Here is a 57,397-nt window from a genome sequence, read left to right on the forward strand (position 1 = left end):
CTCGGGTCGCTCCCCAGCGTGGCCCTATCCTCACATGGTGCAATTGAATGATAAACAGAAACCAAAAAAAAGCAACCGGACATTTAATGTGCTATGAACACCGGACATTTTAATATTGCTAACACACAAGCTAATTTTATCCTTGACATTATAATAACTTGGAAATAAATTAAATATTTACGCTACTGGAGGTTCACAGCGATGTACGCAGTCATCAGGACCGGTGGGAAACAATATCGAGTCGGAATTGGGCAGACGGTCCGAGTGGAAAAACTGGAAGGCAGCCTAGGCGATGTGGTCACGATCAATGACGTTCTGGCTGTCTCTGACGGGGAAAAGATCAAGGTCGGGCAGCCACTGCTGAACGAGGCCAAGATTACAGCCAAGATTGTGGAACAGCATCGGGCGAAAAAAATTATCGTCTTTAAAAAGAAGCGTCGGAAGAAATACCGCCGGATCAAAGGCCACCGTCAATATTATACAGCCCTTCAGATTCAGGAGATAACGGTATAAGGAGTTTTACTCATGGCCCATAAAAAATCAGGCGGCAGCTCCCGAAACGGACGTGACAGTATCGGCCAGAGGCTTGGAGTCAAACGCTTCGGCGGACAGCAAGTCAAGGCCGGAAATATCCTTGTGCGCCAGGTCGGAACAAAGTTCCACCCAGGCCAAAACGTCGGAATGGGGCGGGATTACACACTTTTCGCGCTCACTGACGGCGAGGTGGCTTTCGAACACCTGGGCAAAACTCGTAAAAAGGTCAGTGTTTACCCCGCGCCAGCTTAGCCTTATCGCCTCAAACCAACTAGACCGGCTCAATGAAGTTTATTGACCAGGCCGTGATCCAGGTCAGATCCGGGGCCGGCGGAAATGGCTGCGTTAGTTTCCGACGGGAAAAAAATGTTCCCCGCGGCGGACCGAACGGCGGTGACGGCGGACGGGGCGGTCACGTCATTCTTCTTGCCTCCTCACAAAAAGACACCCTTTATCGTTTTCACCTGAATCAGCACTTTCGGGCCAAGGCCGGTCAGCATGGTCAGGGGAAAAACCGGCATGGACGGAACAGCTCTGACCTGACCATTGAACTCCCAATCGGAACCACGGTCAAAGACGCTGAAATCGGGGCCACTCTTGTTGATATGAACCGGTCCGGCCAGCGTTTTCTTGTGGCGGAAGGGGGTCGGGGCGGCCGGGGAAACGCTCGTTTCGCCACCTCGACGAACCAGGCCCCCCGCTATGCTGAACCAGGCGCCCCCGGTCAGGAACTGACCCTGTTTCTCGAACTGAGTTTACTGGCTGACGTGGGCCTGATCGGGCTGCCCAACGTGGGCAAGTCAACCCTGCTCTCCCGCCTCTCAGCCGCTCGGCCCAAAATCGCCGATTATCCCTTCACAACACTGATCCCCACCCTGGGGGTGGTTCCGGTCGGGGATGAAGACACCTTTAATATGGCTGACATACCAGGTCTTATAGAGGGGGCGGCCAAAGGCGCGGGTTTGGGCCATCGCTTTCTGAGGCATGTTCAGCGCTGCAGCGTGCTCCTGCATATGCTCGATGCCAGCCGGATTGACACCGCGGCGCCTCTGGCCGACTATGAGAAACTCAACCTCGAACTGGCTGCGTTCTCGCTGGAGCTGGCCCGCAAAAAGCAGATCGTGGCGGTCAATAAACTAGATTTGACCGACAGCCAACAAAGCCTTAAACTGGTTCAGGACGCCCTGCCAGAGGCGGAAGTCTTCGGTATCAGCGCCCTGAAAGGACAGGCCCTGGATGAATTAAAGTGGGCCCTCCTTAAGGCAGTCAAGCCGCAAGGGGAGAGCGAAAAGGATGAACCCTATGACCCAGTATCGGAAAATCGTCACTCAAGCTCGCCGGGTGGTGCTTAAGGTCGGCAGCGGCGTCCTGACGCGGGACAACGGCCTGGACCTGAAGCTGATTCGCAGTCTGGCCGACGATATCTCACACTGCAGACAAGAAAATCGAGAGATCATCCTGGTCTCTTCCGGCGCCATCGCTTCCGGTCTGAAGAAGGTCGGGCTGACCGAAAAACCTCGAACCGTGCAGCAGAAACAGGCCTGCGCCGCAATCGGACAGGCCAGCCTGATTATGGCCTATGAAAATTCACTTAACCGGTATGGTCATAAGGTGGCGCAGATCCTCCTGACTTTTGACGACCTTTCCAATCGCCGACGATATCTCAACGCCCGCAATACCTTGACCACCTTGCTCGAATGGGACATAATTCCTATTATCAATGAGAATGACACCGTGGCGGTGGACGAAATCAAGTTCGGCGATAATGACACCCTTTCAAGTCTGATCACCACCCTGGTTGAGGCGGATCTGCTGGTCAACCTGACCGACATTGACGGTCTCTTCGATCGCGACCCCCGGCAGGACCCCAAGGCCCGGTTCATCCCCCTGGTCAAGACCATTGGGCCTAAAATCGAGGCCCTGGCAGGTTCAATCCCCGGGGCCATGGGAATGGGAGGCATGTACGCCAAAGTCATAGCCGCCAAGCGGGTGGCCAAAACAGGCGTCCCGACCGTCATCGCCAATGGTAAAAAGAAAGGAATACTCAAGCGCATCCTGGCCGGAGAAGCCGAAGGGACCCTTTTCCTGCCTCGCCCGAAGCGCCTGGAACGGCGCAAGCACTGGATCGCATACACGGCCAGAGTCCGGGGGCGGATTGTGGTTGACGATGGCGCAAAAAAGGCCCTGCTCAAGCACGGTAAAAGTCTTCTGCCTTCAGGAATAACCCGAATTAAAGATCAATTCAGCCTGGGTGACTCCGTGGAGGTTGTGGACCGGCGAGGCCGGCCGGTGGCCGTGGGCCTGACCAATTACTCCTCTGGGGAACTCAACCAGATCCTCGGCTGCCAGACCGATGAGATCGAAGGCCGCCTGGGATATAAACATTCTGATGAGATCATTCACCGGAATAACATGGTGGTAGGCAAGGATTTGCTGGCATAAATAAAGGAGGACGCAAGTGAGCATTGATGAGCTGGTGCGTGACCTGGCGACCAGGGCCCGGGCTGCCTCCCGGCAGCTGGCGCAGCTGGATACGAACATCAAGAACAAGGCCTTGTTGACCATGGCCGACTACCTCCTGGATCAGGCCGACCCCATTCAGTCCGCCAATGAAAAGGACATTGAGGCCGCCCGCCAGGAGGGGCTTTCCCCGGCCATGATTGACCGCCTGACACTCACGGACGGGGTCATGGAATCCATGGCTCAAGGCTTGAAAGAGGTAGCAGCCCTGCCCGACCCGGTGGGTGAGGTCACCAGCATGTGGAAGCGGCCCAATGGGCTTGAAGTCGGCCGCGTGCGCATCCCCTTGGGTGTAATCGGCTTCATTTACGAGTCCCGGCCCAACGTAACCATTGACGCCGCCGGGCTCTGCCTTAAATCAGGCAACGCCGTCATTTTACGGGGCGGCTCCGAAGCCCTCAACTCCAATCTGGCCATTGCCAGTGTGGTGAAGCAGGCGCTTGAAGTCGCGGCCGTGCCTTCAGCCGCGGTGCAGGTGATGCCCACGGCCGACCGGCAGGCGATCAATAAACTGCTTGCCTTAGAAGAAGATATTGACTTGATCATCCCTCGGGGTGGGGAGGGGCTGATTCGTTTCGTTGCCGAGAACTCACGCATTCCGGTCCTCAAACATTACAAGGGCGTCTGCCATCTTTTTGTGGATCAGTCAGCCGATCTGGACATGGCCGTTAAGATCTGTTTGAATTCCAAGGTTCAGCGACCCGGCGTCTGTAACGCCCTGGAGACCCTGCTTGTTCATGACCTGGTGGCGGATGGCTTTCTGCCTGGGGCTGCGGAAGTCCTGGAGGAGGCCGGTGTTGAACTCAGGTGTTGTCCCGAGTGTCTCAAGCGTCTGCCCGGGCGGACCGCGGCGGTTGAGTCGGACTGGCCGGCTGAATACCTGGATCTGATCCTGGCGGTCAAGGTTGTTTCCGGGATGGACGAGGCCCTTGATCATATTGCCACTTACGGCTCACAGCACACCGATGCCATTGTCACCTCGGATTACAGTCGTGCCCGTCGTTTCCTGGCCGAAGTGGATTCCTCAGTGGTTCTGGTCAATGCCTCCACCAGGTTCAATGACGGCGGCGAGCTGGGCTTGGGGGCTGAAATAGGCGTCAGCACCTCGAAACTCCACGCCTTCGGACCCATGGGCCTGAACGAGCTCACCACGACCAAGTTCGTTGTATTCGGCGAGGGACAGATCAGGACTTGATGGCCTCTTCCACGATCAGGCTAGGTCTTATCGGCGGGACCTTCAACCCCATCCACTTCGGTCACCTCAGGGCCGCCGAAGAGATCGCCGGGATGATGAAACTGGATGAGGTGCTTTTCATTCCGGCAGCCCTGCCGCCTCACAAGGACCCTTTACCGGTAATTGAATTTACACACCGCTATAAGATGATCCAGGCCGTGGTTGCGGACCGGCCGGGGTTCTCTGTCTCGGACATGGAAGCCAAACGGGAAGGCCCCTCCTACACTGTTGACTCTCTGCGCCAGCTTCACCGGGAGTGGGGTGACCGGCTGGACCCCTATTTTATTATGGGCCAGGAGGCCTTCATGGAAATAACCATCTGGAGGGAGTACCAAAGGCTCTTTGACCTGGCTCATATGGTCGTTATCAGCCGACCTGAATACGCTCCCGATGAGGTCGGCCGGTTACTCAAGGAGAAGGTCTCCCCGCATTTTATCTGGAATCCCGAACTTAAAGCTTTTGCCTGCCTTGAGAAACGGCACGTCTATTATCGGGACGTCACCCGGCTTGATATTTCTTCGACCGATATTCGGGCGCGGCTGGCCCGGGGGGAATCCATCCGCTACCTGGTTCCAGACCAGGTACGGGAATATATTGAAACCAACGGACTCTACCAGGAGGAGGCGACAGCCAGAACAGGACAAACGACGTGAATGACTCCACCCGTAACAAGGCCGAGCTTATCATTGCCGCGGCCAGGGAGACCAAGGCCTTTGATCCGGTTTTACTGAAAGTTGATCAAATTTCCTCGATCGCCGATTACTTCTTCATCTGCTCCGGCCGCTCCAGCCGTCAGGTCCAGGCCATTGCGGGTCATATCCTCGAAGAGGTCAAAAAAAAAGGCGGCCATGTTCCGCTCGGCGCAGAAGGCAAGTCAGAAGGCCGCTGGGTCCTGATTGACTTTGGAGAGGTCATCGTTCATGTCTTCTACCACTCAGTTCGTGAATTCTATGACCTGGAAGGACTGTGGGTCGAGGCTGAATCCATAGAGCTGAACCAGGAAAAAAGGAATGAGCGCCAGTCCGCTTCATCCCTGGCTGACCAGGATGATTGAGCCATGCCTTCTCGGGCCAGAAAATTTCAGCCGACAATAGTCCTCCTCATCCTGACCTGCCTGATCCTTCTCTTTCTACCTCACCCGGCATCCGGCCTTACCTATGATGAAGAACGGGAACTAGGCCAGAAGTTTTTTGATTACATAAGAAAAAATATGAAGCTCATTAACGACCCGGACATTGTAAGCTACATCAATGGATTGGGTCGCAAGATACTGAAAGGAGCCGGGCCTCAACCTTTTGAGTATCGGTTTTTCGTCATTGATCAGGAGGCTGTCAATGCCTTTGCCGCCCCGGCCGGATACGTCTTCATCAATACCGGTCTAATTATGGCCTTTAAATCCGAGGGAGAGCTGGCCGCCACCCTGGCCCACGAAATCGCCCATGTGACCAGCCGCCACATAGCCGAACGCCTGCTGCAATCCCAGAAGCTTACCCTGGCCACCTTAGGCGCAATCATGGCCGGTATATTCATCGGCGGTCAGGTCGGCCCGGCCATAGTCATCGGTTCGACTGCCGCGAGCATGCAGATGGCATTGAAATACAGCCGGGCGGATGAGGCCGAAGCAGACCATAAGGCCCTGGAATACCTGATTCAGGCCGGGTATAACCCCAAGTTCCTGCCTGAATCCTTTCACGCCCTGCTGCGCACCCAGTGGCAGGCGCCTTCGGACATCCCGACGTACCTCAGCACCCACCCCTCGCTGGCCGAACGCATATCATCTGTGGAAATAATGGTGGCCTCTCACCGTGAATACGGAAAGGTCAAAGGCCGGGGAGACGAGCGAGCCTTTGAGGCGGCCAAGGCTAAAATCATGGCCCGGTACGGCGATCAGCTCCGCGCTTACAACTACTTCCAGGACCTGCTCAAGCAAGACCTGACCACCGGCCTGGCGCATTATGGCCTGGCACTGCTTTATCAGAAACAGCAAAAAATTGATCTGGCTGTCCGTGAATTTAAGCTGGCCTTGAAGGAAGAACCGGCCAATGCGGAGATTCTGACGGACCTTGGGGCCCTGCTTTTCCAAAACGGAGACTACCAGGGCGCCCTGGATGCTCTAGGCCAGGCCATCATCCTGAAGCCTCAATCCATCCGTCCCCTTTTTTTTCTGGCGCGTACCTATCAGGAACAGGGACGCCTTGAGCAGTCCAAGGAACTCTTCCTCAGGTTGCTGGTCCAGGAGCCCAATCATGCGCAGGGCTTTTATAACCTTGGCTTGGTATACGGCCGCCTCAATGATTTCGCCAAGGCACATTTGAATACCGGCCTTTATTTCAAGGTCACAGACAAACCCTCCAAGGCCCTTTATCATCTCAATAAAGCCCGGGAATACGCCTCAGCAGAGTCACCGCAGCTCAAGCAGCGCATCGAGCAGGCCATTGAAGAAATCAAAGGTGAAAAAAAAAGAAGGGCTAAACATCCAAACAATTCTTCACAAACTGGTCGGAAGAGATTTTAGAGCGAATGGCAAAAATACGCTTCGATTAAAAAGGGCTGAGGTTGCTTTGTCACTTCGCTCCTCGCAATGACATTTTATAATAATATCAATAGGATGTCATTGCGAGGAGCGAAGTAATCTCGATCTTGATACTCTTGTATTCATTCAAACGGAACATAATTTTGACAACCACTATAAACCGGGAAAAAGCCGGAGGCGCAAGTAAACCGCTTCCGGCTTTTTCGCTGGGGAGCATCAATTCCTATCCAAGAAATTTCTTGGGTAGGTTTGCCAGAACTTCTTCCGCTTCTTTCATGATGCTCTGAACCATGTCCTCTACCGTCGGCATGTTGTTGATTCGTTGAGCAACCTCGCCGCCGGCCATGAGGGCCTTTTCCTTGTTGCCCTCATATGTAGCTTTGATCGACTCGATCTCGAAATCGATCAGCGACATATCAACATTACTGTAATCATCGGGTGTGCCCAGGAAAACGCCGGGCGACTTTTGAAGGGTATTCTTGGCGTGCTCCTCGCTCCGGGAGTTTCTCAACCATCGGGCCGGTCCGACAAAACCACGGGCTACAAGGGTTCCCCGGTCTCCGGCCTCCACAACCGCCTCCTTCCAAATCGGGTGGAAATCACTTTCCTGTGTTGCGAGGAAGCGTGTTCCCATCAGCACCCCATCGGCGCCCAAAGCCAGGGCGGCAACCAGGGTCTTGCCATCGGAAAATCCTCCTCCGCCCAGCACGAGGGTTTTCTCATCGGATACAGCTTCGACCACGGCGGGAAGGAGCACCATGGAGTGGAGCGGTTCCCAGTGCGTATGGAAGCCGCCTTCATGGCCTGAGGCCACGACCACATCTACGCCCGCCTTCTTGCAGCGCAAAGCGGTTTTGGCGGAAGGAACTATGTGAATCCAGGTGAACCCGGCCCCTTTGATCTTGTCTCCCCAACCCATCGGATCGCCGGCAGAGGTATACATCACCTTGAGGTTGTTTTTCATGTCAGGATTTTCCTCCCGCACCTTTATGGCTGTTTCAATCATGACATTTGCCTGCATTTTGAGTTCCGCCGACACCATGACGTTAGGACCGAAGACGCCACCCTTGTCCTTGACCAGACGATAGGTGCGCTTCAGGACCTTTCCGAGCGCCGTACCCATATCGTCGTCCCGGTCCGCCTCGCCGCTGTCGCAAAACGCGTTATAGACCCAAGGCTGGTCTTTTTTGTTGAAAAGACCGCTGGTGGAAAGCAGTCCAAGCACGCCTGCATTGGCTGCGGCAACACAAAGATTGTTATTGCTAAAAGGGCCCATGCCCGCTTGGATGATGGGATATTTGATCCCGATCAGATCACACAGTCTTGATTTAATCATTCAAAAACCTCCAGTTGGTATAGTAACTCAAATTATGCGGCAATGGCCGCAATTTCCGTTTTTCAAGCCCTCTGACTCCATTTTTTCCTGTTGAACAGGTCCTGTTCTGGGCCGGAAGGCCTGTGACTCATCCACAAAAGACGATTTCTTGCCAATTTCTCTGAAAATCTTATGTTTCCCCAATTTGCGGACATAGTAATCCCTCGGTTTCCCCCGGTCAAGAAAAAAACCAGTCAACCATAATCCAGCACCGCTTGGTAGTGGTAGCGAAGCGGGAAGGCTGAGGCGACATGCACCCACCAGTAGTGGCAACTGGTCTTGTCCCAACGCAGGGTGTTCTTGCCTTCCTTGATTCTGTTCTCCACGTTCGCCCTACCATGGTAACCGGCCAATGCGTCGCACTCACCCGTGAAAGCAAAGATGGGGTGAAAAAACTCTTCCCTGAAATGGCCGTTATACTCGCAGCCCTCCTGTTTCCCATAAGTCTGATCATCCGTGGAATCCACGTCCAGAATAAAACGGTATTTCCATTTCTTCTTAATCAAAGCGTCGGCGGACCGCAAAATGGCTTCATCCAAGGCTTTCAGGCCTTCGGCATTACCCAGGACGTCATTCTCCAAGCGGGAGAGCACGGACTGGCTGGCTGACATAAGGATCGGGGCTTGTTCCAAGTACAGATTGGTTATCAGAGACCCACGGCCCTATCGTTTTAGTGTAAAAACTTCTTGGGTCCCATAAACGACTATCCGAGCCTTCACCTTTTTGAAGACAAAGAGCGTCTAAAGAATGATCAGTCAATTTCCCCAGAAGTTGGGTGGGTAAACAGTAACGAATCGAAACGTAACTGCTATTTACGAGGGTAACAATATCTTCACAAGCTGAAGGCGAAGGAGATTCGTCTAGAACTTGCTTCCATAATTTATCAAACAGTATTCGGGCCTTGCCTGGGTTGGGTGAAATAGTATGTTAAACCATTTATAAAACTTGAGTTTTATTGGTTTAAAATTCATCCAAAGACACTCCTGTTTGATGCCTTTCGAAGAATTGCAGATTTTTAAGGGACCACCTTATATTCTGTTCCAATCAAAATAAAGTTCATCTTGAATTAACCATCATTGATTTGCAACTCCGTTTATTTCTGTTTCAAGTAATTATATTTCATTTAAGTGATACAATCCCTTATTTAATTGCCAAGCATAGTGTTCAGTGCCTACACTAAGTTAACCCCCCCTTACTCCTCCACCTTCACCAACTCCCTGGGACGAACCAAATGACCTAACCGATGATGCGAATCTCACTGATATGGGTTTCTTCGGGCGAGTACGGCCCGGTTGTCACTGATTTCCTTTCCGCATTCTTTGCGGTTTATCAAGGTCATAGTTCACCAGGGAAGTGAAAAAGGCTAATTATTACGTTAATATAATTTTCATAGCTGATACAAGGGAAAAGGTATCCAGGCAACACCCTGAATACCTTCAACCCTGTTAAATAAGGCTGACTACAGAAGTAAAGTTGTCAGGGCCAATGCCTTATAAACCCTGGCCGAGCTGGCCGGGAAGGATGATTCTCTTCCCCAGGCCCCCTACTCCTTCTTTTTAACGACTACGGTGATTTCATCCTTCAGGGCGTTGGCAAACTTCTCAGCGTCCGCTTCGGAACCGACAATGGCCCCATAGTGCATCGGCACGGCGATCTTGGGCTTGATGGTCCGCGCCGCCTCAACACCCTGGTCGGCGTCCATGACATACGTCCCGGACACGGGGATCAGGGCGATGTCCACCTCGAGGCCCTGCATCTCCGGGATCAAGTCCGCGTCACCGGTGTGGTAAATCTTGACCCCGTCCAGCTCGACGATAAAGCCCAGCCAGTTATTGGCCTGAGGATGAAAATCTTTATCAACATTGTAAGAAGGCAGCGCCTGGACCTTGACTCCGGCCACCTCGGTGCTCTCCCCGGGTTTTAAGACCTTGACATTTCCGGACAGCTTTTTGGCTGAATCCGGCTCCGTAATGACCACCGTGTCGTCCTTGGTTATCTTGGCGACATCTTCCGGCGAACAGTGGTCGAAGTGCTCATGGGTGATGAAAATCAGATCGGCTTTAGGGCCGCCGCTGATCTGAAAAGGATCGAAATAGACGACCTTGGAGCCAGCCACGTAAAAGCCGTCGTGTCCCAGCCAGTGGATGTTTTCAATCATTTTTTCTGGCATCTTACCCTCCTGTCTGTGGTTACCTCCGAACTGCTCGTGAGGCCTCGGTTGGGTGACGAAAAGACGCGCCTCAGTCCCGATTTCAGCCTCGGTTTCTTAACCGCACAAAATGCTTCTGCTTAAGATTTTAGCTCCTGACAACCCTTTTTATCAAGCCAGGCCAACTCAATCGGAAAAGAGCCGCCTGAACTCCGCCGCAAAGACATCAAAGCTCTCCTGACCATAAAGGCAAAACACGACTTTGTCCAAAGTGGTCTGCCTTTCCAGGTATCCCTTGACCGCACCGAGCATGATCTTGGCGGCGCGGTCCACGGGAAAGCCGAAGATGCCGGTGCTAATAGCCGGGAAAGCAATGCTCTTCATGCCTTTTTCATCCGCACGTTTTAGACTGTTCAGCGTGGCCTGTTCCAGTTTATGATCTTCATCACCTTCGCCCATGCGCGGACCAACGGCGTGAATGACGTACTTGGCCTTGAGGTCGCCTCCCCCAGTGACAACCGCGCCCCCGACATATGTGCCGCCAATCTTGTCGCACTCTTCCTGGATGGACGGCCCGCCCTTGGTGCGGACGGCTCCGGCAACTCCGCCTCCCAGGATTAGGCTGGCATTGGCCGCGTTGACAATCGCCTCGGTGTCCATTTCAGTGATATCGTCTTGAGTAAGCTCCAGCTCGGTTTGGTTGACTTTAGCCTTCATGGCTTTCACCCTCTTTTTGTCTTGAACTTTTTATCGGGCCTTATCCGCGGACTAAAATACTGGATCATACAATCACGGACAAGGGCGTACGCCCTGACACCCAGCTTATCGCGGTAATGAACCACCAGGACCGCCAGGGCAATCCTGTCGGTCGTTCCTTTTCTCCGGGCAAAGGAGACGAACCAATCCACCTTCCGGTCCAGGTCGTCGTTGATGCTCCCGGATTTACCTCCGATTTCCAGCCTGGACAGTACCGGGTGATAATTTACATCTTTAAATGATTGGTGAGCCGTGCCTTTGGTGATGGTGGCCTGCATCATTTTCCTCATTTCCCGAACGGTCTGACTAGAGATGACCCGCTTCATGAGTACAGGCTGGTGGCGGTAGTAGATGTTATTATCCTGGTCAAAGACCTCCCTGACTATGGTTGGCTCCATAATAAGACCGTTATTGACGATGGCGGCGGCGAGCATGGCCCCGTGAAGAGGCGAAAGCATGGTGGTGCGGTTAAAACCTGAAGCAATCTCAGCCAGCCGGAAGTAGTCCTCATCAGGCAGACTGAACCGGCTCGGTTCAACCGGCATCTCGAAATGAATGGGCTGGTTGAAATAAAACCGCCGGGCGAACTCCTCCAGGGTTTCGGGCCCAAGGGTAAAAGCCCCCAGCTTTCCGAAAACGATGTTGATGCTTTGGGCAAAGCTTTCCTTGAGTGTGACCTGATGCCGCCCGCTTCGAACGTCGGGTTTGAGGTTCTGACGGTACAGGGTGTGCTTGCGGCCGTCATAAGCCAAGGTAGAACCGGAGGTCAGACTCCTCGCCTCCACCGCGGCGGCCGCGGTGATGATCTTGAACAGACTCGCCGCCGGAAAGGAACTCTGGAGGTTCAGGTTGACCGGTCGGTGGTCGGCATTATAGCTGGCCATGGTCAGAACATCCCCGTTGGCAGGGTTGAGGACCACCAGGGCCACCGAGTTGGCCCGGGCCCGGGGAATCGTGGACATGGCCCACCTCTGCAGCTCAGGAGCGAGCGTGGTGTGGACAAATAATTCACGGCCAGCCTCGTTCCTAATCCGAAAGGAGCGCAGTTCGTCAGGCCTGAAGGAATGAGGGCCGATCAGCTTGGCGAGGCGGTCCTTTGTCAGTTCCCCCTCCGGGACGGAACTGGGGTCAATCTCCTGAAGGATAAGGACTTGCGGCGGGCTCTTCGATCTTTCAAAGCAGGTCAAAGAAAAGCGGCCGGTAAAGACGGCGCCGGCCGTAAAAATCGCTAAGCCTAAAATGGCGCAAAGGATTACAGCCCTGTATAAACCTTTACGAGGCTGAGGCCTTTTCAGAGTGCGTAAGGGTCGGTGCTGATTTACACGCCGGCTTTGCAAGTCCATGGTCTGATGGGTTTCGAGCGTTCTTTTCAGGAGGTTTTTTTTATGACAGTCAATCCACCTGTATACGAATGCAAGGCTTCCGGGATGACCACCGAGCCGTCGGCCTGCTGGTAGTTTTCGAGAAGGGCCACCATGGTCCGCCCCACGGCCAGACCGGAGCCATTCAAGGTATGAACCAGTTCTGTCTTGGAGCCGCTGTCAGGGCGGTAGCGGATATTTGCCCGCCGGGCCTGGAAATCTGTAAAGTTGCTGCACGAAGAGATTTCGCGATATCTCTGCTGTCCTGGGAGCCAGACCTCGATATCATAGGTCTTGGCTGCAGCAAAACCCAGGTCGCCGGTGCACAGGCTCACGACGCGGTAAGGCAGCCCCAGACCCTGCAAAACGGCTTCGGCGTCGGAGAGCAATTTTTCCAGCTCTGTATATGAATTCTCAGGCTGGCAGAACTTGACCAGCTCCACCTTGTCAAACTGATGCTGCCGGATCATTCCCCGGGTATCCTGACCATAAGAACCGGCTTCAGACCGAAAGCACGGGGTGTAAGCTACATAACAGATCGGCAATTCCGAGGCATCGAGCGTCTCGTCACGGTGGATGTTGGTCACGGGCACTTCAGCCGTAGGCGCCAGGTAGAAATCCCAGCCTTCTATCTTGAACGACTCGTCGGCAAACTTGGGCAGCTGCCCGGTCCCGAACATGGACTCGGAATTGACCATGAAAGGAGGAAGGACTTCAGTGTATCCATGCTCCCTGGTATGAAGATCAAGCATGAAGTTGATCAGGGCCCGCTCCAGAAGAGACGCCGGCCCCTTGAGTAATGAGAAGCGCGCTCCGGTAATCTTGGCGGCGCGTTTGAAATCGAGGATGTCTAGCGCTACCCCAACATCCCAGTGATTCAAGGGCTCGAAGTCAAACTGCGGCGCTTCACCCCAGATTTTGACCACGGGGTTGTCCTCCTCCGATTGACCCGCGGGTACTGACTCATCAGGGATGTTGGGCACCTGGATAAGGAATTCCCTCTCCGCAGCCACAGTTTCACTGACCAAGGCATCGAGCTCCTTGATCCTGGCCGAAACCGTCTTCATCTCAGAAATGATGTCCGAAGCGTCCTCTTTGGCCTTCTTGCGTGCGGTGATCTCCCGGTTTACCTGGTTGCGTTGGTGTTTGAGGGCTTCGACCTCAGCCAGCAAACGGCGACGTTCCTCATCCAAACGTTTAAATTCAGACATGTCCACGGTCAGACCCCGCTGGACAGCCTTTTCTTCGATCAGGTCCGGATGGTCACGCACAAATTTCAGGTCGAGCACAGCCCCTCCACTTCGAAGGTAACTTTATGTAATTTGTCATTAAATATCACGATCCTGCCTGCCGGTCAATGAATATATCCGCTCTCCCCGTTTCTGAAAACAATGCAGCCTCGGACTGAACCGCACCAGGCAGACCCGAAGGTTTGAATGCGGAGGAAAGGTTTTAACATGAGAAAACGGGAGTTGCCTTTGCTTTTCAGGCAGGTTTAGGATTCAGCCGCGGGCTCTGTTTTATAATCGCAGTTTCTATTGGGGCACCGCAAGGCGGGGGCGGAAGAACCTTCTACTACATCCCTTTTCGGGACTTCAATTAGATATGGAAACCCGCAAACCGGGCACGACCTGTTCACCGGCCGGCTGCGAAGCGTGAAACGGCATTTGGGAAATTCACTGCACCCGAAAAAGACCCCTTTCTTAGACGGGCGTTCCACCAGCTCCCCTTGACAGCCCTTTTTGGGGCACTTGACTCCGGTTGGAAATGGCCGAGCCCTCTTACATCTGGGATAGTTGGCGCAGGCGATAAAAAGATTGCCCATCCTGCTTCGCTTGACGATTAGGGGCGATCCGCATTTATCGCAGACCTTTTCCATTCCAGAAGGCAAGGGGGGAAGGTCTTCCTGTTTCCTGTCAATCGGCCGGGTATTCTTGCACTCCGGGTAACCCGAGCAGGCCAGGAAGGGGCCGTAGCGGCCCTTTTTGATAACCATGGGCCGGCCGCACTTTTCACAAACCTCTTCCGTCTCGACGGCTTGAGGCTTTACCGCCTCGATCCGGCCGCGTTCGTCTCGGATGTAGTCCTTCGCATTACTGCACTCGGGATATCTGCTGCAAGATAGAAAAGGCCCGTTCCGACCCCACTTCAGGACCATATCAGAGCCGCAAAGATCGCATTTGATATCCGTTTTGAGGCCTTCCCTCTTAAGGTCAAGCATCTTCTTTTCGGCTTGATGAAGCTCAGCCTCAAAAGGCCTGTAAAACCGCTTCAGGACTTCGCTCCATTCGGCCCGGCCCTCCTCAACCTCATCCAGATCGTTCTCCATGCCCGCTGTGAAATCAACGTTCATGATTCCGGGGAAATTATCAACCAGCAGATCGTTAATCAGGAAACCAAGCTCGGTTGGCGCCAACTGCCCTTTCGCCTGCTGCATGTACTCCTTGTCGCGGAGGGTGGATATAATGGCCGCGTAGGTGCTGGGCCGACCGATCCCGTTATCTTCAAGCTCTTTGACCAGGGTGGCCTCGGTGAAACGAGGAGGCGGCTGGGTGAAATGCTGCTTGGGCAGAAGCTCCTTAAGGTCCAGAACCGCCTCTTCCTGAAGGGGAGGCAGGACTTCTTTCCCCTCCTTTTCCACCGCGCCGTATACCTCTAAGAATCCCTTGAACTTTATAACCGAACCCGTAGCGCGAAAGATAAACCGGTCGGCCTTGATGTCAACCGAGGTCTGATCAATTACAGCCGCTTTCATCTGGCTGGCCACGAACCTTTTCCAGATCAGTTCGTAAAGGGCCAAAAGCTCCGGGGAAAGATGCGGCTTAACCTGCTCGGGCGTGCGAAGCGCCGATGTCGGACGGACGGCTTCATGGGCGTCCTGAGAGCCTTTCCTGTTGCGATAAATATTCGGATCCTGCGGCAGGTAAGACTGGCCAAAGCGGTCTTTTATCAAACCCCGGACCTCGGTTAAGGCCTCCTTGGCTATGCGGACCGAGTCGGTCCTCATGTAGGTGATAAGTCCCACCGCTCCTTCTGGGCCCAGCTCCACGCCTTCATAAAGCCTTTGAGCCAAAGACATGGTGCGACGGGTTGGAAATCGCAGCCGGCTGAAAGCCTCCTGCTGGAGCTGGCTGGTGGTAAAGGGCGGCAGAGGATTCCGCTTCCTTTCCTTGGAAACGACTTCATGCACTATAAAGGGGGCGTCCTTAACGAGATCAATAATTTTCTGAGTTATATCTCCGGTCTTCAGCTCGATCTTTTTCTGTCCCTCCCTGATAAGGCGAGCTGTAAACTCACGGCTTTCAGCCTCGAGCCGTGCTATCAGGCTCCAGTATTCCTCGGCCTCAAAGGCAAAAATCTCCCGCTCCCGCTCAATGATAATCTTCAAGGCCACAGATTGAACCCGGCCGGCTGAGAGTCCCCGCTTGACCTTGTCCCAGAGCAAGGGCGAAATCTGATACCCCACCAAACGGTCCAGGATCCGGCGGGCCTGCTGGGATTCAAAGCGTTGAATGGATAACTCTTCCGGATGACTGATGGCGTGGCGGATGGCCTTTGGGGTTAGTTCATGAAATAGCACCCGCTTGAACTCCCGGCCCTTGGCTTTGAGGGCGTCGGCAATGTGCCAGGCAATGGCCTCACCCTCGCGGTCAGGGTCTGGGCCGAGGTAAATGACCTCTTTGCCTTGCGCCGCCTTCTTCAACGCTGAGATGACTTTCTGTTTATCTTTGATGCTCACATACTCCGGGGTAAATTCATGTTCTATATCCACGCCGAGCCGATTGACCGGCAGGTCCCGGATGTGGCCCACGGAGGCCTTCACCTCGAATTCCGGACCGAGATATTTTCTGATAGTCCGGGCTTTAGCCGGAGACTCGACGATCAAAAGGGCCTTTTTCATCTTCAAATCCTGGTGTATCTCATACCTGGCAGTTGCCGAATCAAACCGTTCAGTTCCATATCCAGGAGCAGGGACGCCAACCGGGGCGGTGTGAGTCCGGTCATACGGCCGAGTTTGTCCACGTGTAAGGGGTCTCCGCTCAGGGCTTCCCAAACCCTGCCAGCCTCACCTTCCAGTTTAGGCTCTGAAGCCATGGGCTTGGGTTTGGGAGATATCCTCCCAATCTGAGGAGCGATTTCATCCAGAACGTCCTGAGCTGTTTCCACCAGATGAGCTCCCTGTTTGAGCAGGGCGTGAGCGCCTTGACTCTTGGCTGAAGCAACCCGGCCCGGAACGGCAAAGACCTCCCTGTTTTGTTCAAGGGCCAAACGAGCCGTGATCAAGGCGCCGCTTCGAGACCCGGCCTCCACCACGACCACCCCTAAAGATAACCCGGAGATAACCCGGTTGCGCAGCGGGAAAAAACCCGGCTCCGGCTCAGTCCCCAAACGAAATTCACTAATGAGCGCCCCCTGTTTAGGTATCTGCTTGAAAAGATGACCATTGCCTTTGGGGTAGATTACGTCAACGCCGCAACCCAGGATGGCCAAGGTTCGCCCTCCCGCTTTTAGAGCGCCCTGATGGGCCGCAGAGTCAATACCCAGGGCCATCCCGCTTACCACACTCACCCCGGCCGAAGCCAGTTCACCGGCCAACCGGGCTGAGGCCTCCCGGCCATAGGCAGTCGCACCTCGGGAACCCACGATAGCCACGGCCGCATAGTCTGCCTCTGAGATTTCTCCGTCAACCCAAAGTAAAGGCGGCGGGTTATATATCTCTTTCAACCGGGGTGGATAGACAGGATCTTCCAGGGTCATCAGCTTAATGCCCAGGCTCTGAACCCGGCGAAGCTCCTTCTTCACCTCTTCAGCCCAATCGAACCGGGCTAAAGCAGTGGCGACCTTTAGAGGCAAGCGGGGAACCCGAACCAGTTCGGCCACAGAAGCTTGAAAAACCGCGCGGGGAGCTTTAAAGTGTTCGAGAAGCCTGACAAAACGGACCGCCCCCACCCCCGGAGCCAGGTAAAGGGCCAACCAGTAAAATAAGTCGCTTTCCGACAGCGTGTCTTGCCTGCCCATACCCACCCGTGGCAGTTAATCAAACCTCGAACCTCTGAGGCAAGTGACTTTTACCACAGTCCTGCTCAGAGTCAAGCCATTTTTACAATAAAAAAAGGACATGCCCATGGCCAGGATCACAAGTTCTGGGCATCGCTCGCCTGCCTCCCTGCACGGCCGGACCGGTTCGGAATAAAGGGAAGAAAAACAAGGAGCAGCATAAAAAAGTAATTATTTTTCAAATAGTTATCCCCTTTGCCAACACCCTCTTTCTTCTCACCCCGGGGCTGCCTCGATATATCTCAGTCCCGCTCCTGAACGAAACCAATGGAGGTGTGCAACTCCTGCCTCATGTTCCAAAGAGTTTCGATCATCCTTTTAAGCGATGCGATGGCCAGATCACGGTTTTCGCTTGATCGGATATCTTCAAGGGCCACGGCTGCGACCGATCCTTTCCTGACAGAGGAACGTGCGGCCGCCAGGTCCTCCTGCTCCAGCCGCTCCAAGGCGGCCTGGAGTTCGAAACGAGCCTGGGCCATACGCTGAATCAGGAAAGAGGCCGTCGGACGCGGCAGCCGACTGACCCCCTCGACCACCACTTTCAAGTCCTCACTAAAAGGAGGCAGATCTTCCAGAACCTCCTGAAGCGGTTTGTGTTCGAAGCCTGGCAGGTATGCCCCGGCGGCGGTGGCATTGATAATTCGACGTTGGGATTTCCTCAAGGTGCTGGCCGCCTCCTCGTACCAGAGGATATAACTGAGCATAACCGGAGAGGTCTGTGCCACACCTCCATCTAACGCTGGCACCTCTATAATCTCCGGCCGTACCTCATCCTCTCCGCCAGGTCGCCCGGCGGCGTGAATCCGGCCATGGGTGTACGCCAGATCCTGACCGACCAGGATGATGGGGTCACAGCCCCACAGGACGGCCAGAGAAAAAGCGGCGCTGGTTACATGTCCGCCGCAAGGCAGCGCCTTGCCCAGCCCGGACAGCGCCGCTGGCCAGGGCCAGAGATGAAAGAGGCTCCTGGGACCGGTCCAGTTGAGGAAATGGTTGGGATGGCTGGTCGAGGCCGTGGCCAGCAAGGTTTGGGAATGATCCACGTCTGTAAATTGGCGTGACTCATCCCCGGCTTCCAAGGCAAAGGCGATGTGTGGAGACGTGCCGACTTTGGCTAATGGATTTAAGGCCGAGGCGGCCGCCAGAACCAGGGCCCGAGCGGTGATCCCGGCCAGGTCGCTCAGGCTCTGGTCGAGGGATGGACCGGCCCCGATCACGATGGCCGGTATGCCTCTTAATATATCATCCATGAGGGCCACGTCTGGCAATATGGGCCACCACTTTATATTTTTTTCCAGGTGCTCAAGCCACAGACCGGTTTTAAGGCTTCGGGTAAGGGCATCCGCCTTGCTCCTGGCCACGGTGTGGTCTACCAGGGTCCTGGCCGCCTGCACCATCTCGGGTAAAGCCTGCCGGTAAGCCGGAGGTGAAAACAGGGCCACCCGCTTTATCTGACCGTAAACCAGGTGTCGGCCCAGGGCCTCGGCCAGGCCCTCTTCGTCGGTGGCAAGTTCCAGGTCCGGGAGCCAAGGCCCATGTTTATGCATGTCCGCAATCCGGGCGGCGTCAGGTTCGTAAACAATCAGGTGAGGCGAATGCGGAGCATCCAGGACCGCCTGAATATGCCACCCCAGGCCGCATCCGGCCAGCACCAGAAGATCCTCGGGCTGAGCCTCGTCCAAAAGATCACCTAACTCGCCGGCTCGAGCCGCGCTTAGGGGGTCTTTTGAGGGGTGGAGGAGGTGACCGCCCAGCAGCCAGGCTCCATCCTCATTCAAAGAAAATTGAAGGCTCAATACTTAACTCCTCCAGGATGGCTGCAGGTTCGGAGCCGCCCACATGCGCCCTGGCTGTAAAGATGATTGAGATCAATTCGTTTCCGGGATTATCTCCTGTTCCTCCGGCCCGGTCAAGTCTCAGTTTTTTTCTCACCCCAAACATTATAACCTTTCACTGCTGAATGCGCAGAAAACGAAGGAAAACATCCTGCCCGTTATAAGCCATGCCCGGAAATTTAACGATTAAATATAACGGCTCTTTGAAAAAATCTGTGGGTTGTCAAACCATATTTTTATCTCCGGAGCGCCGGCCGGTCTGCGGCGGCGCAATTCCGACGAGCTTTTTAAAACGAATGGCAAAATTATGTTCCTTTTGGCTTCCTGGTTTCAGAACCTGGATTCCTGCGAAAGCAGGAATCCAGAAAGGAATATATTTATGAGAACTACTCTAATAAAACTTTAATGATGCCAGGGTGTTAAGTGAGTTCCTTCAATAATTTCATATTTAATCTGAGCAGGAATTGTCTTTTTTCAAGGCATTTGATACATTTACTCATAAGTTGAACTCAGGGGCTCTTTGGCCTCCAGGTATTTTTAAAATAAAGTAAAAGCGGCAGAATGATGAACAGAGTAAACACAATGACCATACTTGGCCCGATGCGGATACCCTTTTTAATTCTAACCCCGGCATGCGTTCTGCTCGGAGCAGGCACCGCCGCCTGGTCTGGCACTCCGTTGAACCTGACTTATCTCGTCCTGGCCTTCATTGGCGCCCTCGCAGCCCATATCAGCGTTAACGCCCTCAACGAATATCATGACTTCAAAAGCGGTTTGGATTTCAGAACGCAGCGAACCCCGTTCAGCGGCGGCAGCGGAACCCTGCCTCGCAACCCTGAAAAGGCTCATTATGCGTTGATTATAGGTCTAGTCACCCTGGCGGTTATAATCATTATCGGGATATACTTCCTGTACATTCAGGGGCTGTGGCTTTTGCCTCTGGGAATCTTCGGCCTGATTCTCGTGGCCGCTTATACTAGGCTGCTTACTCGAAACCCCTTTTTCTGCCTGATCGCCCCTGGGCTGGGGTTTGGCGTTCTAATGGTCATGGGCACTCATTTTGCCCTCACTGGCTCCTACTCTTGGACGTCGTTTATCGCTTCCCTTGTCCCGTTTTTCCTGGTGAGTGACCTCTTACTTTTAAATCAGTTCCCAGATGTTGAAGCGGATAGGGAAGCCGGGCGAAGGCATATATTGATTACCATGGGCACAAAGGCTGGGGTGAGAGTTTATGGATCGTTCCTGGCCGGGGCCTATGCCGTGGTCATACTGGGGTATTTCACCGGCGCCCTTCCCTTGGCGGGGTTTTTGGCCCTGGCGACGCTTGTCCTTGCCATTCCTGTGATCAGGGGCGCCGCCCGGTATGCCGATGATATTCCGAAACTAATACCGTACCTGAGCATGAATGTTATCATCATTATTGTAACCCCTGTCTTGCTCGCCATCGGCCTGTTCATTGGTCGGTGAATAACATTTCCCCGGGGTTGCCAGATTGAGCCTTCAGTCTTTCGTTTCCAAACGTGTTGAAAGCCCTCCTCAAGCTGAAACGCTATCAAGGCCGAAAAGGCCTTTGGTCTGAGGGGTATCGTTATTAAAAAGGTGGCCCTAAAATACTGCGGCGGTTGTGACCCGACTTATGATCGTGTAGAATACTGGGAAATGGTAAAAGCTCGGGCCGGGAGCCGTATCGCATGGGTCAGCTTGGACACGCCTGATTTTGAGGCCGTGCTCCTGATCAATGGGTGTCAAAGGGCCTGTGCAGGGACGAGCCTTGAGCCTGGACTGAGGCAGCCGGTTCTTTCGATTACCAGTGACGCCCTCTGTCCGAGGCAGGTGGTGGAAACCTTACTGAAATGAGGAAAGAATTATGATCAAGAGTGGAGAAGATTACATCAACAGTCTGAAGAACTGGGGAAACGTAATATACTATAACGGGAAACGGGTCGAGGATATTACCGCCCACCCCGGCTTCCTCCCGCATATAAATTCAGCCGCCCAAACATATGACATGGCCCTTCAGCCTGAACACGAGGACCTGCTGACGGCCACGAGCCATCTGACAGGCCGCAAAATCAGCCGCTTTACGCATATTCATCAGTCAGTGGACGACCTGATCAAGAAGGTCCAGATGCTCCGGCTGATCGCACACCAGACCGGGAGCTGCTTCCAACGCTGCGTGGGCTTTGACGGGCTCAACGCCACCTACATGACAACCTATGACATTGATCAAAAACATGGCACCGAATACCACGCTCGTTTCATCGAATACCTCCAGATGGTCCAGGAAGAGAACCTCATGATCGTGGGCGGGATGACCGACCCCAAGGGAGACCGGTCCAAGCCTCCCAGCCAGCAGGCGGACCCGGACGTCTTCGTGCATGTGGTCGAAAGGAAGAAAGACGGGATCGTCATCCGGGGCGCCAAGGCCCACCAGACCGGAGGCGCCAACAGTCACGAGATACTGATTATGCCAACCCAGACCATGCGCGGCGGGGATGAAGATTTTTCCTTAACCTGTGCCGTCTCGCTCAATGCCCCTGGTATTTTTCAAATCTTCGGAAGGCAAACCAATGAAGAACGGAAGTTCGAATCGGGCCTGGACGTTGGCAACGCTGAGTATGGTCTGGTTGGAGGTGAGACCCTGATCGTCTTTGAAGACGTCTTTGTGCCTTGGGAGCGGGTCTTCATGTGCGGGGAGATTGGTTTTTCCGGGCTGCTGGTCGAACGGTTCGCCACCATGCACCGCCAGAATTACGGTGGGTGCAAGGGGGGTGTTTCTGACGTTATGATTGGCGCTTCAGCCCTGGCTTCCGAATACCAAGGCACGGACCGGGCCTCTCATATCCGGGACAAGATCGCCGAAATGATGCACCTGGCCGAGACTATTTACTGCTGCTCCGTGGCCTGCTCAGCCATGGGCTTCAAGACCCCCAGCGGGGCATTCTACCCCGATCCTCTTCTGGCCAACTGCTGCAAACAAAACGTCTCCCGTCACATTTACGAGATCGCTCGCCTGGCGCACGACGTGGCCGGCGGTATCGTGGCCACCATGCCTTTTGAAGCGGATCTGATGAGTCCGGAAATCGGCTCATACGTAAAAAAGTTCCTGGTCGGGGTAGAAGGCGTTTCAACCGAGAACCGGCTCAAGGTCTTGCGGCTTATCGAAAACATGTCGGGCGGAACGGCCCTGGTCGAATCCATGCACGGCGCCGGCTCACCTCAGTCCCAGAAAATCATGTACCAGAGACTGGGCAAGATAGATATGAAAAAGAAGCTGGCCAGGAGACTGGCTGGAATTTCTGACTGAAGAACTTTGATGATAGGGATGCTTACTAGGATACAATAAAATTAGTGCCGTGCTGTCGCGAATATATTGAAATCAATGATGAAGTATCGGAATTTCGAAAAAATATGGGATCAATCTATTGGGCCGAAATAAATTATTTGATTTCCAGGAGCCACACCAGGGTCAAGTCCAAAACGTAACTGTTCGAGAAAGCCACAATAACCGAGTACAACTGGTCCTGGCCACTCATGGGAGATAAATACACGACCTTCTACCTCAAGATCACATCCCCAGTCCGGTTTCGCCAATAACGAAATATTTAGCGTGTACAAATCCCCCTTAAGCAATCCATGCCGCGTAGTCATTTCTAAAGACCCAACCGCAGACCCAAGTTGATCTTCGAGAAGCTCTGCTATTTCACCACCAATCACTGACCATTCTGCGCCTGTATCCAAGAGCGCCAGTTCTCTCTCAGGTAAATTGCCTAACCTGCATTGGACGGCAACTAAAAGCCGTGAAGGTCCATGCTTGTAATTAAAAAAGTATTGAGCAGCCCCTGTATTCCATAGTGTTAAACCATCAATTGTCTGCTTAAAAAGCTGACCCATGCCGTTCTACTCCTCAATAAGAACAAATAAGGCTCCATTGAGACAACCTTCATCTTTCAGGGCATGGTGTAATTTAACTCTACTTGTATCATTACCAAGTAAAGCACCATCTTTGAGAGCTACCCATTGCCCTTTATACTTAGAGGCATTTTTGCGTAACCATAAAGCATCTTTTTTAAGGTCGCCGCCAGTTGCAATTTCTCGTGGCTTCGTCCTTGGTTCGGCTAATACTTTACGCCATGTATCTAGTTTAGTGGACAGGCCCGGTGGAACTTGAATTGAAGATAATAAGTGTCGGGCATCAACGACTCGCCCATCCTCAACAAGATCCTTCACAATTGCTAATTCACGCTCTACGCTCACAAGCACAGAAGTAGAGCTTTCCGCTATTGCTGCTTCGTATTCTCCCCAAAGGTTAAATTGAATAAATCCCAAAGGTTCCAAATAGGCTAAGATTTGTTTAAACCTCTCGGAAATAGAATAAATACAACTTTGCTTCCAATCTTCTAGAACTTCGGTTTCGGTTTTGTACCATTCAACAAGGCTCCTCGACCGCATCATCGGAAAAGAAAAATTTTTAAAGACGATTGTTCCCGCTTCTTGTAAATTGACAACTTTATATTGAGATGTTGCTGCGGTAGAGCATACAGTCCAAAAATCACTAAAGCAACTCTTCCCATACTCTTGCAGCACAGAATAGTCTGTAGAAGCACCCGTCTTTACCGCATCTAATATAACAGCCGCATCCTGTCCCATAACGCCAGTGCTTGCCGTCAATAATTTAGCCCGTGGCGTTAGTGACATATTATTTGCAGTAAATTGAGTCATTTTATGTCACCTTTATCGGCAATTTCCTTTGCTAAGATTACTAACTCATCGAACAAATCCGAAAGTACGTTCTTAGGTAATTCACCGGAAAATTCCTGAGAGGTATTCACGTCCAACGCCAAACGACACGCACTTATAGTATCACGAGGATGTGTTGGAGTCACTGGTTCTCTGTTGCTAAACTCCACATTAAGGCCTTGTCTCCATATGCTGGATACTGACCATGTTGAAAGGCGGTTAATCTGAAGGTTTTCCGACCATGATTTGGACAAGCGGGGGCGGTTAATCTGATAGAGAAAGTCGGACGGACCTATTGGATCTAAATCAACATCAACTGTTGGGAGATATTCCGATATTTGCCTGTATCCTTCCTCTCGATCCTCTACTCGTTGAAGCAAAATGGCTCCAAAAGCTAAGCGTTTAATCGGCGGGCAAATCTTTAACCATTGATGCATTAATTTGCAGAAATTTTCCGCTGCGCCGGGAAACAACCCTATTATTGGCAAGCCCTCCTCGATCTTATCCGTATCAGCAGCATAGAGCCAATCAATTCTGTTTGGATGGGTCTCCACAATCAACTTACCATTTTCAAATGCACCTTCATCTCGATGAAACCCCTGTTTTGGATAAGAAGTCCTTGTTTCTGGCGACTCCTTTATTAATTCATCCCATACCGTAAGCTCTCTTTCAACCATGGACACATGAAAAACTGTAACTCTTAGGGATTCAATCTGCCAAACCTTCAGTTCCGATTTACTGTTTTCATGCAAATCAGATTTTGTACCTTTATTCATGACCGAACCTTAGCCTTCTTTTTTGTAGAAAGATTTTTATTTAAGAATATCACATTAATAGGAAAAACTCAAAATTACCTTAGAAGGTTGTTCCTAGAATCTAGTATTTATATTTTCGTTTAAATCTGAGAATAATTATATTTGAACATTAATCCTTTAACTAACAGTTTGATCTCTCAATTTTTTTTATAATCAGAAAGCCGCTTCTCGGCCATGGCCAGCTCTTCCAGACCCTCCCGGTCCAGTATCTCAATGTGGGGACCGTCCGCCTGAATCAACCCCTGTTTCACCAGCTTGGCCAGCATCCGGGACAGCGTCTCCGGGATGGTTCCCAAAAGGCTGGCCAGCTGGCCTTTGGCCACATCCAGGGTAACCTTGTCAGACCGCTGCTGCTGCTGGCTCAAGGAGAGGAGGTGCGCGGCCAGCCTTCCTGATACTTCCTTGAGGGAAAGGTCTTCGATCAGGTTGGCGAACTGGTGCAGGCGCATGGACAGGGTGGCCAGCATATTCAAGGCCAGGGATGGATTGGCCCTGATGAGTTCAGCAAAGGCGCTCCGCGGGAAGAAGAAGACACGGCTCTTTTCATAAGCCTCAGCATAAGCCGGATAACTCTGGCCGGTAAAAAGAGCTACCTCGCCAAACGGCTCGCCTGGACCCCAGAGGTGCAGGATCTGTTCTTTCCCTTCAGGAGAGAGCTTATAAACCTTGACCCGTCCTTCTACAACCACGTAAAAACCAACCCCTTCATCGCCTTCTGAAAAGATGATCTCGCCGCGCTCGAATTTCTGATCCTTCACGATGGACGCCAGGTCTTGATACTGCTCATGAGGCAGACCGGAAAAAAGAGGTATGTTAGCGATACGCTCGGAAATATTCATAATAATGTTCCCTTTGGAACTGGAATTAACACCGGCCCTTGACTTAAGTTAAGGTTTGTTGCCTTTTAAAAGATAATATTAACAAGCTCGGCGGATTGCGAAGCGTCTTTAAAACAGGCGTCTTTAAAACAGGTAGCTGGGAGCCGCCAATTAATGATATCCTCTTTTAGCCGAGCAGCGCCTCGGCGACCTGCCGCCGGACAAATCAAAGCTGACCGCCCTTATTGACTCCAACGCCTTCCTGACGGCCAGCGGCCGCAAGCTGGCCCGGACCATCCTTCTCGGCTGACTATTCGCGGTTACCCGTATTTACTTGAGTTAAGGCCTCACTCCTCCAGGAGCGTCCCGGGAAGGACGGCGTCCCGGCCGTACTTTTCGGTGATGGTGTCCAGGGCGGTGTGGAGCTTTTTTTCTTTCTCCAAGGCTGTCTGCTGGTTAAAGAGGGATAATTGCTTCTCATCGTCAGGGCTGACCAGACGGGAAAGATATATTCCAAGCAGTCTGATCGGTCTTTGACCCGCTTCAGTTTCTTCGAGAAGCTGACAGCTTTTTTGAAAAATCTCACCCTGGTCATCCGTCGGCTCAGGTAAGGTCACGGCCCGGGTGATCTGAACAAAGTCCTTGTATTTCACCTTGAGCGTGACGGTTCTGCCAGTAAACCCTTTGCGCCGCATGCGCCGCGCCACCTGCGTCGCCAGGGAAAGGAGCTTTTTTCTAACTGTTTCCAGGTCCATGATGTCTTGGGCAAAGGTTTCCTCCCGGCCCATGGATTTAACCTCCCGCTCCGTTTCGACCTCCCTTTGGTCCATGTCCCTGGCCATGTGATACAAATGGACACCATGCTGGCCGAACTTTCTTTCCAGGACTTCAAGTGGCAGGCGGCTCAGATCGCCGATCGTCTTAACACCCAGGAAGGCCAAGCCTTTCTGAGTGGCCTTGCCCGCCCCCCAGAGCTTTTCAATGGGCAGTGGATCAAGAAACTCCCTGACCTTTCCATAAGGCACCACGGTCAGGCCGTCCGGCTTTTCAAGGTCAGAGGCGATCTTAGCCACCAGCTTGGAAGGCGCCACTCCGGCTGACACGGTCAGGCCAAGCTCCGCCTTGACCTGCCTTCTGATTTTTTTAGCGATTTCTTCAGGAGAGCCAAAGAGGCGCTGGCTGCCGGTTACGTCGAGAAAGGCTTCATCAATGGAAAGCGGTTCCACCAGCGGCGTGAAACGTTGAAATATCTCAAAGACCTTCTTCGAAACCTCCTGGTATCTTTCCATTCTGACCGGCAGGAATATGCCATCCGGGCAAAGTCGCCGGGCGGTGGCAATGGGTTGAGCCGAATGAACGCCGTATTTTCGAGCCTCGTAGGAAGCTGACGACACCACGCCCCTTTCGTCCCGGCCCCCGACGATAACGGGCTTCCCTTTGAGTTCGGGATTGTCCAGAACCTCGACCGCCGGGTAGAAGGCGTCCATGTCGAGGTGAATGATATCCTTTGGCTTCATTCGTTTCAATCTCATCACGTTACATTGGACCTCAATAAACCAAAAACAAACCGCTGGGCTGGCAACCGCCTCGGTTAAGCTGATGAAACATTATATAGCATTGGTGAAAATCTTTCTTGTGAAATTTGTAAGGAAGTCAAATAGCAGTAAAATTGACATCTGAACGCAGGCCATGCTTTAATAAGTGACTTTTTATCCCGATCCCAAAAGGAGATGCATTCATGAGCAAAGCCAAGCTTGGACCTCAAACGTGGATTTTCCCCATGCCCGCCGTCCTGGTGGGCGCCATGAAGGATCAAAAACCGAACTTTATGACCGCGGCCTGGTGTCAGATTGCAGGGCAACAGCCGCCCGCAGTGGCAGCGGCCATCAGAAAGCAGCGTCACACCTTGAAAGGCATTGAAGAGAACCACACGTTTTCCATCAATGTCCCGTCAACCGATCTGGTAAAAAAGGTGGATTACTGCGGAATCTACTCAGGTAAACACAAAGATAAGTCCCAAGTCTTTAAAGTTTTTTACGGAGCCCTGGAAACAGCGCCGCTTGTCGAAGAATGCCCGGTCAACCTTGAATGCAAGCTCATCCAACGCCTGGACCTAGGCAGCCATGTTCTTGTTGTCGGCGAGATTATCGAAACCTATGTCAACGACGACTGTCTGGCCGGTAATGCAGTGGATATTAAAAAGGTTGATCCGCTGATCTACATCCCGGGAACGCAGAACTATCACCGTCTCGGGGACGCCATCGCCCGGGCCTTTCAAGTTGGAAAGGAGGAATAAAGCCGAGGCTGGAAAATTTCGAGAAGAAAGACTGCGGGGGCGGTCGCCTAAACGTTAAAGCGGATATAGAGCACATCGTGGTCTTCAACGACTTGATCACGGCCGACCAGCCTCATCAGACCGGCCTTTTTCACGGCTGCTTCAGACCCCTGGGCGTACAGGTCTTCTGAACGCATGACCTCAGCCCGGATAAAACCCCTGACCATATCACTGTGGACTGCGCCGGCAGCCTCGATGGCCGTGGCGCCCCGCTTAACGGTCCAGGCCCGGACCTCGTTCTGGTTGGCAGTATAAAAAGTGATCATGTCCAGGGAACGGAAGCTGGCTGTTATCAACCTGTCGAGGGCGTTTCCTTCAATACCCAGCTCAGCAGCGAACTCATCACGCTCCTCCGCGTCCAACTCTGCCAATTCAGCCTCAATTCGCGCCCGGATCACCACCGGTGTTTCCTCACCTTTCAGGGGCGGCGGGTCAGGATCGTCGTCCTCGTTATTAGCTATCAGAACCACTGGCTTGGCCGTAAGGAACCCGAATCCCCGGAGCTTGACATGGCTGGCAAGTTCGGGACTTGCCTTTAAGGGACGCTCCTGAGAGAGCAGGGTTCTAATCTCCTCAAGGAGTCCGGCCTCTTCCGGGTCCTCCTTGCGGCCGCGCTTCTTTTCGTGGGTCATGCGTTCCAGACGATTCTCCACGGCCAACAGATCGTTTAGAATCAGTTCGTCGCTAAAGGCCTGACGGTCAGCCTCGGGCTGCGGCGCACCCATGCCGCCGTCAAAGTTGCGAATGACCTCGACCAGACCGTCAACCTGCCTGAGTTCTGGAGAAAGCCGGGTGGCCGGATCGTCGGGCTTGACCATTGGCGGGGCCGGGTCCAGATAAGTAATCACGGCGTAGGTGGCCTTTTTAGGCTTGTAAATAGCCGCCAGACGGTCCACCCGCTCGTCAGGCGCGGGCAGAAACGCCAGATTGCTTTCCTCGCGCTTACGGCCGGTGGCCTGATGGCGGCTGCTGAGCGCTGCAAAAAGGGTTGTCTTGCCAGACCTGGCTAGGCCTGTGAGCGCCAGTTTCATGGTCTGCTCCCGTTTTATTTCTTGACCAATATTTCTACCACATTTTACCTCTATTTAACAGCACCGGCCAAATTCAAAGGCCGCTTATTTTTCACATGCCAGGCCCATGGATTTCAAATCGCCCTGCTCTATAAAACCATGACCCTGAAGGCAGCTTGACGTATGGCTTTTGTTTTTTGTATGATTGCCTGATCAAATAAGGAAAAACCAAGCTTGGCGACCTGGCAGAGGCCGGAAGTACCAGCAGCTTGGCAGGCTTATACGTTCGATTTGAGCAAATTCGTTAACTGAAGCCGTCTGAAGCAGAGGGGAAACGCTTCTATAAACCTGACAAGAGCTGCCTGGCCAAGGGGTGTGATGGATAAGGCATGTTTCTGATTATCCTAGTATGCGGCTCAGCTTTGGCTTTAAACAATCATGCCTTAACAAAGGCTTTCTCCAGATATGTTTGACCGCTTAAGACAAAGAGACTTAATCCGGAGATGAATCGTATATGAAGCCCGACTCCTTAATCTTCGATCTGGACGGAACACTCTGGGACACGACCGAACCTTGCGCCCGGGCCTGGAACCTTGGGCTGGAGCGCTTTGGAATCAGCTCTCGGAAGATCACCTCAGCCGACATTGCCTCAGTGACCGGCCTGCCTTACGACAAATGTGTGGCCGTAATTTTTCCTGATATTTCACAACATGATCTTCTCAGGCTGGTGGATCAGCTAAACGCAGCAGACAAGGAGATCATCCTGGCCGAAGGCGGACGCCTTTATGACGGCGTGGCGAAAGGCTTAGTAGAGCTTGGCCAGCGTTTCCCCCTGTTTTTAGTCAGTAACTGCCAGGCCTGGTATCTGGATTGGTTTCTATCCTGGTCCAAGCTCAAATCCGTCTTTCAAGACTACGAATCATACGGGAATACCGGAAAACCCAAGGCAGACAATATCACCGCCATAAAAAAACGTAACCGGCTCTTTTGCCCGGTTTACATCGGTGACACAGTCAATGACTACGAGGCGGCATTGAAGGCGGAGGTCGCCTTTATTCATCTGGACCACGGTTTTGGCAGTCCGGTGGACGCCGTTTTAAGTCTAAGCGACTTTGAAGGTCTGGTCCGTTATCTCCTTTCCCCATCCCTTGCCTAGATTTTTGATCTCGCCTTTTAAGCCAGCTCGATTTTTCAGTGGAATAAGGAAAAAGAATTGCATAATTGGGGGCAGATTTACCCGTGTCTGATCAGATAATATCCTGGGGTAAACAAGAGGCTCTGGGGTGGAAGAGCTTGGGGGGATAGGTCAAGTACTAAGAAAAAAGCTCAGGGGATATGGCTGTTTTTGCGATCTTGAGGTCCTTATAATCTAATGCCTTCGCCTGCGTCCCCCGGTGGCGGAACTCAGCACCGTCAGCGGGGTCAGCAGCACGACAATTAATACGATGGTCCATACATTCAGGTTGAAGGTCAGCAGCGCATCATTGAGCTTATCCATCTGGAAGATGAAATCAATATACATCCTGGTCAGCGGCACCAGCTGATCACGTGCCACGCGGTCCAGGGTATCTTGCTTATCAAAAAGCCATGACGGACCGCTGATATAACTAACGATGCGGTAACCGGCCTGATGCCAGGGTCCGGCGTCCGTGGGCACACCCAGGGGGGTATCTGTGGGAAAGAGAAGGGCGCGGTAAATGTTGTAGCGGACTATTACCTTGGCATACTGGCTGACCAGAATCGGGTTTTCTGTAAGGAATATGCCTCGCGGTTCGGCCAGACCGGTTGGGGCGGCAGGTGGATTATAGTCGTCGGCGATATGTTCAATGGCAATGTCATAAAGCATCCGGGCCATGATATCATCACGGTGGTTCGCCATGAAGGCCTTGTTGCTTGGAGCACCGACCATGTGCGAACCGGTGAACATGAAAATCAGCGTCCGCTTCCGTTTCTCCAGGGGCACCTGGGCGAAATACTTGGCTAGGCTCAAGACCATACCCACCCCGCTGCTGTCCTCGACCCCGCTTTGCCAGGGAGCGTCGTGGTGGGAGTGGATAATCAAATTGGTCTGGCTGCGCCCCGGTAAGACCCCATAAACCGTGGCCGTCCTGCCACCGCCTCTGGCAACTCTGGCCTGAAGCTGCATATGCGCTTTGACTTTTCCCTTGCTGAGCAGGGACTTCAACCACTTTCCATCATTTTCTCGAATATACAGACCTGGGATGGAACGAATTTTTCCGTCATAAGGGGCGTAATAGGTGAACTCCCCCATGTCGGGATAACCTTTAAGGACGCTTACGATGCCCGCGACATTCCGCTTCACGGCTTGTTTGTAAATGGCAACGTACTTCTGCATCCAGCCCACAGGATAAGGGTGACTCCAGCCCTTGGCCGTCCCTTCCGGATCGTAAGCCATGAAGGTGAAGAGTTTCATCTGGTCCCAGCTGATTGTTACCGGCGGGATTTCGACCAGAATCACCTTACCCGCTACATTCACAGCCGTGAGTTCTTCCTCCGAACCCTGGCCGGCATAGACCATCTCTGCTGAAAGGCCGTTCGGGCCGGTTGGACCGCTATACGGGACATAGAAACAGGCCAGCGGTCCTAGCTTCTTATTTTGAGTTTGGACCGTCAGGCTCCAGGATTCAGGTTCCCAGTAGTCGAAAGTATAAGGCTCGACCTTTATTTCTGAAAACCCGAACTCACTTAATTTATTTTTCAGGTATTCTATGGCCTTCAGGTCGGCCGGCGAGCCTGGCCTGCGAGGGCCAAGGTTATAGACGTCTTCGATCCAGCTAAAAATTTCGTCTTCGCTGGGAATCCCAGCTCCGCTGACCGGATTGACAGAAAGGTGTGAAACCAAGAGGACAAACGAAGGCAGAACCACCAATATCAGGATCAGGAAGATGATACTGGACCACCAGAAAAGAATCCTCCGGCGCGTATCAATGGCGGTATCGGCTATCGAACTGCCCAGAAAGCTGAGCACGATCCCGCCCACCAGGAAGATGACGATGCCACTAACAACGCCTTCATGGTTCACTAAAATCGAGGGGATCGTAAGAGGTATCACCACCGGCGAAAGTTCTAGGGCCAGCCTCAGGAGGTACTGAACGAGAAACCACAGACCGACGCCGATCCAAGCCCGACCGACGAATAAAAGCCAGTGAGCTTCCTGCCGATAAAGAAGCCAGCCTAAAAGCAGGAAAAAAATCGGGGGGATGAGCGCGTACCAGGTGGTAAAAAGGGCCAGGCCCACGCTGGATTTATCCAGCAGCAGGCCCAAAACAAATGGCAGTAGCGAAAAGATGAAGGCCAGGATTAGGAAAAATAAAATTTGACCGATCCAGGACTGTCTGCTTCTGGCCGCCATTGAATCACCCTCTAATCAGTGGTGATTGGAAAATCTAACTCATTCTACAAAAAGACCCCTTTTTGTCAAGAATTACACCTAAATAAAATCAAGGCAGACTAAGTCTTATGAACAAGGAAGCCCGAAAAGCATACAGTACCGCAGCGTCCTATTCATCCTGGAGAATATTCTTTATTTCAGCAAGGGTGTTCTTAAGGTAAAGAAGGAACTCCTTCCGTTCCTCAGGGCTTAATGATGCCTGCTCTCCGGCCTTGGCGGCGATCCTTTTTTTTGCCCCGGCAATGGTGAATTTATCCTCGTACAGAAGACGTTTGACCGCCAAAAAAGTTTCAAGGTCCTGGCGGCGGTAAAGACGCTGTTTCGAGGCGGCTCGGACAGGTTTAATCTGGGGAAACTCAGACTCCCAATAACGTAAAACAAAGGGCTCGACCCCGATCAGCTCGGCCGCCTCCCCGATCCTGAAGTAAATTTTGTCGGGAACCTCAGGAGACATCGTTATCCGGTCTCCCCACACGGTCCTCATGAAAACGGACTCAGGATTGGTTGTTAATCGCCTTGCGCAAGACCTGGCTGGGCTTGAACTTCAGGACCCGGCGCGCCGATATGGTAATTTCCTCCCCGGTGCGAGGGTTGCGTCCGCGGCGCGCTTTCTTCTCCCGGACCTCAAAATTCCCAAAACCAGAAACCTTGACACTCTCACCCTTGACAAGGGTCTCTTTGATAATCTCAAAGAGATCATCAACCACCGAACTTGTCACACGCCGGGGGAAGCCCATCTTGGCTTGCACAGCGCTGACGATATCCGCCTTGGTCATGTCATCCTCACCATCAGGTCCTTATTCCAGCGTTAAAGGCAGCCAGCACCTTGTTAATCACTCTTTGATGAATGGTGTTGACTTCCTCGTCGGTTAGAGTCCTTTCCGGCGAACGATACAAGAACCGGAAGGCCAGGCTCTTGAGGTTCTCTTTAAGCTGGCGCCCCTCGTAGGCGTCAAACAGGGTCACATCGGTTAGGAACTCCTCTCCAAGCCCCTTGATAAACTCAAGAATTTGACCCGCTTCCACACCGCGGTCCAGAATCAGGGCCTGGTCACGGCTGATGATCGGAAAGCGCGGCAGGGCGATGAAGGTCCTGGTTCCCGCCTGAACGGCCCTGATTGCTGGCAGGTTCAGTTCAAATAAATAAGGCGCCTCCTTGAGATCGAAGGTTTTAGCGACCTGGGCAGTGATTCTTCCGAGGTGACCCAGGGTTTGCCCGCCGGCCGAAACCCGGGCGGCAGCCCCTCGGTCATAGTAAACAGGCAGCCCCTCGGAGGTAAAAACCGGATCAGGGACGTTCAAACCTTCCATCAGCTCCTCGACCATACCCTTGAGATCGTAAAAATCCACCGGCCCGGTCTTTTGACGCCAGGACAGGTCGCCTCGCCGCCCGGCGAGCAAACCACTGACAACGACCCTTTCCTCAGGCAGCTCCTGTTCATCAAGAGTAAAGAAGACGCGGCCCATTTCAAATACCGCCAGGTCCATTACCTGAAAGGCTTGATTGCGGTGCAAGGTTTCGAGCAGACCCGGTACAAGGGTGGTCCTGAGCAGCACCTGCTCCTCAGAGAGCGGGTTGAGAATATGAACGCAGTGACGGCGGGGATCATTTTCAGGCAGGTGCAGTTTATCACAGAAATCGTGAGAAATGAAGCTATAGCTAATGACCTCGGACAAACCCAGCCCTTCCAGGATCTCACTGATTTCGGCCCGGAGGAGGCGTGAAGCGTCAGGTGGCGACGCCCCGCCCTTGTATGATGGCAGGGTGACCGGAACCTCATCATACCCGATCAGCCGCGCCACCTCTTCGTAAAGGTCAACCTCCCTCGTCAGATCAACCCGAAAGGACGGCGCTTCAACTTTCATGTCTTCGTCCGCGGCCTTTGGAGCAAGTTCGATACCGCCTAGTGCGTCCATCATCCGCTGCGGCTCGATCTCGGTTCCCAGGAAGCGGTTGCAGCGGGAGGGAGCGAATGGGATGGTTACTTTTTTATACGGCCGAGGGTGCTCGTCAATAATGCCGGAGGCCACCCGGCCGCCAGCCAGGTCAGCCATGAGGGCCGAGGCCCGTGAGGCAGCGAAGACACAGCCCTCAGGGTCAATGCCTCGTTCGAAGCGAAAGCTGGCTTCCGTGGACAGGCCCAGGGCCTTTGAGGTGCGGCGGATACTGACCGGGTTAAAATAGGCGCTTTCCAGAAGCACATCAGTGGTAGCGGGAATAATCTCTGAATTCAGTCCTCCCATGAGGCCAGCCAGGGCGACCGGCTTCTCCCCGTCGCAGATCATGAGCATCTCCGGACCCATGATTCTCTCTTCTCCGTCTAAGGTCGTGAACCGCTCCCCTTCCCCAGCGGTCTTGACCACAATGCGGTGTTCCGCAAGCCGGTCCAGGTCAAAGGCGTGAAGAGGCTGGCCGGTCTCCATAAGGACGAAATTGGTGATATCCACCACGTTGTTGATAGTTCGAACACCCACCCCAGCCAGGCGTTCAACCATCCAAAACGGTGAAGGGCCGACCTTGACATCGTTGATAACCCGCCCCACATAACGAAGGCAGCGTTCAGGGTCCAGGATCCGAACAGAAGTCTGGTCCTCGATGCGCCTCGGGGCTTCCTCGATTTTAACCTCAGGATACCTGAGCCGTTGGCCCAGGATCCCAGCCACCTCTCGCGCCACGCCAAGCAAACACAAACAATCCGGCCGGTTGGGAGTCACCTCCAACTCAAAAAGCCAATCGGAAAGTCCAAGGGCCTTCTTGACCCCGCTGCCAGGAGTTAAGTCCTCGGGAAAAGACATGATCCCTGAGGCATCCGGCCCCACGACCAGTTCGGCCTCGGAACAGAGGTTGGCAAACGAACGCACCCCGCGCAATTCCACTTCCTGAACCACCTCGCCGTCAGGCAGTTTTGTTCCAGCCAGGGCCAGGGCCGAGAGCATGCCTTCAGCTACATTGGGCGCCGCGCAGACGACCTGAAAGGCGGCGTCTGAAGTTTCGACCTGACAAACCTTGAGCCTTTCCGCGCGCGGGTGGTCTTCCACCTTGGTCACTCGCGCCACCACAACCGTATCCAGATAGGAGTAGCGATCATGGAAATTTTCCACCTCCAGTCCGCGCATGGTCAGTTTATCAGCCAATTCTTGAGGCTCAATATCCAGGTCCACGTAATCCTTGAGCCAGTTGTATGTGACTAGCATGGCAGAAGCCTTAATGAACTAAAACTGTTTCAGAAAACGAAAATCGTTCTCAAAGAAGAGGCGGATGTCGTCAATATCATATTTAAGCATGGCCACGCGTTCGATTCCAATGCCAAAAGCAAAGCCGGTCACTTCCTGTGGATCATAGCCCACAAATTTGTAGACTTCTGGATCAACCATGCCTGAGCCTAAAATCTCCAACCATCCAGTCGAGCCACAAGTCGGGCATCCAGCTCCGTGGCAGATGACACACCCAATGGAAACCTCGGCGCTGGGCTCCGTAAAAGGAAAGAAACTGGGTTGAAAGCGCAGAGGCGTGTCAGGGGAAAAGAACTGGTGAACAAAGGCGGTCAAGACCCCTTTGAGATCACCAAAGGTGATGCCTCGATCCACGACCAGGCCCTCGATCTGATGAAACATGGGGGTGTGAGACATGTCTGCCGAGTCCCGGCGGTAGCATTTACCTGGAATGACCACCCAGACAGGAGGCCTCTGTTTTTCCATGATCCTGACCTGCATGGGTGAGGTGTGCGTCCTCAGAACCACGGTGTCGGAAACATACAGGGTATCCTGCATGTCCCGGGCAGGGTGGTCTTTGGGGAAATTCAGGGCTTCAAAGTTATAGTAGTCCAACTCCACTTCAGGACCCTCAGCGATATCAAAACCCATCCGTGTAAATATATCGCAGATTTCGTTCATAGTCCGGGTAATGAGGTGTTGGTGACCCCGGCGATGACGGCGACCTGGCAGGGTGACATCCAGGCTGATCGTCTCTCCCCTGGTCACAGCCACGGTTTCAATCCTGGCCTTGAAAGCGGCGCTAAGATCGGCCTTGATGCGATTGGCCACCTGGCCCACGGCAGGCCGCTCCTCAGCAGGCAGGCTGCCCATCTGCCGCATCAACCCGGTAACCAGGCCTTTTTTGCCAAGATATTTAATCCTGAGGGTCTCGACCTCTGCCGGTGTATCGGCCTTGTCGAGCAGCTCTTGCGCCTCCCGGCCCAAGGCTTTTAATTTGGCTTTGATGTCTCCTGGCATAACCTCTACCCGGATTTATTAAGATGCGCTCCTGGCGACTTCGGCCAGCTCGGCGAAACCGGCCGCGTCATGAACCGCCATGTCGGCCAGGATTTTACGATCAATATCCACCTGGGCCTTTTTAAGACCATCCATGAGCCGGGAATAGGACAACCCATGCTCCCGGGCCGCGGCATTGATCCGAATAATCCACAGCCGCCTCAATTGCCTCTTTCGCTGTTTACGATCCCGGTAAGCGTAAGCCCAGCCTCGCTCGGCTGCCTCCCGGGCCGAACGGTACAGGCGGCTCCGACCGCCACGATAACCTTTGGCCGCTTTTAAATATTTTTTATGGCGTTGCCTTGTCTTGACCCCGCCTTTGACTCTGGGCATCTTCTAATTCCTCTCTTTTATCCTCGATCAATCATTAAAGATAAGGCAGAAGCCTCCTGATGGCCTGCCTGTCGCTCTGGCGAACTAGGCCGCTCTTTCGCAAGGCCCTCTTACGCTTGGATGTTTTTGAGGTAAGATTGTGACTGGCGTAAGCCTTGGACCGGCTGATCTTTCCCCGGGCCGTGGCCTTGAATCTTTTTGCTGCACCACGGTTTGTTTTTATTTTCGGCATACTCTCTCCATCTGAACCGTCCCGCCGCCTTCCCTTGAGTGCCAGAGATGAGCGGGATGTTTTTAATTTTTTAAAATAACTGAAGGCTACTTCGGGGTCAGCATCATGGTCATGTTCCGCCCTTCCAGCTTAGGCATCTGCTCTACCACCCCAATGTCAGACACATCCTGAACAATCCGTTCCAGTAACCCTCGAGCCAAGTTGGCATGGACGATCTCACGCCCGCGAAACATAAGGGAAATTTTTGTCTTGTTCTTCTGCCCCAAGAATTTCCTGATATTGCGGAGCTTGAACTGATAATCATGCTCCTCGGTCTTGGGCCGGATCTTGACTTCCTTGACGAGGATGACGGTCGCCTTCTTTTTAGATTCCTGGAGTTTCTTGCTTTGCTGATACTTATACTTTCCATAATCCATGATCCGACAGACCGGCGGGTCCGAGTCCGGGGCCACTTCAACCAGGTCCAGCCCGACTTCTTCAGCCGCGGCCACGGCCTCCGAGGTCGGCATAATACCGGCTTGCTTGCCATCCGGATCTATAAGCCGCACCTTCTCCGCCTTAATGGCCTTGTTGATGTTGACCTTCTTCCCCATGTCCTGACGCTTTTTAACGATAACCTCTCACCTCCCTGAAAATTTAACCTTGCCCGGTTATAACAAAGACATTATTGAAAGGTCGGCGGCTGAGCTTCGGGCCGCACCCGGGCCAGAAATTCCTCCACGGTCATGAATTTGAGGTCTTCCCCGGCCCTGGTCCGCGGCGAGACCCCGCCGCGCGCGACCTCCCGGTCGCCTATGACCAGCATATAGGGAATCTTCATGAGCTGGGCTTCTCGAATCTTGAGGCCCAGTTTCTCATTCCGAAGGTCTGGTTCGACGCGCAGGCCTTCGCTCTTTAATTTATCACAAACCTGCCTGGCATACTCGTCCCCACGGTCTGTTACCGTCAGGACGATAGCCTGCACCGGGGCCAGCCAGACCGGAAAGGCGCCGGCGTAATGTTCGATCAAGACCCCGATGAACCGTTCGATCGAGCCGAGGATGGTGCGGTGGATCATGACCGGTCGGTGTTTTTCCCCGTCAGGACCCACAAAGGTCAAGTCGAAACGTTCGGGCAGGGTTAAATCGCACTGAATCGTGGCGCACTGCCATCGCCGGCCCAGGGCGTCCTTCAGGTTCACGTCAATCTTGGGTCCGTAAAAGGCCCCTTCCCCAGCATTGATCTCGTAGTCCTGGCCCAAATCCGTCATGGCCTTCTCCAGGGCCTGAGTGGCCAGCTCCCAGTCCTCATCAGTTCCAATGCTCTTTTGCGGCCGGGTGCTGATCTCGGACTCGAACTCAAAACCGAAGACGCCCATGATGTCAATCACGAATTCGATGACCCCTTTGATTTCATGATTGAGCTGCTCCGGGGTGCAGAGGATATGGGCGTCATCCTGCGTGAACTGCCGCACGCGAATCAAGCCGTGGAGCACCCCTGACTTCTCATGACGGAACACGGTGCCCAACTCGAAATACCTGAGCGGCAGATCGCGGTAACTCCTCAACCTGGATTTATAAATAAGCATGTGGGCGAGGCAGTTCATGGGCTTGATTCCATAACTGACCCCGTCCACTTCGGTGAAATACATGTGTTCACGGTAATTGTCAAAATGCCCGGAGGCCTGCCACAGGTCCGTCTTGAGAATTTGAGGGCCGATTACGATCTGATATCCCCGCCTGAGGTGTTCGGTCTGCTCGAAATCCTCGATCAATGTTCTCAGTAAAGCGCCGCGTGGATGCCAGATCACCAGTCCGGCGCCGGCTTCCTCGTGGATGGAAAACAGGTCCAGGTCCCGGCCCAGACGGCGGTGGTCCCGTTTTCTGGCTTCTTCCAAAAGCTGAAGGTGCTGTTTGAGTTCCTTTCTGGAGAAGAAGGCGGTGCCATAAATCCGCTGGAGCCTTTGCCCGTGTTCATCTCCGCGCCAGTAAGCCCCCGAAACCCCGCGGAGTTTGAAAGCGGGGATTTTATCCGCGGAGGCCAGATGAGGCCCGCGGCAGAGGTCCATAAAATCACCGACCTCATAAAGCGAAACCGTGTCATCACTTATCTCTTGAAGGATTTCCACCTTGTAAGGCTCCCCGAGCTCCTCAAACAGCTTAATCGCCTCGGCCCGGGTTATTTCCCGCCGAACGAAGGCCGGCCCCTGGGCCATAATCTCTCCCATGCGGGCCTCAATCCGGGGAAGATCCTCAGGGGTAAAGGTCGAATCGTAATCAAAATCATAATAGAAGCCGTTTTCAATGGCCGGTCCGATGGCGACTTTAACGCCCGGGAAAAGCTGGCGCACGGCCTGGGCCATGATATGAGAGGTCGAGTGCCTGAGTATTTCCAGGGCCTCAGCCTCAGTCCGCCTCACGGGTGCGAGCTCTCCATCGCCCTGTAACGGGGTGGTTAAATCAACCAATCGCCCGTCAAGGCGAGCGGCGACCGCATCCTGACCCACGCCGACGGAGTCAAAAAATTCCTTCACGGTTGTGCCTGCGGGCGCAGTGACTTCTTCAGCGTTTGCGAGTTTGAGTTTAACGTCTTCCATGGCCTGCCTGACAGCTCCGGCTCATCAGAGCTTGACACCCGAAGAGCACCGATAAAGTTAAAGGCATCTCAGGAGCCGCCCCAAGATGCCTTTCATGCAGTAAAATCTAATAGGTCAGGGCCCCTTCCTTTCTTCCGAAACTATTTGGTGGGCGCGAAGAGATTTGAACTCTTGACTTCTACCGTGTCAGGATAGCGCTCTCCCCCTGAGCTACGCGCCCAGAATAAATAAGGCTCATACACCCTCAAGTGCTGATACCAAGTGACAATTATCAGGAAGTCCGAGAAATTGTCAAGGGAAAAAGCCTTTAATAATAGAGTCATAATCCACTTTCCCACGACCATGAACCCTGAATGAAGCCGCCAGGGCCGAATTTTATCTTGCCCAGAAACCAGCCAAGGCCTTGTGTAAGGCATCGGTCAAACCGCTTGAAAGCCATGTCAGGCGCGGCTGGGACCTGAGCCAGGTCAGCTGACGTTTGGCATAGCGTTTGGTCTGTTTTATCACCTCGGCCTCGGCCTCGGTCCGATCTATCTTCCCGGTCAGGTACTGTACCACCTGCCTGTAACCAATGGCCTGTAATGGTTTGAGCTGGGTGGAGTAGCCGCGGGCCAGAAGCCCTTCCACCTCTTGGATCAGGCCCGAGGCGAACATCTCCCTAGTCCGAGTCTCGATGCGCGCGTAAAGCTCCTGCCGAGGCAGGGTCAGGCCGAAAAGAAAATACTCATAAGGTTCTTCAGCCAACCCGTGCTCGGCCTGGAAGCTGGAAATAGGCCGGCCGGTTAGTTCAAAGACTTCCAAGGCCCTAATGATGCGAAAAAGATCATGGGGATGGATTCTGGCTGCGGACGTCGGGTCTAGTCCGGCCAGTCGCGCATGAAGCCGCTCCAGACCTTTTGACCGGGCTTCTTCTGTCAACCGCGCCCGGATGTCCGGGTCCTGTCCCGGTCCCTTGAAAAGTCCCCTGAGCAGGCTGCGCAGATAAAAGCCTGTTCCGCCCACGACCAGCACGGGGGTTTGGGAAAGGTCTAGCTTAGCGATCAGAGGGCGCGCCAGTTTAAGGTAGGCGGCTACGTCAAAATCCTGGTCCGGATTAACCAGGTCAATCAGATGATGAGGCGCCTTTGACCGCTGATCAGGGTCAGGCTTGGCCGTACCGATGTCCAAATACCGATAAACCTGCATGGAGTCGGCGCTGACGATCTCCGCGCCAAACCTCGCGGCCAAATCCAGGGCCAGCTCTGTTTTGCCCACACCGGTTGGCCCTGCCAAGGCCACCAACTTGGGACGATGAGCCACGGAAGGGGTCACCACTCAGGTTCGCCTGAACTTTTTCTCAAGTTCCTTAAGCTCAACAAGATAAATGAGGGGCCGTCCATGGGGGCAGTGCGTGCGAACTTTTGTCCGGCCCAAATCGGCCAGAAGCTGATCCATTTCCTCAAGCGTCAGATCGTCACCGGCCTTGACGGCGCTGTGACAGGTAACGGTCTGCATCAAGGCCTCTTCGATCCGGGCCAGGCCCGCCTCGGGGCGCAAGCTGTCCACCTCATCAATGATCTCACCCATGACTTTATTCGGGTCCTTACCCGCCAATACCGCTGGCACGGCCCTGAGGACAAAGGTTTGGCCGCCAAAAGGTTCGATATCAAAACCAAAGCGGGCCAGATCCTGAAGCAAGCCTTGAAGCCCCACGGCCTGGGTCGGCGAAACCTCGAAGGTGACGGGCATGAGCAGCTGTTGGCTCGCCAGATCACCGCCGGCTATTTCAGCTTCCAGACGTTCAAAAAGAACGCGCTCATGGGCTGCATGTTGATCAATAATGTATAGCCCGTCCGGTCCCTGCGCCAGGATATAGGTGTTGTGAAGCACGCCTATGGCCCGCAGCCCCTGTCTTTCCGCTTCCATGGTCAGGTCCTGGTCCAGGGCCGGCTGCGGAGGCCTTGGAAGTCCTGTCTGCCAGGTCTTCCGGTCAGCGCCTTCCTTCCAGGCCAAGGCTTCGGCCACGGCTGGCTGAACAAACGATGAGCCCGCCTTTGCATAATCCAGAGGCAGGGAGGCTGCTGGAGCCGACAGCGGACGATGATCTTTACCCAGGGCCTGCGACATGATGTCCACGGCCGCCTTCATGACCTCTCCCGGCTGGCGGAAGCGCACTTGAGCCTTGGCCGGATGAACATTGATATCCACGGCCTCAGGGTCGAGCTTCAGGAAGATAATGGCCACGGGATATCGGCCGCTCATGAGCCGGCCGTGATAGGCTTCCATGATGGCCCTCATCAGGAGACGATCCATGACCGGACGGCCGTTGACATAGATATAGATAGCGCTGGCCCGGCTGCGGTCCATCTCGGGCCGGCCGAGGAACCCGGAAAGGGTAATGTCGGTCATCACGCCTTTAAAGGGGAAAAGCTTTTTAGCCACCTCCCGGCCCAAGACACGGGCCACCCTGGCCAAGGGCTCCTCACTCGGGCTGGTGGCCACCACCTCCTGCGAGTTGTGCCTGTATATGAGCCGGAGCTCCGGGCGGCCAAGGGCGTAACGCTGGACCATTTCGGCCAGGTGAGCGGCCTCGGTCTGAGCGCTCTTTAAAAATTTTCGCCTGGCCGGGACGTTGAAGAACAAATCCCGCACTTCGACCGTGGTTCCCCGGCTCCGGGAGGCCTCCTCAACCGCAAGCACCTTTCCCCCGGAGAGGCGGATACGTCGGCCAGCTCCATTAGTATTGGCGGCCGAAGTCAGAGTCAGACGGGAAACAGCGCCGATACTAGGCAGCGCCTCGCCGCGAAAACCCAGGGTCTTAATGCGGAGCAGATCGGAGTCTTCGGAAAGCTTGCTGGTAGCGTGCCTTTCCACGGCCAACAGCAAATCATCCGGGGCCATGCCAGCACCGTCATCCAAGACCATGATTAGGCGGCGACCGCCAGCCTGGGCCTCTATCTCGATGCGCCCTGCCTCCGCGTCCAGGCTGTTCTCAAGCAGCTCCTTCAGCACCGAGGCCGGCCGCTCGATCACCTCGCCCGCAGCGATACGGTTGATAAGCTGTTCAGACAGCAGTCTTACGGAGGCCAAGACCCAGCACCTGTTTAAAGAATTCTCTGACTAAATGAACCGTTGCCTCGTGTCCGGCTATGTCTGAGCCTGAAAGGGACAGATGGCCAGCCATCTAGCTGCCATCATTACTGATTCAACGAAAGCCGGACAGGTTTCAGATTGAGTATACCACAGGTGGCAAAAGCTTGCCAAGATCGGGAGGAGACAATATAATGAGGCCGCAAGAAGTGCCTTAACGGGTTCTTTTTGGCCGGAGGAGGAGGCCGGCGGCGGGTCTGAAGTGGTTTTTTGCCTTCTTCCACTTGACCCTGACCTGGCCTCTTTTCCGGCGGACGCTCATCAAGAAGGTTCAGGAGGGACATCCGTGACTAAGAAGGAGGAGTTGATCCTCAAGGCTACCAAGGAAATCGTTGTTAAATTCATCGAGACCGGCCGCATCTATCCCAGTTCATTTGAAGAACACTACGACCTGGTTAATCGGGTCGTCCGGAATTCCATCAAGGTTGGGGAGCCGGAGCAGGGCTAGGTCTTTCCTAATATCTCACTTCACGCAAACAAAGCCCGTGGGCCGGGGCGGTCATTCCAGCCAGGGAGCGGTCTTTGGCCTTGAGGATCCTCTCGAACCCTTCCGGGCTGACCTGACCTCGACCGACTTCCACCAAGGTTCCGACAATGGCCCTGACCATATGACGCAAAAATCCGTCTCCTTCCAATGTAATCCGCACCAAACCGTCCGGTCTTGAAGAAAGACCGGCCGTAAATATTCGGCGCTTGGCAGACCCGGTTGAACTGCCTGTGGATTGAAAACTGGTAAAGTCATGCTCCCCTCGCAGGGACTCGAGGGCCTGAGACATGGCCCCAAGGTCAAGTCCTGAAGGGATGTGCCAGCTATAGAGCCGGTTCAGTGTTGAACGAACCGGGGCGATATAGAGATCATAGTCGTAAATCTTGCTTCGGGCTTGATAGCGGGCGTGAAAATCAGGCGGCGCTTCTTCCAGGGAAAGCACGGCGATCTGGCGCGGCAGCAAGGCATTGGCGCCCCGGAGGAGTTCCCTCCGGCCTAAACGGGATCTTGTTTTGAAGTGAGCCACCTGGCCTCGAGCGTGCACACCGGCGTCCGTCCGTCCGGCGCCGATTACAGCCGCCTTTTCATTGGTCAGCCTGGAAAAGGCGAGCTCGATATAACCCTGGATGCTGGGCTGGTCCTTCTGGCGCTGCCACCCGGCCAGGCCGGTCCCATCATACTCCATTACCAGTTTATAACTGCGTTCCGAACCGGCCTTAAGCTCAGCGCCCATAACCTCACCCGCTTTGTTAAGGTCTGAGGCCTAGCTCCAACAAGCCTGTTTCCTCAGCCAGACCCAGCATCAGGTTCATGTTGCAGACTGCCTGACCCGAGGCGCCTCGCGTCAGGTTGTCAATGACTGAAACCACCTTGACCCGCCCGGTTCTCTGGTCAACAAAAGCGCTCAGGTCGCAGAAATTGGTGCCACGAACATCCAGGGTGTGCGGCAGGTCCCCGGCTTTCCGAACCCGAACAAAGATCTCATCCCTGTAGTACTCGGTTATGACAGCCGAAAGCTCTTCATCGGTCTGGTCTTTGGTCAAGGCAGCATAAACCGTGCTCAGGATTCCCCGCGACAGAGGCACCAGGTGAGGGGTGAAACTGACGATCAGGGGACGCCCGGCCAGCAGGCCAAGCTCCTGTTCAATCTCCGGAGTGTGACGATGCCCCGTGACCTTATAGGCCATTAATCCGTCATCAATCTCACAATACTGGGTCGTCATGTTCAGCCCCCGCCCGGCCCCGCTGACACCGGACTTTGAGTCGGCGATGATCCCCTCCGCTTCGATGAGGCCGTTCTTCAAAAGCGGCGCCAGGGCCAGGATGACGCCGGTGGGATAACACCCGGGATTCCCCACCAGACGGGCGGTTCTGATCCGGTCCCGGTGAAGCTCTGGCAGCCCGTAAACCGATTCGGACAGGAGCTCCGGGGCCAGATGCCGCTCATACCATTCCTCATAAACCGAGGCGTCCTTGAAGCGAAAGTCGGCCGAAAGGTCCACCACCTTCCCGCCCCCTTGCAGCAAGGACGGCACAATCTCCATGGCGGTTCGGTGCGGAACGGCGGTAAAGAAAAAGTCGGCCCGGGCCTTCAGAGCCTGAGCTTCCGGGGGTTCAAAAATTAAATTGTCCAGCCCCCCGAGGCGCCCGGCCAGGGAGGGGAAGACGTCTGAAACCCTTTGGCCGGTCAGCTTTCGAGAGGTGACGGCCACGATTTCGGCTTCAGGGTGGACGGCCAGAAGCCTGAGCAGTTCAAGGCCGGTGTAGCCGCTGGCTCCAACAAGTGCCACCTTTACCATGATGCACCTCTAAAAAAAAGGAAGGTCGGCAGCGACCTTCCCTCAAGATGTTTCAACTTCCGACGCTTAGCGTTTCGAATACTGGTACCGGGCGCGCGCACCTCGCTGACCATACTTTTTTCGTTCCTTCTTCCTGGCGTCCCGGGTCAAGAATCCAGCCTTTTTAAGGATCGTTCTGAATTCCGGATTGTACTCCAAAAGGGCCTTGGTAATGCCATGCTTGATGGCGCCGGCCTGCCCGGAGATTCCCCCACCATGGGTAAGGATATAAAAATCAAACTGACCCCTGGTCCTGGTCAGGGCGAGGGGCTGGTTGATAATGGCCTTGAGCGTTTCCCGGGGAAGGTAGTCATCTAGGTCCCGCTTGTTTATCTGAAACTTTCCCTCGCCCGGCGACATCCAAACGCGGGCCACCGAGGTTTTGCGCTTGCCAGTAGCATAGTAACGGTCCTGGGCCGTCATAGACTCGTTCTCCTAAATCTCCAGAGACTCAGGCTGTTGGGCCTGATGCGGGTGATCCGGCCCGGCGTAAACCTTTAGTTTCTTGAACTGACGCCGGCCCAGACTGTTCTTAGGCAGCATGCCCTTGATCGCATGCCGCAGGAGTTCCTCTGGTTTTTTTTCCAACTGTTTACGGGCCGATATTTGCTTCAGGCCGCCTATATAGCCGGAGTAACGGTAATACATTTTCTGGTCCAGCTTACCCCCGGTCAGACGAACCTTTTCTGCATTGACAACGATAACGAAGTCACCGGTGTCCGCATGGGGAGTAAAGACAGGTTTGTGTTTACCTCGAAGGCGTTTGGCAATTTCGGCGGCCAGGCGGCCAAGGACTTTGCCATCAGCATCAACCACGTACCATTTCTTTTCTGTTTCCGTTTCCTTAGCCACAAAAGTACGGCTCATGACAGGGGTTCATCCCTTCCAAGACAAAATCAAAAAAGTATATATATCCTTTTCCGGATGTTTTGTCAAAATTTTTTTATCAGGTGTGTTAGCAATATTAAAATGTCCCCTTTATGGGAGACAGGATAATCATGAGTCAGAAGGAGCTTCAGCCGTCTTACTCTGTTTCAGTCTTGTAGTCACTTAAAATTTTTTGTACCTTATTCATGTCGGTGAAGCATTTAACATGGGAAGAAGACGCCAGGAAAGAGGAACCTGAAAGCAGGCGCCTTTGAAACATAAAAAGGACACGGTCAAACCACGAGGAGGCCAGTATGAGAGGCTTTATCAACCCCCGCTATCCCATGAGCAATCGAAACATGAAGTGCGATCAGACCTGGGGAGGGGCCAGCCCGCGCCTCCGGCCGGGGGCCTGGTACCCCTATGCCCTGCTGCCGCGGGTGCTTCCGGAACGATCAGGTTACGTGGGGACCAGCAGGGTGGATGACAGCATCGTAAAAATAGACCGGGTGGAGGCGGCCCGGGCCACAGGCTCTCCCCTTGGCTTTCTGCTTGACCCGCCTGAGTACCGGTGTTTAGCAGGGGACTGGCGAAAAAGGGTGGCCGAGATACTTGAGGCCATGACTTCCGATGACCCGCATCCCCTGCACCGGGGCATGAAAAACATCGCGCCCGGAGACGGCTTTAAAAGACATATGGCCGCCGCCGGTGACGGCGAGGTCAGTCAAAAAAAAATCGAGATGGACCCAATCGTTTTTTCGAGGGCGGTCAAGCAGTTTGCCTATGATTTGGGCGCGGAGGCGGTGGGGATTACCAGGCTGAACCGAAACTGGGTTTACCAGGAGGACGGGAAAGACCCGCTTCCAGGGGAGTATACCCATGTGATCGTCTTCGGACTCCGGCATCCTCACTGGCGCATCAGCCATTCCCCTTCTTACACCTCGGACCTGGGAAGCTGGGTGGCGTATCACCGCGCTTCCTTTATCGCGGTCGAGATGGCCGACTGGATCAGGGGACTGGGTTATCCGGCCAGAGCGAATTCCATGCTTACGGGTTACGACGTCATGCTGCCGCCGCATGAGATTGAGGCTGGTCTGGGGGAACAATGCCGCATTGGCGTGACCCTTCACCCGGTCCTCGGGCCGGCCTTTAAGTCAGGGGCGGTGGTCACCGCCCTGCCGCTTCAGACGGACAGGCCGATTGAATTCAATCTGGAGTCTTTTTGTGAGAAGTGCCAGAAGTGCGCCCGGGAATGTCCGCCTCATGCCATCGCGGAAGGTCGAAGGGAAAAGATCAATACCCGGGGTGCGGTCAAATGGCAGCCGGATACATTAAAATGTATCTCTTACTGGCATTTAAGCAACCGCTATCATTTCCCCGGGGCGCACGATGCCTGCGCCCGGTGCATCTATGTCTGTCCCTGGACCAAGCACAACTCGGAGAAATGGAATCACAGGCTGGTGGTGGCCGCGTTCACTCTTTTCCCCTGGCTGCAAAAATTCGCCATCAGGATGGATGACGCGGCCGGTTATGGCAAAAAGGCCGCGCCTGACCCGTCCTGGGAAAGGTGGTTTTAGCAGCGATCAGGTGATCGTATTAGCGCTGTCAACCTTTTTAGGACAGCCTGAGAGGCATGCTTTTTTTATGAATTTGTATGCCGATGAAATAGAAGCCCACGGTGAAGGCCAGCAAAACGGACAGACCAAATGGAACCGGAAAATATCCATCCCCCAGAAGCGCATGCCGCGCCAGATCGCAGGAGTAGGTCAGCGGGGAGAAGGCCGAGATCGCCTTGCCCCAGGATGGCAGGCGTTCAATAGGAATGAAGACCCCGCTGATGAACAGGAGAGGCAGCCTGACCAGATTTGAGACCAGCATGATGTTGGAAGGGTTATCCGTGGGCAAGGTGGAGAGCAGGCTGCCCAGGGCCGCGAAGCAAAAAGCAGAAATAATAATATCGGCCGCCAGGATGAGCGGGCTGATTATGCTCGCGCCCAGGATGAGGACGCCGATAAACAGCGCCACCAGGGTAATAAACAGCCCGTATAAAAACCCGGCCAAGATGTCTCCCGAGATAATGGCTGCGATGGAGGCCGGGGTTGAGATCAAGCGTTCCAGTGTCATGCGGGCGGTTTCCCAGGGGGCGATACCAGGGGTGGAGGACGAGGCGGTGAAAATGAGGGTCATACCGATGAGACCGGGCAGAAGGATGTCCGCGGAAATATTTCTTCCGATGATAAACGCACTGAAGATGAAGATAGGGAAAACGATACCGAAAATCAGAACAGGCGGTTTGAGGTAATAGATTCGCGCGTCTTTGGCGGCAATGGCCAAGGCAGAATTTAGCTGCCACCTTATCCGGGTCCCAAAACCAACAGCCTGCATGCCCCCCCTCCTTTAGCTATCCGTAAGATAGACGAAAACGTCCTCCAGGCTCGGCCCCCGGGTGTTCAAAGCCAGGACCTTGAGCTGATTCATCTCCGCGTATTTGGCGAGCTGACAGGCTACATCGCCCGGTCTGTTCGTATAAAGCCTGATCTTATCCCCTTCTTTTCTAACCTCGCTGATGTCACCCAGGGCCTTTAGAGGCTTAAGATCGTCTATGACGTTGTTAAAAGCGATCTCCACGGACTGGGCGCTGTCTATGGCGTTTCTGAGGTTGGAGGGCCGATCAATGGCAACGATTTCACCGTTATTGATGATGGCCACCCGCTCGCACATAAGGTTGGCCTCCTCAATGTTGTGTGTCGTTAAAAAGACAGTGGCGCCGTTTTGGTTCAATTCCATGATAAGGTTTCTAATGAGCCGCGTGCTCTGGACGTCAAGGCCGGCCGTGGGTTCGTCCAGAAAGAGAAGCTGCGGCTCGTTCATCAGGGCCGCGGCCAGGGTGAGCCGTTGTTTCATGCCCTTGGAAAAGACCTTTGTCTTGAGGTCTTTTTTATCCAGCAGTCCGAAGAGGTCGAGCAGCTCACGGGCTTTTTGCTTTCTCTTCCTTTTTTTCACCTGATAGAGCCGCCCCATGAGCATCAGGTTTTCCCAGGCCGACAGGTCAATATAGGTGTTTGACATCTCCGGGACGACACCCATTATCATTTTGGCCGCGGTGGGATGCTTTGACAAATTGTAGCCCATGATTTCAATCGTGCCGCCGCTTGGTCGTAAAATACCGGTCAGCATCCTCTGCGTGGTTGTCTTCCCGGCGCCGTTCGGCCCGAGGAACCCGAAGATTTCACCCTCTTTGACTTCAAAGCTGATGCTGTTTACGGCCACAAAATTACCAAAGGATTTGCTTAAAGAGGAGACCTTGATCGCAGCTTCCATAAGAACACCTAAACCTGTTTATTGCTCGGATCTGGACACACCTCAGGCTTGATATCCAGAATGGGCGTTTTATCCAGCATGTCCAGCCCCTTGACGTGGATGACATTACCGTTAGTTTTAAGAACTTCCAGAAGCGACAGCCCGATAGGGTTGGGCCGGAACGGCGAATGGGTGCTGAAAACTCCCATCTCCCTGTCACGGATCGGGGGCCTGATCCTCATGAACCGTGAAGTGAACTTGGGGCTTTGATGGAAATGGAAAATAACATAGATGCGCTGACCGGCCTCGATTTCTCTGAGTCCGTCCAGAAAGGCTTCATCAATGACTAATTTCCCCTCCACATCCGATACGTTGTAGTTACGGGGCATATTTTTTGCGTCAGTGGATACGAAACCGATCGGTTCCATTTCGATGCCCATGTCTCTTCCTTTTTTTCCACCCTGCTTTCCAGGCTTAACTTGCTGGAATGAAAGGGATTTTTATGAATGGCAAGTATTAGCGCCTGATTTAGGACTTAAGGTTCTTTCGGCGTTTCTTCCTTCAGACAGGGATGGTCTTTTACATCTATGTCTCCATGACACTCCCTGATCTGCTCCGGAGTACAATCTTCCGGCTTTCCTTCCAGCTTATCCGGATGTTCACAGTTACCCTGGCACATCTGTCCGTTCCTCCTTTTTCTCAAGTTTGTTTTCTATGGAAACCACCTTGAATTCCTGGCATTCAGAGCAAGGCGCCTCCTTTGAAGAAGCGATAAAGCAGCAGCCTTGAGCAGATGGCTCCTGCTCGGACATCTTCATGATATCATTAGCGATTTGATGCAGGACGGCCCTATCAACAGCATAATGGGTCCAGTATCCCCGTTTTTCTCCCTTAACCAGGCCCGCCTTCCTCAACACCTGTAAGTGCTGTGAAACCGCGGCCTTGGAAATTCCGAGTTGGCCGGCCAGAGCGCCCACGCACAGATCGTGGGTCAGGAGCAGATTGAGCATCTTGAATCGGGTCCCATCTGCCAATCCCTTTATTATTTTTACAAAATCGTTCACGTCAGTCCTGTTGTTTAAGCCTTGGCTAAAACAAATTATAAATGCCTTAATTAATTTTGTCAATACTTAAATGAAAAAATTTTTCAGGTTTTGAAACATTGGTAACATCAATAATCCCCCAGGGCTTAGATGGCTCCTTTTCTCAAACAGGTTTTATTTCGTTGAATCTCCTGCTAAAATACGGCTCAAGGATACTGAACTGCCCATGGAAGAGATTGACTACCTGTGCATCGGACATGTCTCGCAGGACCTTTCTCCTGACGGCCCTTCGGCTGGAGGCACCGCGACCTACAGCTCGCTCACGGCCCAGACCCTGGGGCAGCGGGCGGCTATCGTAACCAGCGCCGGGCCGGATTTTGATCCGGGTCAATTCCTTCCCGGCATCAAAACTGTATCGCTCCCAACAGCCCATACCACCGTCTTTGAGAATATTTACACCCCGGCCGGCCGCTGCCAGTATATTCACAGTGTCGCCGCGCCTCTGGGACCAGAGGCCGTGCCGCCTGACTGGCGGTCGCCCGGGATTGTCCACCTCGGGCCGATTGCCAATGAGGTTGACCCGGCGTTGATTTACCTCTTTGACAGCGCCGTGGTCGGGCTCACGCCCCAGGGCTGGCATCGAGGCTGGGACGCTCAAGGGAGGGTGAGGTTCATTCCGTGGCCGGCCGCCTTTGATATTCTTCCCCTGGCCACGGCCGTGGTTGTCAGCCAGGAAGATATCAGGGGTCAAGAAACATGGGATATCTACCGGCGGCGATGCCGCCTGCTCGTCATCACGCAGGGGGCGGCCGGTTGTATCGTCTGCCATAAAAGCAGGGTGCGTCATTTCCCTGCGCCCAAGGCGCCTGAGATTGACCCGACCGGTGTGGGGGACATCTTTGCCGCCGCATTTTTCGTCCGTCTTCATGAAACTGATGGCGACCCGTGGGAAGCGGCCCGTTTTGCGACGCAGGTCGCCGCGCCGAGCGTGGCCCGGCCGGGCCTGGCAGGCGTCCCGGGCCCGGAGTCGGAATGATCTTGACAGCAGATGGCAATGGCACTAATTTTCCCTTTAATCGTTGCTTGAACCGGATTTTTTATGTTATTCATGTTCGTGTTCCTTGGAGGCAGGGCGGTCAGGGGCGATCCGCCTCCCGTAGCTGACGACCTGAAGAAGCTGCTGTATGGTTTTAGGATTTGATTCATTGAAAGGTGAAAGGATTGGGAGATGAAGATTTTAAGAGTCAACATGAGTGATTTGAAGACGGTTTTGGAAGAACTGCCCGAAGAGTGGAAGATACTCGGCGGTCGAGGCTTATCGGCCAAAATATTAAAGGCAGAGATGCCGCCTGAGGCGGACCCGCTGGGGGAGCAGGCCAGGCTCATCATCGCCGGCGGGCCTCTGGCCGGGACCCTGGCCCCGTCCTGCGGCCGTGTTTCCGTGGGGGCCAAGAGTCCTCTGACCCTGGGAATCAAGGAGTCCAACTCCGGGGGGCCGGCCGCCCAGAAGCTGGACAGGCTGGGGATCAGAGCCATCATTGTCGAGGGCGCGCCCAAGGAGGACGAGTTTTTTCTTCTTCACATCACCAAGGACGGCGTTACTCTTGAGAGCGCGGGTCAGTATAAGGGGCTCAAGAATTACGCCTTGGTCGGGGAGCTTTATCAGGCGTATGATAAAGGGTCGGCCATCATCTCAATCGGCATTGCCGGGGAAAGGAGATGGAAGGGGTCCAGCGTGGCCTTCACCGACATGGACGGCCACCCTTCCAGGCATGCCGGACGCGGCGGCCTGGGCGCGGTCATGGGCGTCAAGGGACTCAAGGCCATCGTAATTGACGACCACGGCTCTTCTCCCATCGAGCTGGCTGACAGGGAAGCCTTCCGGGAAGCAATAAAGGGTTGGCCTGAGGTGATCAAGGCTGACGCGAGGGTGCAGATCATGAGTCGGTATGGCACGACCGACGCTATCGCCGCCATGAGGTCCATCGGAACCGCACCCTCTAAGAATTACAGCAGCGAGCAGACCGAGGATTACGAAAATCTGGCCGGGTCAACCTGGGAGAAAACCAACCAGGACAGAGGCGGCCGCATCACCGGCTGTATGCCCGGCTGCATCGTCAGGTGCTCTGTGGTCTACCACGACAGCGATAGCAAACACCTGACCACCGCCCTGGAATATGAGACCATCGCCCTCCTGGGCACCAACCTAGGTATAAACGATCCCGATGTCGTGGCCGCGTTTGACCGAATGTGTGACGACATGGGCCTGGATACAATCGAGCTGGGCAGCGCCATGGGCGTGGCCGCCAGCGCCGGAAAGATGGAAATGGGTGACGCCGAGTCTGCCTTGGCCCTGTTTAACGAGGTTGAAAAAGGCACCGCCTTGGGGGCAATCCTGGGTAATGGCGTCGTTTCCACGGCCAAGGCCCTGGGGGTGACCAGAATCCCGGCCTTTAAAGGACAGGCCATTCCGGCTCATGACCCCAGGGTTACCAAGGCCACCGGCGTGACCTACCACACCAGTCCCATGGGCGCGGACCATACGGCCGGTGTGTCTTATGAGAACTTTAAATCAAAGGAGGGCCAGGTCGAAAGGTCCCTCAAGGTCCAGATCCGCAACGCCACCATGGATTCCCTGGGCTACTGCCTCCTGGCCGTGCCTGAAGACCACAAGGCGCTCCTGATTTTTCTCACAGACCTGGTCAAGGCGCGCTACGGACTCAGCCTAAAGGTCGGCGATTTGATTGACATTGGCAGAGAGACGCTCAGGACCGAGCTTGAATTTAACCAGGGAACCGAGTTTCATACGGCCCACGGCCCGGACCCCGAATTTGTACGGACCGAACCTCTGGCCCCGATTGGAAACGTGTTTGACGTTGACCCCGATGAAATCGCAGCCATCTGGGACAGGCTGGACACCATCCAGCTCTTTTAGACAGACAGAGGCATCCTGTTCGGGCGGGGAGCTTCCCCGCCCGGCAGGTGGGAAAAAATCGAAGGCCCTGACCGTATAACCCGAGTCGCCTCATCATCAACAGCCAACCATAACCGGATCTGATGAAAAAAATACTCTTTCCCCTTTTACTCGCCGTTTCTCTCGTCCTTTTTGTCGTTCTGGCTAATGTATATTTTCAGTACGCCAAATACAGGCCCATAAAGGCTCTGCCTTCGCCGATCCCGGCTCTTGACGCTTCAAAGACGGAGGTCATGTCGTGGCAGCCTTTTACCAACGCCATCGGCATGAAATTCGTCTATATGCCGCTGGGCAGATTCATCATGGGCAGCCCGCCGACTGAAATCGGGCGGTCAGATGGGGAGTACCAGCATGAGGTCATCCTCATCAAAGGATTCTTTATACAGACGACCGAGGTGACTCAAAAGCAGTGGAACACCTTGATGGCAAAAAACCCCTCCAGGTTCACGGGAGACGACCGGCCCGTGGAACAGGTCGCCTGGCTCGATTGCCAGGCCTTTATCAAGGCCCTCAATCGTATCGAGGGTCATGACAGGTACCGCCTGCCCACCGAGGCGGAGTGGGAGTATGCCTGCCGCGCCGGCACCACCACGGCCTTTGCTTTCGGTGATTTGACCACCACAGGCAGAGGGTATGATCTGAACCTTGATCGGATAGGATGGTACGCGGGAAACTCGAGCGCCTCGACACACCCGGTCGCCCAGAAGGAGCCTAACGCCTGGGGGTTGTATGACATGCATGGCAATGTCTGGGAATGGTGCCAGGACAGGTATGAGAGATGGTACGGGAAATTTACCACCGGCGCGGTCACTGATCCCGCGGGCGGGCGGTGGGGCCGGAGGAGGGTCTTTCGCGGGGGAAGCTGGTTTGCGCCTGCCGAGTATTGCCGCTCGGCCGACCGCCTTCGGGCTCCGCCGGATTTCAAGAGCTCCGGTCTGGGATTTCGCGTGGTCAGGTCGGAGTAGTTATGCTTTGAACACGGATTTTTACAGCTTGCATTTAGGACCGATGTCTCCAGGCTTTAAACCATATCGGTACTTGAGGTGAAGATGTTTTTCAAATTGTTATCGTTATCAATAAGGTTTGATCACTGCACTCATCTTCTTTACCGTTTTCATTGGGGGTGATGTTATGCCAGGAACCACGCTGCTGGCACCCGGCCAGAAGGTGACGTTAAGAACCAACTGCGCCGGGTCACCAACCGGGCTCGTGTGCGCGTAGTGGTGAGAAGCTAGCCGTCCGGCCATAATTGACACCGGGAAATCATTTCACTAAACTCTTCCTCGGTGAAACGGAGGAACAGATGAATCCGACCCTGGTAGTTCTGGCGGCCGGAATTGGCAGCCGGTATAAAGGCCTGAAGCAAATTGACCCTCTGGGTCCGTGCGGCGAGACGATCATTGATTATTCTGTATTTGATGCGGTCCGGTCCGGGTTTAACAAGACGGTTTTTGTCATCCGGCGTGACATCGAGGAGTCCTTTAAGGAAGCGATAAGCAAAAAATTCGAGAACAGGGTTCAGGTGGAATATGCGTATCAGGAACTGGACATGCTTCCGGAAGGGTATCAAGCGTCTCCGGGCCGCAGCAAGCCCTGGGGCACGGCTCACGCCGTCCTGGTGACGGAAGACCTGATCAGCACACCCTTTGCGGTGATCAATGCCGACGATTTTTACGGACTTAAAGGCTTTCAATTATTAGGCGAGTACCTGGAAGCAGTCCAGGACAACGCCTCGACCGACTATGCCATGGTGGGCTATGTGTTGAGAAACACGCTTTCGGAATTCGGCACGGTTTCCAGAGGGGTTTGCCAGTGCGACCATCAGGGTTTTATGCAGGGTATCACCGAAATCATCAGTATTGAAAAAGACGGTCATGGGGCCAGGTATGTTGACCCTGAAGGGAAAAAACGGCTGCTCTCAGGCGATGAGGTGGTCTCCATGAATATGTGGGGATTCACACCCTCCCTGTTTGGCCATCTGCGCGGGCAGTTTTCGCGGTTCCTGGAGGAATGGGGCGGCAATGAAAAGGCCGAGTTCCTGCTACCTGACACCGTCCACGCTCTGGTCAAGGAAGGCCAGGCCAGAGTCAAGGTCCTGCACACCCAGAAGCGGCCGCTTGGGGCTGCATCCGGTGAAAGCGAGACAGAAGCGCTTGAGGCCCAGAAACAATGGTTTGGCCTGACCCATCAAAAGGATAGATCGGCGGCAGTGAAGAAGATACAAGCCCTGATCAGGCTGGGGGTGTACCCGGAAAAACTCTGGAGCTAGGCTTGCCTCTTGATTGAGCCATTTTTGACGAGGGCCGGGCTGATGATCCAGGGCCATTGTCAACAGGTCGTTCACAGCCGGTTTTCCCCCGGCTGAGGGCGTCCTTGCCATGAGGGCCGAACCCTGGAATGAGCCATGGGTAATGGCGTTCTGACCGGGGATGTGTTATAGATAAAATTTAAGGCCTGACAGCCCGCGGCCGTATCAAGGGCTTTTAAATAAACCGACAATAACTATTTCCAAATCGAGGAGACAACGATGAAGGGTCATGGGCGACTGCAGGGAAAGGTGGCCATCATTACCGGCGCTGCCAGCGGGATTGGCAGGGCGGCCGCGTTCCTCTTTGCCAGGGAAGGAGCCAGGCTGGCCCTGGCTGATATAAACGAGGAAGCATTAAAGGAGATCGTGTCTCAAATCGTAGATGAGGGCGGTGAAGCCGTCATGAGGAAGACCGACATCTCGCAGGAGGAGGAGGTCAAGGCCCTCATCAACCTGACCCTTAAGACATACTCCCAGGTGGATATCCTGTGCAACAACGCCGGGACTATAGGCGGTGCTCCCAGTCTTGAAGAGGAAGACGGCGACGACTGGCACAGGGTTTTCGGGGTCAACGTCATGGGGGCGGTTTTTGGCACCAAGCACATCGCCAAACACATGCAGGCCAGGAAATGCGGCGCCATTGTCAATACGGCTTCTGTGGCCGGGATCCGCGCCGGCGCGGGCACCAATGCCTACTCGGCCAGCAAGGCCGCGCTCATCAACTTCAGCCAGACGGCCGCCTGTGACCTGGGCGGGTTCAATGTGCGGGTCAATGCCGTCTGTCCGGGCCTGATTGAGACGGGCATGACCAAGGTTGTTTTTGATTATGCCCGGGAGACAGGCAAGGAATCAAAACTGGGCTACCGCTGCGAACTCAAACGATACGGCCGACCCGAAGAGGTCGCGGCAGCCATCCTCTTTTTGGCCAGCGATGAAGCCAGCTACATCACCGGCCAGGCCCTGGCCGTGGATGGAGGCAACACCGCCTCCCTGAACCTGCCCGGCATGAAGTATTGATCCATGAGAGGGGGGGGACGTTCTTTACTTTAAAGTAACCGGCATGTCTTGACAGGCATCAGGACCTGTGTTTTAATTTCATTGTGGGTAGCCCTTGAGGGCTTTAATAGGGAAGACGGTGCGAATCCGTCGTGGACCCGCCGCTGTAACCGGGGACGAAGGCCGCAGAGCGCCACTGTTCTTTTAAGGATGGGAAGGCGCGGTCGGTAGGATGATCCGGAAACCAGAAGACCTGCCCATAAAGGCGTGGCGAGCCTCGACTCTCGCGGACCGGGGTGAAGAGGTTCTTAATTAATCGAGGATGAAAAACGGCATCCCCGGGCTGATTTTAAATGGCCCGGGGTTTTTGTTTTCTGGCATTCAGTGAGGGGGTGATTGAGAAATAATTACAGGAAAAAAGTCAGGTCCAGGTAGTTTGAGGGTACTCCGAATCAAGGGAAGGAAGTGAAAGGCTTCCGCCGCCCCGCGACTGTGATCGGGACGAAAGCCGCAGCATGCCACTGTCTTTGAGGACGGGAAGGCGCGGCCGGTAGGATG

General features: G+C 54.1%; 56 protein-coding genes, 1 tRNA gene and 2 riboswitches (1 of these 59 cut by a window edge). Of the genes, 20 read left to right on the forward strand and 37 right to left on the reverse strand.

Annotation, left to right across the window (positions count from 1 at the left end; genetic code table 11):
* The first annotated feature begins 201 nt into the window (after window positions 1-201).
* The 8 genes from rplU to JRI95_03165 are packed head-to-tail and all read left to right on the forward strand — an operon-like array spanning window position 202 to window position 6,803.
* Window positions 202-513 (forward strand): 50S ribosomal protein L21, encoded by a 312-nt coding sequence (gene rplU, locus JRI95_03130; protein ID MBW2060539.1) that lies wholly within the window; start codon window positions 202-204, stop codon window positions 511-513.
* A 12-nt stretch (window positions 514-525) separates the two neighbouring features.
* Window positions 526-786, forward strand: coding sequence for a 50S ribosomal protein L27 (gene rpmA / locus JRI95_03135; protein ID MBW2060540.1), 261 nt, complete (start codon window positions 526-528; stop codon window positions 784-786).
* Between the two features lie 32 nt (window positions 787-818).
* Window positions 819-1,886 (forward strand): GTPase ObgE, encoded by a 1,068-nt coding sequence (gene obgE / locus JRI95_03140; GenBank protein MBW2060541.1) that lies wholly within the window; start codon window positions 819-821, stop codon window positions 1,884-1,886.
* On the forward strand, window positions 1,828-2,976 hold the full coding sequence (gene proB, locus JRI95_03145; GenBank protein MBW2060542.1) for a glutamate 5-kinase: 1,149 nt from the start codon (window positions 1,828-1,830) through the stop codon (window positions 2,974-2,976). Before obgE ends, proB begins: the two co-directional genes overlap by 59 nt.
* A gap of 16 nt (window positions 2,977-2,992) precedes the next feature.
* The gene (locus tag JRI95_03150) at window positions 2,993-4,249 is read left to right on the forward strand and encodes a glutamate-5-semialdehyde dehydrogenase (protein MBW2060543.1); all 1,257 of its coding nucleotides are present in this window, start codon (window positions 2,993-2,995) and stop codon (window positions 4,247-4,249) included.
* On the forward strand, window positions 4,249-4,941 hold the full coding sequence (locus tag JRI95_03155; GenBank protein MBW2060544.1) for a nicotinate-nucleotide adenylyltransferase: 693 nt from the start codon (window positions 4,249-4,251) through the stop codon (window positions 4,939-4,941). The genes JRI95_03150 and JRI95_03155 overlap by 1 nt, the downstream gene beginning before the upstream one ends.
* Window positions 4,938-5,342 (forward strand): ribosome silencing factor, encoded by a 405-nt coding sequence (rsfS, locus tag JRI95_03160; protein MBW2060545.1) that lies wholly within the window; start codon window positions 4,938-4,940, stop codon window positions 5,340-5,342. The genes JRI95_03155 and rsfS overlap by 4 nt, the downstream gene beginning before the upstream one ends.
* A 3-nt stretch (window positions 5,343-5,345) precedes the next feature.
* Entirely contained in the window at window positions 5,346-6,803 is a 1,458-nt protein-coding gene (locus JRI95_03165; GenBank protein ID MBW2060546.1) for a M48 family metalloprotease, read from the forward strand.
* Window positions 6,804-7,044: 241 nt separating this feature from the next.
* Here the strand turns inward: JRI95_03165 and JRI95_03170 are convergent, their stop codons facing one another.
* The 10 genes from JRI95_03170 to JRI95_03215 form a co-directional block, all read right to left on the reverse strand.
* Entirely contained in the window at window positions 7,045-8,157 is a 1,113-nt protein-coding gene (locus JRI95_03170) for a nitronate monooxygenase (protein MBW2060547.1), read from the reverse strand.
* Window positions 8,158-8,390: 233 nt separating this feature from the next.
* Complete coding sequence (locus tag JRI95_03175) at window positions 8,391-8,807, reverse strand: transposase (protein ID MBW2060548.1); 417 nt, start codon at window positions 8,805-8,807, stop codon at window positions 8,391-8,393.
* Window positions 8,767-9,117, reverse strand: a complete 351-nt coding sequence (locus JRI95_03180; protein MBW2060549.1) for a restriction endonuclease, SacI family — start codon at window positions 9,115-9,117, stop codon at window positions 8,767-8,769. The genes JRI95_03175 and JRI95_03180 overlap by 41 nt, the downstream gene beginning before the upstream one ends.
* A gap of 622 nt (window positions 9,118-9,739) precedes the next feature.
* Window positions 9,740-10,366, reverse strand: a complete 627-nt coding sequence (locus tag JRI95_03185; GenBank protein ID MBW2060550.1) for an MBL fold metallo-hydrolase — start codon at window positions 10,364-10,366, stop codon at window positions 9,740-9,742.
* A 165-nt stretch (window positions 10,367-10,531) separates the two neighbouring features.
* Entirely contained in the window at window positions 10,532-11,062 is a 531-nt protein-coding gene (locus JRI95_03190; GenBank protein MBW2060551.1) for a macro domain-containing protein, read from the reverse strand.
* 5 nt (window positions 11,063-11,067) lie between these two features.
* On the reverse strand, window positions 11,068-12,444 hold the full coding sequence (locus tag JRI95_03195; protein MBW2060552.1) for a hypothetical protein: 1,377 nt from the start codon (window positions 12,442-12,444) through the stop codon (window positions 11,068-11,070).
* Window positions 12,445-12,470: 26 nt separating this feature from the next.
* Window positions 12,471-13,751 (reverse strand): serine--tRNA ligase, encoded by a 1,281-nt coding sequence (serS, locus tag JRI95_03200; GenBank protein ID MBW2060553.1) that lies wholly within the window; start codon window positions 13,749-13,751, stop codon window positions 12,471-12,473.
* Window positions 13,752-13,957: 206 nt separating this feature from the next.
* Window positions 13,958-16,363, reverse strand: a complete 2,406-nt coding sequence (topA, locus tag JRI95_03205) for a type I DNA topoisomerase (protein MBW2060554.1) — start codon at window positions 16,361-16,363, stop codon at window positions 13,958-13,960.
* Window positions 16,364-16,365: 2 nt separating this feature from the next.
* The gene (gene dprA / locus JRI95_03210) at window positions 16,366-17,481 is read right to left on the reverse strand and encodes a DNA-protecting protein DprA (GenBank protein MBW2060555.1); all 1,116 of its coding nucleotides are present in this window, start codon (window positions 17,479-17,481) and stop codon (window positions 16,366-16,368) included.
* 281 nt (window positions 17,482-17,762) lie between these two features.
* The gene (locus JRI95_03215) at window positions 17,763-19,316 is read right to left on the reverse strand and encodes a motility associated factor glycosyltransferase family protein (protein MBW2060556.1); all 1,554 of its coding nucleotides are present in this window, start codon (window positions 19,314-19,316) and stop codon (window positions 17,763-17,765) included.
* Between the two features lie 639 nt (window positions 19,317-19,955).
* Between JRI95_03215 and JRI95_03220 the strand changes: the two genes are divergently transcribed.
* The 3 genes from JRI95_03220 to JRI95_03230 all read left to right on the forward strand — a co-directional run bounded on the left by JRI95_03220 (window position 19,956) and on the right by JRI95_03230 (window position 22,662).
* Entirely contained in the window at window positions 19,956-20,822 is an 867-nt protein-coding gene (locus tag JRI95_03220) for a prenyltransferase (GenBank protein ID MBW2060557.1), read from the forward strand.
* Window positions 20,823-20,954: 132 nt separating this feature from the next.
* Window positions 20,955-21,212 (forward strand): hypothetical protein, encoded by a 258-nt coding sequence (locus JRI95_03225; protein MBW2060558.1) that lies wholly within the window; start codon window positions 20,955-20,957, stop codon window positions 21,210-21,212.
* Between the two features lie 10 nt (window positions 21,213-21,222).
* Window positions 21,223-22,662: a 4-hydroxyphenylacetate 3-hydroxylase family protein gene (locus JRI95_03230; protein ID MBW2060559.1), complete on the forward strand. Its 1,440-nt coding sequence runs from the start codon at window positions 21,223-21,225 to the stop codon at window positions 22,660-22,662.
* Between the two features lie 110 nt (window positions 22,663-22,772).
* On the opposite strand, the gene JRI95_03235 is transcribed toward JRI95_03230, so the two are convergent.
* The 5 genes from JRI95_03235 to dinB all read right to left on the reverse strand — a co-directional run bounded on the left by JRI95_03235 (window position 22,773) and on the right by dinB (window position 27,260).
* A complete protein-coding gene (locus JRI95_03235) occupies window positions 22,773-23,249 on the reverse strand; it encodes a hypothetical protein (GenBank protein ID MBW2060560.1) in 477 nt (158 codons plus the stop codon).
* A 6-nt stretch (window positions 23,250-23,255) separates the two neighbouring features.
* Complete coding sequence (locus tag JRI95_03240) at window positions 23,256-24,077, reverse strand: hypothetical protein (protein MBW2060561.1); 822 nt, start codon at window positions 24,075-24,077, stop codon at window positions 23,256-23,258.
* Window positions 24,074-24,871 (reverse strand): hypothetical protein, encoded by a 798-nt coding sequence (locus tag JRI95_03245; GenBank protein MBW2060562.1) that lies wholly within the window; start codon window positions 24,869-24,871, stop codon window positions 24,074-24,076. The genes JRI95_03240 and JRI95_03245 overlap by 4 nt, the downstream gene beginning before the upstream one ends.
* A gap of 176 nt (window positions 24,872-25,047) precedes the next feature.
* The gene (locus JRI95_03250) at window positions 25,048-25,749 is read right to left on the reverse strand and encodes a Crp/Fnr family transcriptional regulator (protein MBW2060563.1); all 702 of its coding nucleotides are present in this window, start codon (window positions 25,747-25,749) and stop codon (window positions 25,048-25,050) included.
* A gap of 326 nt (window positions 25,750-26,075) precedes the next feature.
* Complete coding sequence (dinB, locus tag JRI95_03255; GenBank protein ID MBW2060564.1) at window positions 26,076-27,260, reverse strand: DNA polymerase IV; 1,185 nt, start codon at window positions 27,258-27,260, stop codon at window positions 26,076-26,078.
* Between the two features lie 206 nt (window positions 27,261-27,466).
* Here dinB and JRI95_03260 point away from each other — a divergent pair, with 206 nt between their 5' ends.
* Complete coding sequence (locus tag JRI95_03260) at window positions 27,467-28,024, forward strand: flavin reductase family protein (GenBank protein ID MBW2060565.1); 558 nt, start codon at window positions 27,467-27,469, stop codon at window positions 28,022-28,024.
* Between the two features lie 47 nt (window positions 28,025-28,071).
* On the opposite strand, the gene ychF is transcribed toward JRI95_03260, so the two are convergent.
* On the reverse strand, window positions 28,072-29,094 hold the full coding sequence (gene ychF / locus JRI95_03265; GenBank protein MBW2060566.1) for a redox-regulated ATPase YchF: 1,023 nt from the start codon (window positions 29,092-29,094) through the stop codon (window positions 28,072-28,074).
* A gap of 493 nt (window positions 29,095-29,587) precedes the next feature.
* Here ychF and JRI95_03270 point away from each other — a divergent pair, with 493 nt between their 5' ends.
* Window positions 29,588-30,229 carry an HAD family hydrolase gene (locus JRI95_03270; GenBank protein MBW2060567.1) on the forward strand — a complete coding sequence of 214 codons (642 nt, stop codon included), beginning with the start codon at window positions 29,588-29,590 and terminating at the stop codon, window positions 30,227-30,229.
* Window positions 30,230-30,442: 213 nt separating this feature from the next.
* Here JRI95_03270 and JRI95_03275 read toward each other — a convergent pair whose 3' ends face one another.
* From JRI95_03275 to mutL, 12 genes are all read right to left on the reverse strand, one after another.
* Window positions 30,443-32,446, reverse strand: a complete 2,004-nt coding sequence (locus JRI95_03275; GenBank protein MBW2060568.1) for a M28 family peptidase — start codon at window positions 32,444-32,446, stop codon at window positions 30,443-30,445.
* Between the two features lie 148 nt (window positions 32,447-32,594).
* Window positions 32,595-32,945 carry a MerR family transcriptional regulator gene (locus JRI95_03280; GenBank protein ID MBW2060569.1) on the reverse strand — a complete coding sequence of 117 codons (351 nt, stop codon included), beginning with the start codon at window positions 32,943-32,945 and terminating at the stop codon, window positions 32,595-32,597.
* A 34-nt stretch (window positions 32,946-32,979) separates the two neighbouring features.
* The gene (locus JRI95_03285; protein MBW2060570.1) at window positions 32,980-33,261 is read right to left on the reverse strand and encodes an integration host factor subunit alpha; all 282 of its coding nucleotides are present in this window, start codon (window positions 33,259-33,261) and stop codon (window positions 32,980-32,982) included.
* A 13-nt stretch (window positions 33,262-33,274) separates the two neighbouring features.
* Window positions 33,275-35,680, reverse strand: coding sequence for a phenylalanine--tRNA ligase subunit beta (locus tag JRI95_03290; protein ID MBW2060571.1), 2,406 nt, complete (start codon window positions 35,678-35,680; stop codon window positions 33,275-33,277).
* Between the two features lie 18 nt (window positions 35,681-35,698).
* The gene (gene pheS, locus JRI95_03295) at window positions 35,699-36,706 is read right to left on the reverse strand and encodes a phenylalanine--tRNA ligase subunit alpha (protein ID MBW2060572.1); all 1,008 of its coding nucleotides are present in this window, start codon (window positions 36,704-36,706) and stop codon (window positions 35,699-35,701) included.
* 30 nt (window positions 36,707-36,736) lie between these two features.
* Window positions 36,737-37,090: a 50S ribosomal protein L20 gene (rplT, locus tag JRI95_03300; GenBank protein MBW2060573.1), complete on the reverse strand. Its 354-nt coding sequence runs from the start codon at window positions 37,088-37,090 to the stop codon at window positions 36,737-36,739.
* Between the two features lie 34 nt (window positions 37,091-37,124).
* A complete protein-coding gene (gene rpmI, locus JRI95_03305) occupies window positions 37,125-37,322 on the reverse strand; it encodes a 50S ribosomal protein L35 (GenBank protein MBW2060574.1) in 198 nt (65 codons plus the stop codon).
* Between the two features lie 86 nt (window positions 37,323-37,408).
* On the reverse strand, window positions 37,409-37,915 hold the full coding sequence (gene infC / locus JRI95_03310; GenBank protein MBW2060575.1) for a translation initiation factor IF-3: 507 nt from the start codon (window positions 37,913-37,915) through the stop codon (window positions 37,409-37,411).
* Window positions 37,916-37,986: 71 nt separating this feature from the next.
* Window positions 37,987-39,897: a threonine--tRNA ligase gene (thrS, locus tag JRI95_03315; GenBank protein MBW2060576.1), complete on the reverse strand. Its 1,911-nt coding sequence runs from the start codon at window positions 39,895-39,897 to the stop codon at window positions 37,987-37,989.
* A 145-nt stretch (window positions 39,898-40,042) separates the two neighbouring features.
* Window positions 40,043-40,117 (reverse strand) — tRNA-Val (locus JRI95_03320).
* Between the two features lie 155 nt (window positions 40,118-40,272).
* On the reverse strand, window positions 40,273-41,208 hold the full coding sequence (gene miaA, locus JRI95_03325) for a tRNA (adenosine(37)-N6)-dimethylallyltransferase MiaA (GenBank protein MBW2060577.1): 936 nt from the start codon (window positions 41,206-41,208) through the stop codon (window positions 40,273-40,275).
* A gap of 3 nt (window positions 41,209-41,211) precedes the next feature.
* Window positions 41,212-42,966 carry a DNA mismatch repair endonuclease MutL gene (mutL, locus tag JRI95_03330; protein ID MBW2060578.1) on the reverse strand — a complete coding sequence of 585 codons (1,755 nt, stop codon included), beginning with the start codon at window positions 42,964-42,966 and terminating at the stop codon, window positions 41,212-41,214.
* Between the two features lie 346 nt (window positions 42,967-43,312).
* Here mutL and JRI95_03335 point away from each other — a divergent pair, with 346 nt between their 5' ends.
* Window positions 43,313-43,474, forward strand: coding sequence for a hypothetical protein (locus JRI95_03335; GenBank protein MBW2060579.1), 162 nt, complete (start codon window positions 43,313-43,315; stop codon window positions 43,472-43,474).
* 7 nt (window positions 43,475-43,481) lie between these two features.
* Here the strand turns inward: JRI95_03335 and truA are convergent, their stop codons facing one another.
* From truA to rplM, 4 genes are all read right to left on the reverse strand, one after another.
* Window positions 43,482-44,246 carry a tRNA pseudouridine(38-40) synthase TruA gene (gene truA / locus JRI95_03340; protein ID MBW2060580.1) on the reverse strand — a complete coding sequence of 255 codons (765 nt, stop codon included), beginning with the start codon at window positions 44,244-44,246 and terminating at the stop codon, window positions 43,482-43,484.
* A gap of 16 nt (window positions 44,247-44,262) precedes the next feature.
* Window positions 44,263-45,312, reverse strand: coding sequence for an N-acetyl-gamma-glutamyl-phosphate reductase (locus JRI95_03345; GenBank protein MBW2060581.1), 1,050 nt, complete (start codon window positions 45,310-45,312; stop codon window positions 44,263-44,265).
* A gap of 66 nt (window positions 45,313-45,378) precedes the next feature.
* On the reverse strand, window positions 45,379-45,774 hold the full coding sequence (gene rpsI / locus JRI95_03350) for a 30S ribosomal protein S9 (GenBank protein MBW2060582.1): 396 nt from the start codon (window positions 45,772-45,774) through the stop codon (window positions 45,379-45,381).
* 12 nt (window positions 45,775-45,786) lie between these two features.
* Window positions 45,787-46,218 carry a 50S ribosomal protein L13 gene (gene rplM, locus JRI95_03355; protein MBW2060583.1) on the reverse strand — a complete coding sequence of 144 codons (432 nt, stop codon included), beginning with the start codon at window positions 46,216-46,218 and terminating at the stop codon, window positions 45,787-45,789.
* A 314-nt stretch (window positions 46,219-46,532) separates the two neighbouring features.
* Here rplM and JRI95_03360 point away from each other — a divergent pair, with 314 nt between their 5' ends.
* Complete coding sequence (locus tag JRI95_03360; GenBank protein ID MBW2060584.1) at window positions 46,533-47,795, forward strand: hypothetical protein; 1,263 nt, start codon at window positions 46,533-46,535, stop codon at window positions 47,793-47,795.
* Window positions 47,796-47,832: 37 nt separating this feature from the next.
* Here the strand turns inward: JRI95_03360 and JRI95_03365 are convergent, their stop codons facing one another.
* The 5 genes from JRI95_03365 to JRI95_03385 all read right to left on the reverse strand — a co-directional run bounded on the left by JRI95_03365 (window position 47,833) and on the right by JRI95_03385 (window position 50,582).
* Entirely contained in the window at window positions 47,833-48,603 is a 771-nt protein-coding gene (locus JRI95_03365) for an ABC transporter permease (protein MBW2060585.1), read from the reverse strand.
* A 12-nt stretch (window positions 48,604-48,615) separates the two neighbouring features.
* Window positions 48,616-49,539 (reverse strand): ATP-binding cassette domain-containing protein, encoded by a 924-nt coding sequence (locus JRI95_03370; GenBank protein ID MBW2060586.1) that lies wholly within the window; start codon window positions 49,537-49,539, stop codon window positions 48,616-48,618.
* Window positions 49,540-49,547: 8 nt separating this feature from the next.
* A complete protein-coding gene (tsaA, locus tag JRI95_03375; protein ID MBW2060587.1) occupies window positions 49,548-49,958 on the reverse strand; it encodes a tRNA (N6-threonylcarbamoyladenosine(37)-N6)-methyltransferase TrmO in 411 nt (136 codons plus the stop codon).
* Between the two features lie 95 nt (window positions 49,959-50,053).
* A complete protein-coding gene (locus JRI95_03380) occupies window positions 50,054-50,197 on the reverse strand; it encodes a hypothetical protein (GenBank protein ID MBW2060588.1) in 144 nt (47 codons plus the stop codon).
* Complete coding sequence (locus JRI95_03385) at window positions 50,184-50,582, reverse strand: winged helix-turn-helix transcriptional regulator (GenBank protein ID MBW2060589.1); 399 nt, start codon at window positions 50,580-50,582, stop codon at window positions 50,184-50,186. Before JRI95_03385 ends, JRI95_03380 begins: the two co-directional genes overlap by 14 nt.
* 205 nt (window positions 50,583-50,787) lie before the next feature.
* Between JRI95_03385 and JRI95_03390 the strand changes: the two genes are divergently transcribed.
* The 5 genes from JRI95_03390 to JRI95_03410 all read left to right on the forward strand — a co-directional run bounded on the left by JRI95_03390 (window position 50,788) and on the right by JRI95_03410 (window position 56,860).
* Window positions 50,788-51,597: a ribokinase gene (locus JRI95_03390; protein ID MBW2060590.1), complete on the forward strand. Its 810-nt coding sequence runs from the start codon at window positions 50,788-50,790 to the stop codon at window positions 51,595-51,597.
* Between the two features lie 192 nt (window positions 51,598-51,789).
* On the forward strand, window positions 51,790-53,496 hold the full coding sequence (locus tag JRI95_03395) for an aldehyde ferredoxin oxidoreductase (GenBank protein ID MBW2060591.1): 1,707 nt from the start codon (window positions 51,790-51,792) through the stop codon (window positions 53,494-53,496).
* A gap of 122 nt (window positions 53,497-53,618) precedes the next feature.
* Window positions 53,619-54,500, forward strand: a complete 882-nt coding sequence (locus JRI95_03400) for a formylglycine-generating enzyme family protein (protein MBW2060592.1) — start codon at window positions 53,619-53,621, stop codon at window positions 54,498-54,500.
* A gap of 338 nt (window positions 54,501-54,838) precedes the next feature.
* The gene (locus tag JRI95_03405; protein MBW2060593.1) at window positions 54,839-55,804 is read left to right on the forward strand and encodes a nucleotidyltransferase; all 966 of its coding nucleotides are present in this window, start codon (window positions 54,839-54,841) and stop codon (window positions 55,802-55,804) included.
* Window positions 55,805-56,062: 258 nt separating this feature from the next.
* Window positions 56,063-56,860 (forward strand): SDR family oxidoreductase, encoded by a 798-nt coding sequence (locus tag JRI95_03410; GenBank protein MBW2060594.1) that lies wholly within the window; start codon window positions 56,063-56,065, stop codon window positions 56,858-56,860.
* Between the two features lie 68 nt (window positions 56,861-56,928).
* A riboswitch (cobalamin riboswitch) is annotated at window positions 56,929-57,115 on the forward strand.
* Window positions 57,116-57,254: 139 nt separating this feature from the next.
* Window positions 57,255-57,397: riboswitch (cobalamin riboswitch) on the forward strand (it continues 40 nt past the right edge of the window).

It is taken from the genome of Deltaproteobacteria bacterium (assembly GCA_019308995.1).
Taxonomy (GTDB): Bacteria; Desulfobacterota; Desulfarculia; order Adiutricales; family JAFDHD01; genus JAFDHD01.

Bases quoted from the DNA above. Each gene is read 5' to 3' on its own strand.
- rplU (MBW2060539.1), top strand. From the start codon at position 202: ATGTACGCAGTCATCAGGACCGGTGGGAAACAATATCGAGTCGGAATT.
- rpmA (MBW2060540.1), top strand. From the start codon at position 526: ATGGCCCATAAAAAATCAGGCGGCAGCTCCCGAAACGGACGTGACAGT.
- obgE (MBW2060541.1), top strand. From the start codon at position 819: ATGAAGTTTATTGACCAGGCCGTGATCCAGGTCAGATCCGGGGCCGGC.
- proB (MBW2060542.1), top strand. From the start codon at position 1,828: ATGAACCCTATGACCCAGTATCGGAAAATCGTCACTCAAGCTCGCCGG.
- JRI95_03155 (MBW2060544.1), top strand. From the start codon at position 4,249: ATGGCCTCTTCCACGATCAGGCTAGGTCTTATCGGCGGGACCTTCAAC.
- JRI95_03165 (MBW2060546.1), top strand. From the start codon at position 5,346: ATGCCTTCTCGGGCCAGAAAATTTCAGCCGACAATAGTCCTCCTCATC.
- JRI95_03170 (MBW2060547.1), bottom strand. From the start codon at position 8,157: ATGATTAAATCAAGACTGTGTGATCTGATCGGGATCAAATATCCCATC.
- JRI95_03175 (MBW2060548.1), bottom strand. From the start codon at position 8,807: ATGTCAGCCAGCCAGTCCGTGCTCTCCCGCTTGGAGAATGACGTCCTG.
- JRI95_03185 (MBW2060550.1), bottom strand. From the start codon at position 10,366: ATGCCAGAAAAAATGATTGAAAACATCCACTGGCTGGGACACGACGGC.
- JRI95_03190 (MBW2060551.1), bottom strand. From the start codon at position 11,062: ATGAAGGCTAAAGTCAACCAAACCGAGCTGGAGCTTACTCAAGACGAT.
- JRI95_03195 (MBW2060552.1), bottom strand. From the start codon at position 12,444: ATGGACTTGCAAAGCCGGCGTGTAAATCAGCACCGACCCTTACGCACT.
- topA (MBW2060554.1), bottom strand. From the start codon at position 16,363: ATGAAAAAGGCCCTTTTGATCGTCGAGTCTCCGGCTAAAGCCCGGACT.
- dprA (MBW2060555.1), bottom strand. From the start codon at position 17,481: ATGGGCAGGCAAGACACGCTGTCGGAAAGCGACTTATTTTACTGGTTG.
- JRI95_03220 (MBW2060557.1), top strand. From the start codon at position 19,956: ATGCGGATACCCTTTTTAATTCTAACCCCGGCATGCGTTCTGCTCGGA.
- JRI95_03230 (MBW2060559.1), top strand. From the start codon at position 21,223: ATGATCAAGAGTGGAGAAGATTACATCAACAGTCTGAAGAACTGGGGA.
- JRI95_03235 (MBW2060560.1), bottom strand. From the start codon at position 23,249: ATGGGTCAGCTTTTTAAGCAGACAATTGATGGTTTAACACTATGGAAT.
- JRI95_03240 (MBW2060561.1), bottom strand. From the start codon at position 24,077: ATGACTCAATTTACTGCAAATAATATGTCACTAACGCCACGGGCTAAA.
- JRI95_03245 (MBW2060562.1), bottom strand. From the start codon at position 24,871: ATGAATAAAGGTACAAAATCTGATTTGCATGAAAACAGTAAATCGGAA.
- JRI95_03250 (MBW2060563.1), bottom strand. From the start codon at position 25,749: ATGAATATTTCCGAGCGTATCGCTAACATACCTCTTTTTTCCGGTCTG.
- dinB (MBW2060564.1), bottom strand. From the start codon at position 27,260: ATGAGATTGAAACGAATGAAGCCAAAGGATATCATTCACCTCGACATG.
- JRI95_03260 (MBW2060565.1), top strand. From the start codon at position 27,467: ATGAGCAAAGCCAAGCTTGGACCTCAAACGTGGATTTTCCCCATGCCC.
- ychF (MBW2060566.1), bottom strand. From the start codon at position 29,094: ATGAAACTGGCGCTCACAGGCCTAGCCAGGTCTGGCAAGACAACCCTT.
- JRI95_03270 (MBW2060567.1), top strand. From the start codon at position 29,588: ATGAAGCCCGACTCCTTAATCTTCGATCTGGACGGAACACTCTGGGAC.
- JRI95_03275 (MBW2060568.1), bottom strand. From the start codon at position 32,446: ATGGCGGCCAGAAGCAGACAGTCCTGGATCGGTCAAATTTTATTTTTC.
- JRI95_03285 (MBW2060570.1), bottom strand. From the start codon at position 33,261: ATGACCAAGGCGGATATCGTCAGCGCTGTGCAAGCCAAGATGGGCTTC.
- JRI95_03290 (MBW2060571.1), bottom strand. From the start codon at position 35,680: ATGCTAGTCACATACAACTGGCTCAAGGATTACGTGGACCTGGATATT.
- rplT (MBW2060573.1), bottom strand. From the start codon at position 37,090: ATGCCCAGAGTCAAAGGCGGGGTCAAGACAAGGCAACGCCATAAAAAA.
- rpmI (MBW2060574.1), bottom strand. From the start codon at position 37,322: ATGCCGAAAATAAAAACAAACCGTGGTGCAGCAAAAAGATTCAAGGCC.
- infC (MBW2060575.1), bottom strand. From the start codon at position 37,915: ATGGGGAAGAAGGTCAACATCAACAAGGCCATTAAGGCGGAGAAGGTG.
- thrS (MBW2060576.1), bottom strand. From the start codon at position 39,897: ATGGAAGACGTTAAACTCAAACTCGCAAACGCTGAAGAAGTCACTGCG.
- truA (MBW2060580.1), bottom strand. From the start codon at position 44,246: ATGGGCGCTGAGCTTAAGGCCGGTTCGGAACGCAGTTATAAACTGGTA.
- JRI95_03345 (MBW2060581.1), bottom strand. From the start codon at position 45,312: ATGGTAAAGGTGGCACTTGTTGGAGCCAGCGGCTACACCGGCCTTGAA.
- rpsI (MBW2060582.1), bottom strand. From the start codon at position 45,774: ATGACGGCCCAGGACCGTTACTATGCTACTGGCAAGCGCAAAACCTCG.
- rplM (MBW2060583.1), bottom strand. From the start codon at position 46,218: ATGAGCCGTACTTTTGTGGCTAAGGAAACGGAAACAGAAAAGAAATGG.
- JRI95_03360 (MBW2060584.1), top strand. From the start codon at position 46,533: ATGAGAGGCTTTATCAACCCCCGCTATCCCATGAGCAATCGAAACATG.
- JRI95_03365 (MBW2060585.1), bottom strand. From the start codon at position 48,603: ATGCAGGCTGTTGGTTTTGGGACCCGGATAAGGTGGCAGCTAAATTCT.
- JRI95_03370 (MBW2060586.1), bottom strand. From the start codon at position 49,539: ATGGAAGCTGCGATCAAGGTCTCCTCTTTAAGCAAATCCTTTGGTAAT.
- tsaA (MBW2060587.1), bottom strand. From the start codon at position 49,958: ATGGGCATCGAAATGGAACCGATCGGTTTCGTATCCACTGACGCAAAA.
- JRI95_03380 (MBW2060588.1), bottom strand. From the start codon at position 50,197: ATGTGCCAGGGTAACTGTGAACATCCGGATAAGCTGGAAGGAAAGCCG.
- JRI95_03390 (MBW2060590.1), top strand. From the start codon at position 50,788: ATGGAAGAGATTGACTACCTGTGCATCGGACATGTCTCGCAGGACCTT.
- JRI95_03395 (MBW2060591.1), top strand. From the start codon at position 51,790: ATGAAGATTTTAAGAGTCAACATGAGTGATTTGAAGACGGTTTTGGAA.
- JRI95_03400 (MBW2060592.1), top strand. From the start codon at position 53,619: ATGAAAAAAATACTCTTTCCCCTTTTACTCGCCGTTTCTCTCGTCCTT.
- JRI95_03405 (MBW2060593.1), top strand. From the start codon at position 54,839: ATGAATCCGACCCTGGTAGTTCTGGCGGCCGGAATTGGCAGCCGGTAT.
- JRI95_03410 (MBW2060594.1), top strand. From the start codon at position 56,063: ATGAAGGGTCATGGGCGACTGCAGGGAAAGGTGGCCATCATTACCGGC.